This is a genomic window from Streptomyces sp. WZ-12, assembly GCF_028898845.1.
Classification (GTDB): domain Bacteria; phylum Actinomycetota; class Actinomycetes; order Streptomycetales; family Streptomycetaceae; genus Streptomyces.
Genome location: NZ_CP118574.1, coordinates 4512666 through 4570336, shown reverse-complemented (window position 1 = coordinate 4570336; position 57671 = coordinate 4512666). Strand labels below are relative to the sequence as shown.

Below are 57671 nucleotides of genomic sequence, written 5' to 3'. Positions count from 1 at the left end.
TAAATTTGTCGATAGGGCTGTGTCGCTAGCGTGATTGGACACTGACGCTGAGTCAACTAGCCTTGTTGAAGCGGTTCGTTTCACGTGAAACATCCGGCCCGTGAAACGTCCGGACCGGATCCACGGGAGCCGCAGGCCGGCAGGGTGCTGCCGGACCGCGCGCAGGACGTGCCCGTTCGCCCGGCCCGGCCCGGCGCGGCACTACGGCCTCGCCGCGTCCAACGCCCGCCGCACATCGGCTATCAGGTCCTGCGGCTCCTCGATGCCGACGGAGAGCCGGATGAAGCCCTCCGGCACGTCGTCGCCGCCCCAACGGGCCCGGCGTTCGGCGGTGGAGCGCACGCCGCCGAAGCTGGTCGCGTTGTCCACCAGCGTCAGCGCGGCCAGGAACCGCTCCGCGTACGCCCGGTCCGGGAGGACGAAGGAGACCACGCAGCCGAAGCGGCCGGGGCGCATCTGCCGGACCGCGAGGGCATGGGACGGGTCCGACGGCAGGCCGGGGTGGCGCACCCCGGTGACCTCGGGGCGGGCGGTCAGCGCGGTGGCCAACGCCAGTGCCCCCTCGGCCTGTTGGCGGACGCGCAGGGCCAGGGTGGCGAGCGAGCGGTGCGCGAGCCAGCTCTCCATCGGGCCGGGGATCGCGCCGACCGTCTTGCGCCACAGCCGGACGCCGTCGGCCAGCGCCGCGTCGCGGGTGCTGGCGTACCCCAGCAGCAGATCGCCGTGGCCGGTCAGGGCCTTGGTGCCGCTGGCGACCGAGAAGTCCGCGCCGAGGTCCAACGGGCGCTGGCCGAGCGGGGTGGCGAGGGTGTTGTCCACGGCGACCAGCGCGCCGCGGGCGTGCGCGGCGTCGGCCAGCCGTCGGATGTCGCAGACGTCGAGGCCCGGGTTGGAGGGCGTCTCGATCCACAACAGCCGGGCGCCGTCGAGGACGTCGAGTTGGGCGTCGTCGGCGGTGGGCGCCGTGCGGACCTCGATGCCGTAGCTCTCCAGACGGGTGCGGACCGCGGGCAGGAGCTGGTAGCCGTCGTCCGGGAGCACCACCGCGTCGCCGGTGCGCAGTTGGGAGAAGAGCACGGCGCTGATCGCCGCCATCCCGGAGGCGAAGGTGACGGTGTGCGCGGCCTCGTCCGGCGATTCCAGCTCGCCGACGGCGGCTTCCAGCCGGGTCCAGGTGGGGTTGGTGTCGCGGCCGTACGTATACGGGCCGGTGGCCTCGCCGGGGAGGTGGAAGTGGGCGGCGAACACCGGGCCGGGGAGGGCCGGTTCGTGGGCCGCAGGCTCCGGGAGCCCGGCCCGGACCGCGCGGGTGCCGTCTGCCGTCATGCGCTCTCCTCGGGGTGCGCCGTCATGCGCTTTCCTTGCGGGGCGGGTGGTGCAGACCCGGTCGTGGCACGGCGGGGCCCGGAGCACCGGAGGTGACCTCGGCCCGGACCGCCTCCAGGAGGCCGTCGCAGGCCGCTTCGACCATCTCCAGGCACGCCGCGAAGCCGGCGGGGCCGCCGTAGTACGGGTCCGGCACGTCGAGGTCCGCGGGCCCGGCGGACGGGCCGGTGCCGCAACTGTAGGCGCGCAGCAGGTGGACCTTGGCGGCGTCCTCGGCGGTGGGGGCCAGCCGGCGCAGCTCGCGCAGATGGCCCGAGTCGAGCGCGATCACCAGATCGCGGCGGGCGAACCAGGAGGCGCGGAACTGGCGGGCGGTGTGCGCGGACGGATAGCCGCCGGTGCGCAGCACGTCGCGGGTGCGGGGGTCGGCTGCTTCGCCCTCGTGCCAGCCGCCGGTGCCGGCGCTGTCGATCTCGACGAGCGCGTCGAGCCCGTCTTCCGCGATGCGGGCGCGGAAGACGGACTCGGCCATCGGCGAGCGGCATATGTTGCCGGTGCAGACGAAGCAGACGCGGTACGGGGTGGTCAAGCGTCAGTCCTTGTCGGGGAGGAGCACGTGCATCGCCCAGGAGACGATGGAGACGATCACGCCGCCGAGCAGTGCCGTCCAGAAGCCGTCCACATGGAAGGCGAGGTTGACCTTGCCGGCGAGCCAGGAGGTCAGCAACAGCATCAGGGCGTTCACGACCAGTGTGATCAGGCCGAGCGTGAGGATGAAGAGGGGGAAGGAGAGCACCTTCACCACGGGCTTCACCAGGAAGTTGACCAGTCCGAAGATCAGCGCCACGAGAACCAGTGTGAGCACCTTGCGGCCGGTGTTCTCACCGGTGAGCGTGATGCCTTTGAGGAGCCAGATGGCCACGGCCAGTGCCGCGGCATTGGCGAGCGTCTTGACCAGGAAATGCTTCATGGTGAGATCGTCGCAGACGACAGCAGACCGGTGAGAGGTGCGAACGGCATGAAGGCTTTCCGACTGGATGAACTGGAAGCGGAACGGGTCGCGAACGACGGCGCGTATCTCCAGTTCCTCCGGGAGCGCAATATGTCGGTGGGGCTCTACGCACTGGACGCCGGTGGCGTCGATCCGCAGCAGCCGCACCGCCAGGACGAGGTGTACATGGTGGTGAGCGGCCGCGCGGCGATCACGGTGGGGACGGAGACGGAGTCGGTGGCCCGCGGCAGCATCGTCTACGTGCCCGCCGGAGTGCCCCACAAGTTCCACCACATCAGCGAGGACCTCCGGGTCGTGGTGGTCTTCTCTCCGCCCGAAAGCTGAGACCCGACCCCCGGAACCCGTAGGGGTCGGCTCAGGGACGAGCCGGGGCTGTCGGGCCCCCACGGAGGCCCTCGGCGCCCTAGCATCGTTGATGTACAGGGGGAACCGGAGACGCGGCGCGATAGACGCGAAACGTACGCGGACGGTGCCACCGGACGGCAGAGACCGACAAGAGCGCGACCGACAGAAAGTAGGGCAGAGCAGTGGCTGGTAAGGGGATACTCGCAGGGCTTCCGTGGTGGGTCACCTGGGTCGTGGTGCCCGTCATCCTGATCGTCGTCTTCGGCGGACTGATCACCACCGCACTCGGCTTCCTGATCGGCCTGCTCTTCAAGGTGCTGGTCGCGGCGGCCCTGATCGCCGGTGTCATCTATCTGGTGCGCAGGTTCACCGGTTCCTCGTCCTCGTCCTCGTCGAAGAGCGACTGGTAGGCCGAGCCCGAGCGACCGGTACCGTCCGGCCCCCACCGTCCGACGACGCCCTGCCCCCTCCCGGGGCGGGGCGTCCGGCGTTCCGGGCCCGGGACGACACTCCCGCGACGGGGTCGAACGCGGATCGGAAAGCCGGTCGCCGGCCGTCCCGGCGCGTTCGGTGCGCCGGGCGTCGCGCCTGTTCACCATGAGTGCGCGCGACGCTCCGTGAGGTCAGTGGCATCGGGGCGGCAGTCGCCCCAGGGGTAACTCCCGGACTTTCGGCTCCCGTTGTGGACCGGCCGGGCTAAAGTGCAGATCGCAGGCGTCTTCCGGACGTTGACGTTCCGGAAAGCACCGAGCGATCGGGCTGGGCGTCGGGGCGGACGTCCTGGGAGACGCGCGGTCGCGGGAGCGGGTCCCGTGGCCGGGGCCGCGGGGACCATGGCGCTCGGACCTGGGGGTTGGCGTTGGTGATCGACAACGGCGAATCCGGCTCGCACCCCACCCTGATCGGGTCGGTGCAGCGGGCGTTGCGACTCCTGGAGGCGGTGGCCGCACACTCCGGCGGCGCGCCCGCCAAGCAGTTGGCCAGAGAGGCCCAACTACCGCTGCCCACCACGTATCACCTGCTGCGGACGCTGACCCACGAGGGCTATCTGCGCCGGCAGAACGGCGTGTTCGTGATCGGCGAGGGTGCCGAGTCCCTCGGTCAGGCGGGGGCGCGGCGGCGCCGCCGTCGCGAGTTGGCCGACGCCCTGGCCGACGCGGGCCGTGAACTCGGCGCCGCCGTCTACTTCGCCGTCTACCGCGAGGGGGAGATCGAGGTGGTGGCGATAACCGACGACCCGGCGCGACCACCCGTCGAGGAATGGGTCGACTTCCGCTCCACCGCACACACCCATGCGATCGGGCAGTGCCTGCTGGCGCAGCTCGACGAGGCGACCAGGAAAGAACATCTGTCGCGCTATCCCGTGCAGTCGATAACGCCCTTTTCGGTGCGTTCCGAGGGCGATCTGCTGAATCGGCTGGCTACGGTGCGTCGCGGTCAAGTCGCCTACGATCGCCAGGAATATGCCTTGGGCACGGTGTGCTCGGCGATCCCCATTCGCGTCGGCTCGGCCGCCGCGACCCTGGCGGTTTCTCTTCCTGCGACGGAAGTGCACCGATTGCAAACAGTTACGAACCGACTACGGAAAATGGCGGAGACGGTACTAACGACACTCGCCTTCTCTATCAGTATCTGAAAACTCACTCCTTGTGATCTGCCTGCACGTGACCGACGATGGCGTCAATAGGGCTTCAGGGGATGATTCCCGGCCATCTCCGATCAAGTGCGGGGCAGTGGTTGATGAACGACACGGTTCAGGCAGAAGTGATCATGAGCTTCCTCGTCTCGGAGGAGCTCTCCTTCCGGATCCCGGTGGAATTGGATTTCGACAGCGGCGACCCCTACGCCGTCCGGCTCACCTTCGACCTTCCCGGCGATGCGCCCGTGACCTGGGTCTTCGGCCGTGAACTGCTGCTGGACGGGCTGAACCACCCGGCCGGCGAGGGGGACGTGCGGGTCGAGCCGGCCTCCCCCGAGCGACTCAGCGATGTCTACATCAGCCTCCAAGTCGGCTCGGAGCGCGCCCTGTTCCGGGCCAGCGCGCCACCGCTGATCGCCTTCCTGGACCGCACGGACCGCATCGTTCCGCTCGGCAAGGAGGAGGTCTGCGACACCCTGGAGGCCACGCTGGACCGGATCCTCGCGGAGGCCCCGGCCGGCTGACCCCCGGTCGTCGGCCCACCACTCCACCATTGCCGCGCCCGGCCGGACGCCGGTCGCCCCTGCCCGGAACCCCCAACGCCCGCTGCCCACCCGCCACTTCGCCCGCCCCTCGCCCCCCGTATCGCCCGCTCAGTGCTTGCGGCGCCGCCCGCGCGCCGCCCGGCGCCCGCCCCGTCCCCCGGCGCCCGCCCCGCCCGGCGCCGGACGGTCCGCCGAGACCACCAGGGCCGCCAGCAAGGTGGTCACCGGCACCGACGCGACCAGCCCGATGCTGCCCACGAGCGTGCGGACGATCTCCTCCGCCACCACCTCACTGCCGGCGACCGTGCCGACGCTGCTCTGCGCGATCGAGAACAGCAGGAGCAGCGGCAGCGCGGCGCCCGCGTAGGCCATGACCAGGGTGTTCACCACGGAGGCGATGTGGTCGCGCCCGATCCGCATCGCCGCCCCGTACAGCTTGCGCCAACCCGCCGACGGATCAGCGTCCTTGAGCTCCCACACCGCGGCGGTCTGGGTGACCGTCACATCGTCGAGCACGCCCAGCGACCCGATGATGACGCCCGCCAGCAGCAGACCGCGGATCTCGATGTTCGGGTAGAGCCCGTGCACCAGGCCGGTGGTGTCGTCCGTATTGCCGGTCAGCAGCGCCCAGTTGATGAACACCGAGCCCAACAGCCCGATGAGCAGCAGCGAGGCGAGCGTGCCGAGCACCGCCACGGACGTGCGGGCCGTCAGCCCGTGGCACATGTAGAGCGCGATCAGCATGATGGCGCTGCCGCCGACCATCGCCACCAGCAGCGGATCGGAGCCCTGGAGGATCGCCGGCAGGATGAACACCGTCAACAGCCCGAAGCTGGCCGCCAGCGCGACCAGCGCCAGCACCCCTCGCAGCCGTCCGATGGCCACCACTGCGAGGGCGAAGAGCGCGGCCAGCACCCACATCGGAACGGTGCGGTCGACGTCGGTCACCGCGTACTGCAGTTCCTTCGGCGCCTTGGGGGAGTACGAGACGATCACGTCCTGCCCGGTCGTGTAGTGCCGCGAGGCGTCCGGCGTCACCACCGTCTGGAAGGTCCGGCCGGCGTTCTGCCCCGTGGTCACCTTGACCGTCGCCTGCTCGCAGGGCTTGTCCCGGGCCGCTCCCCCGGCCGCCGGCTGCCCGCCCGGCGTGCTGGGCCCCGGCTGCTGCTCGGCGTGCACCGCCGCGCAGTTGACCTCCTCGACCTTGATGACCCGGGCGCTCTCGGTCGGCTGGTCGAAGCCCACGCCGGACGGCTTGTGCGGTGGCGCGCCACCGGGCCAGAGGACGATCAGGCCGACCGCGACGGCGGCCGCGAACGGGATCAGGACGGCGGCGATGACCTTGCGCAGATGCCGGGAGACGGGAACGGCGGGCCCGTGGCTGTGGGTGTGGGTATGGGCGGCGGGGGCGTGCGGGGCTTGGGGAGGGCTCACCGCTCGATCATTGCAAGAAGCGGTGGGGCCCCCTGTTCACACTGCCGCGTCGGCCGCTACCGTGGTGACACCTTTGCAATCGCGGGAGCTCGGAGCACCGGGCTGAGAGGGCGCTGACCTCCGTCCCAGCGGTGTTTCACGTGAAACACCGGATGACGGAAGCCGCTGCGTCGACCGCCGAACCTGTTACCGGGTAATGCCGGCGTAGGGAGTTGGGTCTATATGACTCTGGATGCACGCACGCCCGAAAACGACCCGGCCGACGGCGAGCAGTCGCAGATCGGCTGGCACAAGGGCTATGTCTCCGGATCGCGTCCGGACCTCCGGGTCCCGGTCCGGCGGGTGCACCTCACCAACGGCAAGCATGTGACGCTCTACGACACATCAGGGCCGTACACCGACCCCGCCATCGAAACCGATGTCCGCCGCGGTCTGGCACCGCTGCGGGAGAACTGGATCATCGCCCGCGGCGACACCGAGGAGTACGCGGGCCGCCCGATGCGTCCCGAGGACGACGGGATCAAGCACACCTCCCCGCGCGGGGGGCTGCGCAACCTCGACGCGGTCTTCCCGGGCCGGCCGCGGCAGCCGCGTCGCGGCCGGGACGGCGCCCCGGTCACGCAGCTCGCCTACGCGCAGCGCGGCGAGATCACCGCGGAGATGGAGTACGTCGCCCTCCGCGAGAACGTCAGCCCCGAGTTCGTGCGGGACGAGATCGCGGCCGGGCGCGCGGTGCTGCCGGCCAACATCAACCACCCGGAGATCGAGCCGATGATCATCGGCAAGAACTTCCTGGTGAAGGTGAACGCCAACATCGGCAATTCCGCGGTCACTTCCTCGATCGAGGAGGAGGTGGAGAAGATGACCTGGGCGACCCGCTGGGGCGCCGACACGGTCATGGACCTCTCCACCGGCCGCAACATCCACACCACCCGCGAGTGGGTGCTCCGCAACTCCCCCGTGCCGATCGGCACCGTCCCCCTCTACCAGGCGCTGGAGAAGGTCGACGGCAAGGCCGAGGAGCTGACCTGGGAGATCTACAAGGACACCGTCATCGAGCAGGCCGAGCAGGGCGTCGACTACATGACGGTGCACGCCGGCGTGCTGCTCCGCTACGTCCCGCTGACGGCCAACCGCAAGACCGGCATCGTCTCCCGCGGCGGTTCGATCATGGCGGCCTGGTGCCTGGCGCACCACCAGGAGTCGTTCCTCTACACGCACTTCGAGGAGCTCTGCGACATCCTGGCCGCCTACGACGTCACGTTCTCGCTCGGCGACGGCCTGCGCCCCGGCTCCATCGCGGACGCCAACGACGAGGCGCAGTTCGCCGAGTTGCGGACCCTCGGCGAGCTGAACACCATCGCCAAGCGGCACGGCGTGCAGACCATGATCGAGGGCCCGGGCCACGTCCCGATGCACAAGATCAAGGAGAACATCGACCTCCAGCAGGAGATCTGCGAGGAGGCCCCGTTCTACACGCTCGGCCCGCTCACCACCGACATCGCGCCCGCCTACGACCACATCACCTCCGGCATCGGCGCCGCGATGATCGCCTGGTGGGGCACCGCCATGCTCTGCTACGTCACTCCCAAGGAACACCTGGGCCTCCCGGACCGCGACGACGTCAAGACCGGCGTCATCACGTACAAGATCGCGGCGCACGCGGCGGACCTGGCCAAGGGCCACCCGGGCGCCCAGGAATGGGACGACGCCCTCTCCGACGCCCGCTTCGAGTTCCGCTGGGAGGACCAGTTCAACCTGGCCCTCGACCCGGACACCGCCCGCGCCTTCCACGACGCGACGCTGCCCGCCGAGCCGGCGAAGACGGCCCACTTCTGCTCGATGTGCGGGCCGAAGTTCTGCTCGATGAAGATCTCCCAGGACATCCGTCGTGAGCACGGCGGTGCCCTGGCGGTCGACCCCGAGGCCGGGATGGCCGAGAAGTCGCGGGAGTTCGCGGCGGCCGGCAACCGCGTCTACCTGCCGATCGCGGACTGAGCGGGCCGGCGGGAGCACCGCGGGCCGGGGCCGGCCCGAAGACGCGTCTGTGGCGTGGTCTTCGGCCGGCCCGCTCCGGGCCCGCGGCGCTCCGGCCTACTCCGGCCGCTGGTCCGTCCCCCCGTAGTCCGGGCTGCTGAAGTCCGGGCGGGAGTAGCGGGGGCCGGACCAGGAGGCACCGCTGTCGGGGCTGGCGAAGCGCGGGCGGGTGTAGCCGAGGGTGGGGGTGCGGCGCTCGGGGGCCTCCAGGGGGCGGGAGACGTAGCGGGCCGGGTCATCCGTCGGATCGGCTGAGGGGTCGGCCAGCGCCTCGCGGAGGAAGGGCAGCAGCCCGCGCTCCAGGAGGGCCTCCCGCCAGACGCCGTGCGCGCTGTCCAGCGCGGCGGCGCGCTCCGCTGCCGCGGTGTCGCGGGACGCGCCGTTGCGCAGCGCGGTGACGAGCACGCAGCCCATGGCGACCAGCGCGCCGGCGGCGGCCAGCACCGCGAAGATCCAACCGACGCTGACCAACGGTCGGGAGACGGCCGGGTCCGGGTCGACGGCGCGCAGCACATAGCCGATGACGAGGAAGAGGACGGCCGCGATCCCGGCGAGCACCGGGACGAGCACGGTGGCCATCGCCGCAAGGCCGAAGCCGGCCGCATCGGCGGCCGGTTCGTCCGCGGTGTCCGGTCCGCAGCCCTCGTCGGATGACCGGTCCGTTGACGGACTCCCACCGCGCACGCCGTACGCGGTGGGCGCGGGGGCGCGCAGTTCGGCGCGCAGCTGTATGTAACGCTGGTATTCGGCCGTCGCGCAGGCGGCGATCGCGCTGGTAGCGCTGAGCGCCATCACGCGCAACTGCTCGGTGCTGAGCCGGTGTTCGGCGGCAGCGGCGGTGCGGTCGTCCGGGCGGTATGCGGCGGTGCGCAGCGCCTCATCAAGGATCCGCGCGAATTCCGCGCGGTCCTCGTTCAGCAGGTGCGGAGCGCTGTTCATGTGGATCCCCCGAAGCTCCGTAGTGCCGTACGGGCCGGCCTGAGCCGGGCGCCGGGCGGAAACGGAGGAGAGCCTGCTACGGATAGACCGATGGTAGAGGGCTCGTGGCGGGGGGTGACAGGGAGTTTGTGGAATTTCCGGTCGGCCCCGACCGGATTCCTTCCGTCCCGCTCATCCGACGGAGCGGAGCCCGCCCCTCCGGTGAACCGTCAGCCGGCCAACGGGAGTTGGCAGACCAGCAGCTTTCCGGCCATCGTGATACCGCCGTCCATCGCGATGGCCAGCCCGTCCGCATAGACGTGCGGACCGTCCACCGCGGCCCCGTCGCCGTCGCCGTCCTCCGCGCCGACCTCGCCCAGCAGGTACGGGATCGGGCTGTGCCCGTGCACCACGCGGGTGCCGCCGTAGGCGTCGAGCAGCTCCCGGACGGCCCCCGCGCCGGCGGCCTCGTCGCGGAAGGCGAACCGCTTGGTGAACTTGCGGAAGAGGTCCCAGACTTCGTCCGCCTCGCTGCGCGTCAGCACGTCGTGGACGGTGTCGTTGACCTCCTCGATGGAGGTGCCGTATTCGAGGTAGGCGGTGGTGTCGGAGTGCACGAGCAGGTGCCCGTCCTCCTCCATCACGGCGTCGAGGCGGGCCATCCACTGGATGTGGTGGTCCTGCAGCCGGTCCATGTCGCTCTTCTGGCCGCCGTTGAGGAGCCATGCCGCGTGGAACGAGGCGGTGCCCGCGCCGGACTGGACGGGGGTGTCGCCGAACCGCTTGGCGCCCAGCAGCAGCAGTTCGTGGTTGCCCATCAGGGCCTTGCAGTAGCCGCCGGCCGCCGCGGCCTCGGCGGAGAGCTGCATGACCAGGTCGATGACGCCGATGCCGTCCGGGCCGCGGTCGGTGAAGTCGCCGAGGAACCACAGCCGGGCGTTGCCGGCCGCCCACCCGCCCTCGGCGTCGATCAGCCCCTCGGCCTCCAACGCGGCGCGCAGCTCGTCGTAGTAGCCGTGCACGTCGCCGACGACGTACAGCGGGCCCAGCCCGTCGGCGGCGGGCGCCGGCTCCGGGACGGACAGCACCGACGGGTGGTCCACGAGGGTGTCCGTGTGGCCGATGACCGGCAGGTCGCGGGCAGTTGGGGTGTACTCCTCGGGCAGCGGGGCCACGGGCGCGGGCGGCGCGACCGGGGGCGCGGGGGGTGCCCCCTGCTCGAACGGAGTTGACGACTTGGGGGAGGGCGCGGCGAGCGGCGGGCCGGCCGGCGGCCCCGAGGGCGCTCCGGGCGGCGGAACGGACCCCGGAGGTTGTGCCCCCATGGTCCACACCATGGGTCCTTGACTGGCCCCCTGAGTCATCGACCCCTCCACCGTTGCGCCGCCGTGCACCTCTCGGACCTTTGCCTGGTCGACGGCGGTCCGCGGTGTCGTGCGCCCATCATAGGAACGCCGCTCGCGGGTTGTGACGCACCCGGGGGTGATCAATCCTGTGAAGCCCGGCGTTCGCGATGGTTTTCTCCCGGGATCGCCCTGTTTTTCCTCGGTGGACCGGCCGCCCGGTGCGCCCGGCTCGCCGTGCCGGGCGCACGCTCAATCGCCGGCCGGGCCCCGCGGCGGGCTGACGGTCGTCCGCGGGGAGCGGCGCTGCGAGGAGGTCCGCACGATCAGGTCGGTCGGTATCACCTGCTCTACCGGGCAGCTACCGTCGAGCCCCTCGATGGCGTCGATGAGGATCTGGACGACGGCGGTGCCGATCCGCCGCGGCTTGAGGGAGAGCGTGGTGATCGGCGGCTCGGTGGTGGCGTAGACGGTGGACTCGCTGCAGCAGACCAGCAGCAGGTCGTCCGGCACCCGCAGGCCGTAGCGGCGGGCCGCGGCCAGCAGGTCGGTGCCGTTGGGGTCGAACAGCCCGTAGACCGCGTCCGGTCGGTCCGGGCGGGCCAGCAGTCGGTCCGCGGCCACCGCGCCCGCCCGCGGGTCGTACGCGGGATAGGACTCGTAGACCGGGTCCTGGCCGACGCGTTCGCACCAGCTCAGGTACGCGGTGGTCGACAGCCGGGTGTAGGTGTCGGTGGTGGTGCCCGTGAGCAGCCCGATGCGGCGGGCGCCGGCCTCGGCGAGGTGGTCGAGCAGGCCGAGCACGGCCTCCTCGTGGTCGTTGTCGACCCAGCCGGTGACCGGGAGGGTGCCGCCGGGGCGACCGTCGGAGACGACGGGGACGCCGTGCCGGACGAGCTCGGTGACGACGGGGTCGCCGTCGGCCGGATCGATGACGACGGTGCCGTCGAGGGCGACGTTGGACCAGACATCGTGCCGGGAGGTCGCGGGCAGGATGACCAGGGCGTAGCCGCGGGCCAGCGCGGCCGAGGTGGCGGCCCTGGCCATCTCGGCGAAGTACGCGAACTCGGTGAAGGTGAAAGGTTCATCCCCGTACGTGGTCACGGTCAGACCGATGAGGCCGGACTTGCCGGTACGGAGGGTGCGGGCGGCGGCGGACGGGCGGTAGCCCAGCCGATCGGCCACCTCGCGGACGTGGCTACGGGTGGCATCCGGAAGCCGGCCCTTGCCGTTGAGCGCGTCGGAGACAGTCGTGATCGATACGCCGGCTGCGGCGGCCACGTCCCGAATGCCCGCCCGTCCCAGTCGGCGACCGGTCGACCGGCCCACCTGGTGCTTCCCTGCTGCTGTCATGGCGAGCCGATAGTAGGGCTCGGTACGGCCATTCGCGGGTGACCGACGACGATGGCGAGAAGGCACGTTTCTGCATGGCGATGCACCATCAATTACCTTGAAATATAAGGAAGTTGCCGATTTCGGCAATCAATCAAGGGGAGTGAAATCCGCTCTACCTGGCGATCCGCCCAGGTCTCGAAGAGGTCTCAAGTCACCTTGACGAGGGACGCGCGCCACGGAGCGAGCCACCGGCGCGCGGTGTCCGGACTAGCGCTCCCTCGGGGGTGCGCGCCCGGCGCCCGCTACGGCGGTGCCGGTGGAACGGTGGATTTTCCGGGGCCTGCCGCTGGGAGGGGCAATCCTCATAAGGTGTGCAGTATTGGAGTCGAGAGGGATGGTTGAGGAGGACCTGCGGTGAGCGAGAAGACCCCGAGGCTGCGTGCTGCACTGGACGGTGTCCCCACCTACAAGCCGGGGCGGCCGGCGGCGGCCGGCGGCCCGGTCGCGTACAAGTTGTCCTCCAACGAGAACCCCTATCCGCCGCTGCCGGGCGTCCTGGAGAGCGCGGTGGCGGCCGCCGGATCGTTCAACCGCTACCCCGACATGGCGTGCACGGAGCTGATGGCGGAGCTGGCCGACCGGTTCTCGGTGCCGCTCACGCACCTGGCGACCGGCACCGGATCGGTCGGGGTGGCCCAGCAGTTGATCCAGTCGACGGCCGGTCCCGGTGACGAAGTGATCTACGCCTGGCGGTCGTTCGAGGCGTACCCGATCATCACCCAGGTCTCCGGCGCGACGTCGGTGCAGGTGCCGTTGACCTCCGACGAGGTGCACGACCTGGAGGCGATGCTGGCGGCGATCACCGAACGGACCCGGCTGATCTTCGTCTGCAACCCCAACAACCCCACCGGCACCGTCGTGCGCCGTGCGGAACTGGAGTCCTTCCTGGACCGGGTACCGGGCGACATCCTGGTGGTGCTCGACGAGGCGTACCGCGAGTTCATCCGTGCCGCCGAAGGTGAAGGGGGTGACGTGCCGGACGGGATCGAGCTCTACCGGGACCGCCCCAACGTCTGTGTGCTGCGCACGTTTTCCAAGGCGTACGGGTTGGCCGGGCTGCGGGTCGGCTTCGCGGTGGCGCACCCTGAGGTGGCCGCCGCGCTGCGCAAGACGGCGGTGCCGTTCGGCGTGAGCCAGCTCGCCCAGGAGGCCGCGGTCGCGTCGCTGCGCAGTGAGGCGGCGCTGCTGGAGCGGGTCGATGCGCTGGTCGCCGACCGGGCCCGGGTGCACGACGCGCTGGTGGCCCAGGGGTGGACCGTGCCGGCCTCGGAGGCGAACTTCGTCTGGCTGCGGCTGGGGGACCGGACGACCGAGTTCGCCGAGGCGTGCGAGCGGGCCGGGGTGGTCGTGCGGCCGTTCCCGGGCGAGGGCGTGCGGGTGACGATCGGTGAGAAGCCGGCGATGGACCTGTTCTTGCAGGCGGCGGAGGAGTTCCGCAAGGCGCTGTAGCCCCTTCGCCGGCGGGTGGGCGTGGTGGCGCGCCCCCCGTCGCGGTGGTGTGCTCTGAGGCCGCGGGTCCATCGAACCCGCGGCCTCAACTGCGTGTGGCCTCAGGCCAGTTGGACATGGAGGGCGTCGCCGGCGCGGACGGTGGTCAGCGCGCGCGGGTCGCCGTCGATGCGGCCCAGCACGTTGCAGGGGGAGGCCAGCCGGGACTCTTCGCCGCGGGATATCGGGGTGGGTCCGTAGGGGAGCGCGAGGGCGTTGCCCTCGGTCCAGAAGGCGACCGTGCCCGGCTCGACGACCTGGCGGGCATCGGGCTCCAGGGCGGGGGCGAGCCCGGTGTCGCAGTAGACCTCCTCGCCCCAGGTGTGGGCGGTGGACTGGAGCGGCAGGGCGGCGAGGAGCACGGCGGCGGTCGGGGTGTCGTCGAGGGTGGCGATCACGTTTCCGGCGGGCCAGGAGATGCGGATCTTCATGACGGCGAATTCAACAATATGTTGAAGAAACGCGGAAGGGTGCTCGCGTAATCACGGCATAAATGTTTCATCCGCCATGGATTCCAGCGTGATGGCAGTCACGTACCCCCCTTCCGCAAGGCCGAAGTCGCATGGGAGATAATGCTTGTGAATGTGAACGCGTTCACAAGCTCGCGTCTCGTTTGTACTGCTTTATGTGGCACAAAAGGGACAAGCCGTTGCTGTAACGGCGACGTAAGGACGTAAGGAGGTCGCGACGTGGAACTGGCGCTGGCGCCAGAGACTATGGCGCGATGGCAATTCGGCATCACGACCGTCTACCACTTCCTGTTCGTGCCCCTGACGATCTCGCTCGCCGCCCTGGTGGCCGGGTTGGAGACCGCATGGGTGCGCACGGGTAAGCAGAAGTACCTCAAGGCCACCAAGTTCTGGGGCAAGCTGTTCCTGATCAATATCGCGATGGGCGTTGTCACCGGCATCGTCCAGGAATTCCAGTTCGGTATGAACTGGTCCGACTACTCGCGGTTCGTCGGGGACGTCTTCGGTGCGCCACTCGCCTTCGAAGCCTTGATCGCGTTCTTCTTCGAGTCCACCTTCATCGGATTGTGGATCTTCGGCTGGGACAAGCTGCCGAAGAAGATCCACTGCTTCTGCATGTGGATGGTCTCGATCGGCACCATTCTCTCGGCGTACTTCATCCTGGCGGCGAACTCCTGGATGCAGCACCCGGTCGGCTACAAGTACAACCGCGCCACCGGGCGGGCCGAACTCACCGACTTCTGGAAGGTGCTGACGCAGGACACCACCCTCGTCGTCGTCTTCCACACCCTGACCGCGGCCTTCCTGACCGGTGCCGCGTTCATGGTCGGCGTCGCGGCGTACCACCTGATGCGCAAGAAGCACGTCAAGGTGATGCGGACGTCGCTGCGGCTCGGCCTGGTCACCCTGGTCGTCGCCGGACTGCTCACCGCGGTCAGCGGCGACAGCCTGGGCAAGGTCATGTTCAAGCAGCAGCCGATGAAGATGGCCTCGGCCGAGGCGCTGTGGGACACGGCCGCGCCCGCGCCGTTCTCGGTCTTCTCCTACGGTGACGTCGCCAAGGGGCACAACAAGGTCGCCATCGAGATACCCGGCGTGCTGTCCTTCCTCGCGCACAGCGACTTCTCCTCGCCCGTCCCCGGCATCAACGACGTCAACAAGTCCGAGCAGCAGAAGTTCGGGCCCGGCGACTACCGGCCCAACATCCCGGTCACCTACTGGGGCTTCCGCTGGATGATCGGCTTCGGGATGACGTCGTTCGCCATCGGTCTGGCCGGACTCTGGCTCACCCGCAAGAAGTTCTGGCTCGCGCCCGCGCTGCGGACCGGCGACGAGGAACCACCGCACCTCGCGCTCACCAAGAACAGGACGCTGGGCGAGCGGCTGACCAAGTGGTACTGGCGACTGGCCTTCCTCACCCTCGGCTTCCCGCTGATCGCGAACTCGTGGGGCTGGATCTTCACCGAGATGGGCCGCCAACCCTGGGTCGTCTACGGCGTGCTGCGCACCCGTGACGCGGTCTCGCCCGGCGTCTCGCAGGGCGAGGTGATCACCTCGCTGGTCGTCTTCACCACGCTCTACGCGATCCTCGCCGTGGTCGAAGTCAGGCTGCTGGCGAAGTACATCAAGGCCGGACCCCAGGAACTCTCCGACTCCGACCTCAACCCGCCCACCAAGATCGGCGGCGACTCCACGGACGCCGACCGGCCGATGGCCTTCTCGTACTAAGGAGGCGACCGTGCAACTCCACGACGTCTGGTTCGTCCTCATCGCCTTCCTCTGGACCGGGTACTTCTTCCTCGAAGGCTTCGACTTCGGGATCGGCGTGCTCACCAAGCTGCTCGCCCGGGACCGGCGCGAGAAGCGGGTGTTGATCAACACCATCGGGCCGGTCTGGGACGGCAACGAGGTCTGGCTGCTCAGCGCGGGCGGGGCGACCTTCGCCGCCTTCCCCGACTGGTACGCCACCCTCTTCTCCGGCTTCTACCTCCCGCTGCTGCTGATCCTGGTCTGCCTGATCGTGCGCGGTGTCGCGTTCGAGTACCGCGCCAAGCGGCCCGAGGAGCGCTGGCAGCGCAACTGGGAGCACGCGATCTTCTGGACCTCGCTGCTGCCCGCCGTGCTGTGGGGCGTGGCCTTCGGCAACATCGTCCACGGCGTGCAGATCGATGCCCACAAGGAGTACGTCGGCACCGTGTTCGACCTGCTCAACCCGTATGCGCTCCTCGGCGGTCTGGTCACGCTGGCGCTGTTCACCTTCCACGGTGCGGTGTTCGCGTCGCTGAAGACCGTGGGGGACATCCGGGAGCGGGCGCGCCGGATGGCGGGCGTCCTCGGGCTGATCACCGCCGTGCTCGCGGTCGGGTTCCTGGGCTGGACCCAGGCCGACAAGGGCGACGGCACCAGCCTGATCGCGATGATCGTCGCGGTGGTGGCGCTGGTCGCCGCGCTCGGGGCCAACCGGCTCGGGCGCGAGGGCTGGGCGTTCGCCTTCTCCGGGATCACCATCGTGGCCGCCGTCGCCATGCTGTTCCTGACGCTCTTCCCGAACGTCATGCCGTCGACGCTGAACGAGAGTTGGAGCCTCACGGTCGCCAACGCCTCGTCCAGCCCCTACACCCTGAAGATCATGACGTGGTGCGCCGGCATCGCCGCGCCGCTCGTGATGCTCTACCAGGGGTGGACCTATTGGGTGTTCCGCAAGCGGATCGGCACCCAGCACATCGCCGAAACCCACTAGCCGCGTCCCGCCCCGCCAGGGCGGGACCGGGAGAACGGAAGGTTTCACGTGAAACCGATCGACCCGCGTCTGCTCCGATACGCCCGCGCCACCCGGGGATTCCTCGTCGCGGTGGTGGTGCTCGGGCTTGCCGGAGCGGGCCTGGTCATCGGACAGGCCATGCTCATCGCGGAGATCGTGGTCGGCGCCTTCCAACACGGCCGTCCGCTCGGCGCGTTGGCCACGCCGGTGGCGCTGCTCGCCGCGGTCTCCGTGGGTCGGGGGCTGGTCTCCTGGCTCACGGAGCTGGCCGCGCACCGCGCCAGCGCCTCGGTCAAGTCCGAGCTGCGGATGCGGCTGCTCGCGCGGGCCGCGGAGTTGGGCCCGGGGGTGGCGGTCCGCCGCGCCGAGGGCACCGCGGACACCGGCAACCTGGAGCTGCGGACCGGGGAGTTGACGACCCTGGCCACCCGCGGCATCGACGCCCTGGACGACTACTTCGCCCGCTATCTGCCGCAGTTGGGGCTGGCGGTCGTGGTGCCGGTCGCGGTGCTGGCCCGGATCGTCACCGGGGACTGGATCTCCGCGCTGACCATCGTCATCACCCTGCCGCTGATCCCGCTCTTCATGGTCCTGATCGGCTGGGCCACCCAGTCGCGGATGGATCGCCAATGGCGGTTGCTGTCCCGGCTGTCCGGGCACTTCCTCGACGTCGTCGAGGGGCTGCCGACGCTGAAGGTCTTCGGCCGGGCCAAGGCCCAGGCCGCCTCCATCCGCGCGATCACCAGCCAGTACCGCCGGGCCACCCTGCGCACCCTGCGGATCGCGTTCCTCTCGTCCTTCGCCCTCGAACTCCTCGCCACCATCTCCGTGGCCCTGGTCGCGGTCGGCATCGGCATGCGCCTGGTGAACGGTGAACTCGACCTCTACACGGGGCTGATGGTGCTGGTGCTGGCGCCCGAGGCGTATCTGCCGCTGCGGCAGGTGGGGGCGCAGTACCACGCCGCGGCCGAGGGGCTCTCGGCGGCGGAGGAGATCTTCGCCGTGTTGGAGACCCGGCCGCGGACGCCCGGCACCGCGCCCGCGCCCGAGGGCACCGGGCTGTCCGTCGAGGGGCTGGTGGTCCGCCATCCCGGCCGCGCCGCCGCCTCGCTGCCGGCGACCTCCTTCGAGGTCCGGCCCGGCGAGACCGTTGCCCTGGTCGGGCCCTCCGGCGCCGGCAAGTCCACGCTGCTGAGCGTGGTGCTCGGCTTCACCGAGCCGTCCGAGGGGCGGGTCCGCGTCGACGGGCGGGATATCGCCGGCCTCTCCCCCGACGACTGGCGCCGCCGGATCGCCTGGGTGCCGCAGCATCCGCACCTCTTCGCCGGCTCCATCGCCGAGAACGTCCGACTGGTGCGGCCGGACGCCGATGACGCCGCGGTCCGCGCCGCCCTGGACGAGGCCGGGGCGCTGGACTTCGTCGACGCCCTGCCCGCCGGCGCGGCCACCCGGCTCGGGGAGTCCGGCGCCGGGCTCTCCGCCGGCCAGCGGCAGCGCATCGCGCTCGCCCGGGCCTTCCTCGCTGACCGCCCGATCGTGCTGCTCGACGAGCCCACCGCCAATCTGGACGGCGAGACCGAGCAGGCGCTGGTCGAGGCCGTCGGCCGGCTCGCGGCCGGGCGGACGGTGTTGATGGTGGTCCACCGGCCGGCGCTGCTGGCGATGGCCGACCGGACGGTGCGGTTGGTGGCGCCGGAGGAGGGCACAGGGACGGCGGAACCGGTGGCCGCGAAGGCGCCGGCGGCCGGTGCCCCGGAGGTTCCGGCCGAGCCGGGCCCGGTGGCGGAATCCGGGACGGTGCCGGCCGGCGATACCGGGCCCGTTTCCGCCCCGGTTTCGGCGCCGCGCTCCGCGTTGCGGCGGCTGCGCGGCCTGGCCCGGGCCCGGCGGGCGCGCTTCGGGCTGGCGCTGCTGCTCGGCAGCCTGGCGCTGGGCAGCGCGGTCGGACTGATGGCGACCTCCGGCTGGCTGATCTCGCGGGCCTCGCAGGAGCCGCCGGTGCTCTATCTGATGGTGGCGGTGACCGCGACCAGGGCGTTCGGCATCGGCCGGGCGGTGTTCCGGTACGCGGAGCGGTTGGTGGCGCACGACGCGGTGTTCCGGATGCTGGCCGATGTACGGGTGGCCGTCTTCCGGCGGCTGGAGCGCCTGGCGCCGGCCGGGCTCAAGGAGCGCCGCCGCGGCGATCTGCTGTCGCGGCTGGTGGCCGATGTCGACGCGGTGCAGGACTACTTCCTGCGTTGGCTGCTGCCCGTCGGGGCGGCGGTGGTGGTCGGCGCGGGCACCGTCGCCTTCACCGGCTGGCTGCTACTGGAGGCCGGGGTGATCCTCGCCGTCGGGCTGCTGCTCGCCGGTGCCGCGGTGCCGGCGCTGTCGAGTGCGCTGGCGCGGCGCGCGGAGCGGCGACTTGCGCCGGCCCGCGGGACGCTCGCCACCCGCGTCGTCGATCTCCTCACCGGGACCGCCGAGTTGACGGTCGCCGGTGCCCTCGGGGCCCGTACGGAGGCGGTGCGCCGCGCTGACCGGGACCTGACCCGGATCGCGTCCCGCTCGGCCGCCGCGGCCGGTGCCGGCGCCGGGCTGTCGGCGCTGCTGTGCGGGCTGACCGTGGCCGCCGCCGCGGTGGTCGGCATCCAGGGGGTGCACGCGGGCCGGCTGGCGGGCGTGGAACTGGCCGTGATCGTGCTGGTCCCGCTCGCCGCGTTCGAGGCGGTGGCCGGTCTGCCGCTGGCCGCGCAGTACCGCCGGCGCACCCGGCACGCCGCCGAGCGGGTCTTCGAGGTGCTGGACGCCCCGGCGCCGGTCCGCGAGCCGGACGCCCCGACGACCGCGCCCGCGACGCCGTTCCCGCTGGTCCTGAACGGACTGACCGCACGTCACCCCGGCCAGGAGGTCCCGGCGTTGGACGGCGTCGACCTCACGCTCGCCCCGGGCCGCCGGCTCGCCGTCGTCGGGCCGTCCGGCTCTGGCAAGACCACGCTCGCGCAGGTGCTGCTGCGCTTCCTGGACCGGGAGTCGGGGGCGTACACGCTGGCCGGGACGGACGCCGAGGAACTGGCCGGCGAGGCGGTCCGGCGGCTGGTCGGGCTGTGCGCGCAGGATGCGCACCTCTTCGACAGCTCGCTGCGGGAGAACCTCCGGCTGGCCCGGCGGGACCGCGGCGGCAGCCCGGGCACCGCGGACGACCAGGACCTCTGGGAGGCGCTCGGCCGGGCGCGGCTGGCGGACTGGGTGCGCGGGCTGCCCGACGGGCTGGACACCATGGTCGGGGAGCACGGCGCGCGGCTGTCCGGCGGCCAGCGGCAGCGGTTGGCCCTGGCCCGCGCGTTGCTCGCGGACTTCCCGGTGCTGGTGCTGGACGAGCCCGCGGAACATCTCGACCTGGCCACCGCCGACGCGCTGACCGCCGATCTGCTGGCCGCCACCGAGGGCCGGACGACGCTGCTGATCACGCATCGGCTCGCCGGTCTGGACGCGGTCGACGAGGTGCTCGTCCTGGACCGGGGCCGGGTGACGCAGCGCGGCACCTACGCGGAGCTGGCCGCGGCCGACGGTCCGTTCCGGCGGATGCTGGAGCGCGAGCGGGCGGTGGACGCGGCGTACCCGCGGATGGTGTCCGCCGGAGGCCGTGAGCTCGCCGGGGTGCCCGCGTCCGCGTGAGGCGGGGGCGGGGCAGCGGCGTGCGCCGTCGCCCGGGCCACCGCCCCACCGGACGGTGTCGCATAACTGAGCTTTCCTCTGAAATGCGCCCTTATTAGGCTCGGGGCATGGCAGCCACGGCAGGATCGCCTCCAGACCCCGCGGACCCCGCGCGCAGCGGCGAGCACCCGGACCCCATGGACGCCGCCACTGAGGCCACCCGCAGCCTCCAGGGGCTGTCGTCCAAGCTGACCGCGCGGGTGCCGCAGTTGCTGGAGGCGATGCGCACCATCGGCGCGGGGTTGGACCTGCACATCACGCTGGACCGGATCGTGGAGACCGCCGCCGAGCTCGCCCATGCGCGCTATGCGGCGATCGGGATCATCGACGACGCCCGGGAGGGGCTGTCGGACTTCGTGACCTACGGCGTGACCGGGGAGCAGCACGAGCGGATCGGCGCGCTGCCCGACGGACACAAGGGCCTGCTCGGCGCGCTGATCCACGATCCGAAGCCGGTGCGGCTGGCCGATCTCACCAAGGACCCGCGCTCGGCCGGGTTCCCGCCGGGTCACCCGCCGATGCGCTCGTTCCTGGGTGTCCCGATCCGCGTCCAGGGCGAGATCTTCGGCAATCTCTATCTGACCGAGAAGCGCGGCGGGGAGTTCAGCGAAGAGGACCTGCACATGGTGCGGGTACTGGCGACCGAGGCGGGCATCGCGATCGGCAACGCCCGCTTGTACGCGGCGGCCCGGCACCGGGAGCGGTGGATCGACGGCTCGGTGGCGGTGACCACCGAGCTGCTCGCCGGCAGCGACGTCGATGACGCGCTCGCGGTGGTCGCCGAGCAGGCCCGGAAGCTGGCGGATTCGGCGGCCGGCATCGTACTGCTGCCCGACGAGGACGGCGGGTTGGAGATCGTTGCGGTGTCGGCCGACGACCCGACCGGGATCATCGGCACCCAGATCCCGCGGGACAGCCCCGTGACCGAGCAACTCCTCGCCGGGGACCCGGTGTTCGTGGACGATTCGGCCAGCGATCCGCGGATGGTCACCAACCTCGCGCCGCGCTACGGGCCGAGCATGATGCTGCCGCTCAAGAGCGGGGGGCGGGTGCTGGGCACCCTCGCCACGCCACGGGCCCGCGGCGCCCGCCCGTTCTCCGCCGCCGAGCGGACCCTGGCCACGCAGTTCGCCGCACAGGCCGCGCTGGCGCTGGTGCTGGCCGACGCCCAGCGCGACCGGGAGCGGCTGGCGGTCTTCGAGGACCGCGACCGGATCGCCCGCGACCTGCACGACCTCGTGATCCAGCGGCTGTTCGCGACGGGGATGGTGCTGGAGAGCGCCCAGCGCCGAACCGTGGTGCCGGAAGTAGCGGGCCGCGTCGGCAAGGCCATCGACGAACTCGACATCACCATCCAGGAGATCAGGACCGCGATCTTCGCCCTTCAACAGAGCCCCGCCGAGGCGCCGTCGGGGCTACAGACCCGGGTCCTGCGGGAGATCGGCACCGCCGCCGTGCCGCTCGGCTTCCAGCCCTCGGCGCAGTTCTTCGGTCCGGTCGATGCCAAGGTCAGCGAACTGGCCGGGAAGAACCTGATCGCCGCGCTGCGCGAGGCGCTGTCGAACGCCTTCCGGCACGCCGGGGCGACCCGGATCGAGGTGGTGGTGGACGCGACGATCAGCTTGCCGGACGGCACCCCCGGAGTCCGGTTGACCGTCGCGGACGACGGGGTGGGGATCGCGGAGGGCGGTCGCCGCAGCGGTCTGAAGAACCTCGCCAAGCGGGCGGAGTCGCTGGGCGGTTCGAGCACCTACGGGCCCGGGCTGGGCGAGGGCGGCGGGGGGACGATGGTGAGGTGGGAGGCGCCGCGGTGAGGGAGCGGGGCCTTGGCCGGCCAGGCGCGGTTTCACGTGAAACCATCGCCCTTTTCCGGGAGTTGACGCGTTTCACGTGAAACGAAGGCGCTGGAGAATGGCGTGCCGTTTCACGTGAAACAACTCAACCTGCCCTGTCCGCCTGTGGTTTCACGTGAAACCACGATTGTCGCCTCTCCCGGCGACTCTCCGGTCGTTTCCGGCGGCGGCTCAACGCTCCTGAAGAATCCGCTCGATGGCGAGGGCGACGCCGTCGTCGTTGTTGGACTCCGTGCGGTGGGTGGTGACCGCCAGCACGTCGGGGTGGGCGTTGGCCATGGCATACGAGGTGCCGGCCCAGGTGAGCATCTCGATGTCGTTCGGCATGTCTCCGAAGGCGACGACCTCGTCCGGCGCGATCCCCCGCTCCGCGCAACAGCGGGCGAGGGTGCCGGCCTTGCTGACGCCCAGGCCGCTGATCTCCAGGAGGGCGGTGGGGCTGGACCGGGTGAAGGACGCCAGGTGGCCCGCGGTGGCTCGGGCCAGCGTGAGGAAGGCGTCGGGGTCGAGGTCGGGGTGGTGCGCCAGCAGCTTGAGCACGGGCTGCTCGGCGCCGTCGACCGCCGCGGTTCCCGCGTCCGATCCGGTTGCCTCGGCGTCGGCCGAGAAGGGGCCGTCCGTGCCGGCGCCGTCCTCCGGAGCGGGGCACGACGGCGCGGTGAAATCCTCGGAGAGCAGCTCCTCCGCCGGTGCTATCACCGCGGCCGGGTCGAGGAGGAAGGGCGGGTACTGCGGCTCGTAGTGGATGCCGCCGGTCCGCTCGACGGCGAAGGAGGAGCCGGGGGCCGCCTCGCGCAGGGCGTGGACGACGTCGAGCGCCACCTTCTGGTCGAGGGGGCTGACCTCCACGATCCGGTTGCCCCGGTGCAGATCGACGACGGCGGCGCCGTTCGCGCAGATCGCCAGGCCGTGGCCGTGCACATGGTCGCTGACCACGTCCATCCAGCGGGCCGGCCGCCCGGTGACGAAGAACACCTCGATGCCCGCCTCCTCCGCGGCGGCCAGCGCGGCGATGGTCCGGTCGGAGACCCTCTTGTCGTCGTGCAGCAGCGTGCCGTCGAGGTCGGTGGCGATCAGCCGGATGGGCCGGGGCGGCGTGGCGGAGGCATCAGTCACGGGCTCATCTTCGCGTACCGGTACGTAGGGGCATGCGGTGGGTGGCCCGCACGAGCCCGGGGCGAGACGTGGCCGTACGGGGCTTCCGCGGGAGCCCCGTACGCTCGGGGACATGCGACTGAGCACTGTGATCCTGCCCGTCCGCCGTTGGTCCGAGGGCGGGAAGGAGGCGTGGCAGCGCGCCGAGGAGCTGGGTTTCCACGCCGCGTACACCTATGACCACCTGTCCTGGCGGAGCTTCCGCGACCTCACGTGGTTCGGCGCCCTCCCGACGTTGACCGCGGCCGCCGCCGCGACCTCCCGGATACGCCTGGGCACCCTCGTCACCTCGCCGAACTTCCGCCACCCGGTCACCCTCGCCAAGGAACTGATCTCGCTGGACGACATCAGCCAGGGCCGGGTCACGCTGGGCATCGGCGCCGGCGGCAACGGTTTCGACGCGACGGCGCTCGGCCAGGAGCCCTGGTCGCCGCGTGAACGGGCCGACCGCTTCGCCGAGTTCACCGCCCTGCTGGATCGGCTGCTGACCCAGGACGCCGTCACGTACGAGGGCACGCACTACTCCGCCGACGAGGCGCGCAACGTCCCCGGCTGCGTGCAGCGACCGCGGCTGCCGTTCGCGGTGGCGGCCACCGGCCCCCGCGGGCTGAAGCTGGCGGCCCGCCACGGCCAGGCGTGGGTGACGACCGGTGACCCCAAGGTCTCGAACGCGGGCGGCACGCCGGAGGAGTCCCGTGACGCCATCCGCGGGCAGATCGAGGGGCTGGCGAAGGCGTGCGCCGACCAGGGCCGGGACCTCGGCGAACTGCGGAAGATCATGCTGACCGGCTTCACCCCGGACCGGCCGTTGGATTCCCTGGACGCCTTCGTGGACTTCGCCGGCCGGCACGCCGAGTTGGGCATCGACGAGCTGGTGATCCACTGGCCGATCGCCGATTCGATCTTCGCCGCCGATCCGGCGGTCTTCGAGCGGATTGCCACCGAGGGGCTGGCACAGCTCGGCGCCTAGCGGTACATCCAGGACGTCAGTCCGTGCGCCCTGGTTCACCTCGGTATCCGGCCGAGGCTTTACCCGGTATATAGCCATCAAGAGGGAGAATTAGGGCAGCGGCGCAGTGTGTGGGGCCCGGTGCGCGCGAGGACAGCGGGTGACCGGGCCGGGGCACTGCGCGAAGTGCGGTGCGTTGTGGAGGAGCCATGGCACAGACCCGATTCGCCCCGGACCGCGGGCTGACCTCGCGCATGGTCATGACGATGTTCTTCATCGGACTGCTGTACGTCGTGGTCGTCAGCGCGTTGGTGGTGCTGCTCAAGGGCGCCTGGGTGGTGGTGTTGCTGATCGCGGGGGCCATGTTCATCGCGCAGTTCTGGTACAGCGACCGGATCGCGGCCTTCAGCATGGGCGCGCGCGAGGTCACGCCGGAGCAGGCACCCGAACTGCACGGCGCCGTGGACCGGCTGTGTGCGCTGGCCGACATGCCCAAGCCGAGGGTGGCGATCGCCGAGTCGGACGTGCCGAACGCCTTCGCCACCGGCCGTAACCAGAAGAACTCCATGGTCTGCGCCACGACCGGCCTGCTCAGGCGGCTGGAGCCGGAGGAACTGGAGGGCGTGCTGGCCCATGAGCTCTCCCATGTCGCCCATCGCGACGTCGCGGTGATGACCATCGCCTCGTTCCTCGGCGTCCTGGCCGGCATCATCACCCGCGCCGCCCTGTGGAGCGGCGTGGGCCGCAACAACCGGGACCAGAACGCCGCCATCGCCGTGCTGGTCGTCACCGCCGTCAGCGTCGTCGTCTACGCCATCAGCTTCCTGCTCACCAGGCTGCTCTCGCGCTACCGCGAGCTGTCCGCGGACCGGGCCGCCGCCCTGCTGACCGGCCGCCCCTCGGCGCTGGCCTCCGCCCTGACGAAGGTCACCGGCCAGATCGCACGGATCCCGACCGAGGACCTCCGCAAGGCCCAGCCGTTCAACGCCTTCTACTTCGCCCCTGCGTTCAACAAGGAGAGCTTCAACCAACTGCTGTCCTCGCACCCCACGTTGGAGCAGCGGCTCGACCAGCTCGGCCGGATAGCGGCGGAGTTGGGGCGGCCGTGAGCGGCAGCGCCCGGCGGGACGACGGAGGTCGGCGGGTGGCGATGTTTCCCGTGAAACATCCCACGACGCCCTCGCAGCAACGAATCAAGGAGTAAGCCGCGCATGGGATTTCTGGACGCCATCCTCGGCCGTAGCAAGCCGGTACGCCCGGATCTGGATCAGCTCTTCGCGCTGCCGTCGGCCGCGGTCACCCTCCAGGCCGCGGCCGACTTCACCCCCACCGGGCTCGGGTCGGTGTGCTTCGCGAGCGTGGAGGGCGGCGCCTTCTCGCGGATCCAGGAGGAGGCGCGTGCGCTCCTGGACGGTTCGGTGGAGTTCACGCAGGACGCCTACGGCTATACGTGGCTGCTGGTGCGGCACGCGCCGGAGGACGTGGCGGGCGTCGTCAACGACCTCCACGCGGTCAACACCTCCCTGGAAGAGGCGGGGTTCGGGCCGCAACTGCTGTGCTCGCTGCTCGGCTTCCGCGATGCGCGGCAGCGGTCGCTGGCGCTGGTCTACCTCTACAAGCGCGGCACGTTCTACCCGTTCGCGCCCCGGCCCGATGGTGACGAGAAGCGCGACAATCCGCTCGAACTCCAGGTGCGGGCGATGCTCGGGAACGATCTGACCATCGAGAAGGATCTCGCCCGGTGGTTCCCCGTGTGGGGGGCACCGGGACTCTGACCCGCCTGCCGTTGCCGGCGACCACGTCCGTCAACTCCCGCCAGGGAGAAGGGGAATGCGTGTCGCGCGACCGCTTCGGGTGGCTCGGTCGCCGGCGCCCAGCCCCGTGCGTCGAGGCGATGCCGATCCGGTCCGGCGCACGGCGACGCACGTCCGGCGAGGCCCTCACCCCGTGGGGCGCTGCTCCGCCTCCGGCTTTCCATCCTGCTTCTGCCGCTCCCCGCCGTGCTGCGCGCGGGCCAGTTCGCTGGCCTTCTCGGCCTTGGCGCTGGTCACCTCGTCGGCGGCCCAGCGGGCCCACTCCTCCATCGTCGCGGTCATTCGCAGGCCGTATTCGAGCGCGATCCGCCCGTAGACGGAGATCATCTCGTCGTCCCACTCCGAGGTGCGGTCAGTCTCCTCGTACCCGGTGCGCGCTCGGGCGGCGTTCTCGGCCTGCGTGAGCAGATACGTCTGTGCCTCAAGCGGCGTGAGGATGCCGAGGAAGAACACCCTCAACAGGCCGTCGTGGCGCTGGACGCCGGTGGGCGCGACATCGGTGAGCCAGTGGCGCAGCTCCCCCAGACCGTCGTCGGTGATCGCGTATTCCTTGCGACCGCGCGGACCGTGGGCGGTGACCTCCACCAGGCCGGCCGCCGTGAGCTTGCTGAGCTCGCCGTACACCTGGCTCTGGGTCGCCGGCCAGACGCTGCTCAGCGAGGCGTTGAACAGCTTCATCAAGTCGTAGCCGCTGGCCGGGGATTCGGCGAGCAGACCCAGCACCGCGTGTCTCAGGCTCATGAAGCGCACATTACCTTCCACAACTGACACGTCAAAGCTGGACTTTCCAATCTCGACATGTCACAGTTGGAATATCGCTGGGCGGGGAGGCCCGAGCCCGGGGCCCGCGTTGCGGTCGCGACCGCGGCCCGGCGCAGGAATGAACGGCCGCCGACCGTGGTCGGTCGCGAACAAGGGGGGAATCATGAGCTATCTGCGGGGCTTCGTGCCGTGGCTGGTCTTGGCGGGGGTGTCCGCGATCGGCTGGCAGTGGGGGGCGCTCGCCGGGCTGTTGACCTGTGTGGCGCTGCTGATAGCGGACCGTGCCGCGGGGTTCTCGCTGGAAGCCCGGCTGCTGGAGTACGGCACGCTCCTCTACTTCGCCGCCCTCTCCGTCCTGGCCTTCACTCATCCCGACAGCGCCCTCAAGGCATACAGCGGCGCACTCTCGATGGGCTGGCTGGCGCTCGTCTCCTGGGTGTCGATCGCCGTCCGGCGCCCCTTCACCGTGGCGATCGCCCGCCGCATGGCCCCGCCCGAGGTCTGGCACAGCCCGCTGTTCCGCCGCGTCAACGTCGTGATCACCGCGGCCTGGTCCCTGTCCTTCACCTTGTCCGCGATCGCCCAGGTGGTCATAGTCGCCGATGGCCTGAGTCCCGTCTTCTCGATCCTCGTGCAGCTCGCCGGGTTCGCCCTTCCCGCCCGCTTCACCGCCGCATACCCGGAGCGCGCCCGGGCCCGCTTCCTGCAACGGTCCGTAGCGCAGCTCGACATCCAGGGAGATATCGCCGCATGACCACCACACCGTCCGCCTCGGCTTCCGAATCCCCCGCCCCGCCACGGCACTTGGCCGGCAACTTCGCCCCGGTCACCGACGAACTGACCGCCCACGACCTCCCGGTCACCGGTGCCATCCCGCCGGAGCTCACGGGGTGGTACCTGCGCAACGGCCCCAACCCGCGGGACGCCGCCAGCCCGCACTGGTTCTTCGGGGACGGCATGGTCCACGGCGTGCGCCTGGAGGGCGGCCGGGCCATCTCCTACCGCAACCGCTGGGTCCGCACCTCGACGTTCACCGACGGCATCCCCGTCGTCGATGCCCAGGGGCACCGCAATCTGGCGGCCGGCGTGGCCAACACCCATGTCGTCCGGCACGCCGGGCGCACGCTGGCGCTGGTCGAGTCGTCCTTCCCCTGCGAAATCGACTGCCGTCCGGGGCACGAGCTGGAGACCCTCGGTCCCCACGATTTCGGCGGCCGGCTCACCACCGCCATGACCGCCCACCCCAAGACCTGCCCCCTCACCGGTGAGCTGCACTTCTTCGGCTACGGCAGCGGCGCACCGCCCTATCTGACCTACCACCGCGCGGACGCGGCAGGGGAGTTGACGGTCAGCCGACCCATCGAGGTGCCCGCCGCCACGATGATGCATGACTTCCATCTGACGGCCCGCCATGTCGTCTTCATGGACCTGCCGATGGTCCACGACCGCGGCCGCCCCGGCATGCCGTACGGCTGGGATCCCGAATACGGGGCCCGTCTGGGGGTGTTGCGCCGCGACGACCCCTACGGCGAGGTCCGCTGGCTGGCCATTGACCCCTGCTACGTCTTCCACTCGCTGAACGCCCATGACGACGGTGACCAGCGGATCGTCCTCTACGTATCCCGGTACGCCACGCTGGACGCCCCGGCGCCGCCCTGCCTGTGGCGCTGGACGATCGATCTCGCGGCCGGCACCGTGACCGAGGAGCAAATCGACGACCAGGTGGGCGAGTTCCCGCGGATAGACGACCGGCTCGCGGGTCAGCCCGCCCGTTTCGGCCATGTCACGGCCGCCGAGGTACCGGGGACCGGCGCGATACCCGGGGCCCTGATCCGCTATGACCTGTGGACCGGCGCGACGGCCCGCCATGACTTCGGCCCGGGCCGCACCCCGGGCGAGGCGGCGTTCGCCCCGGCCGACGACCGGCCGGGCGGACCGGGTTGGCTGATCACCTACGTCTATGACGCGACCACCGACACCAGCGATCTGGTGGTCCTCGACGCGGAGGACATCACCGCCGGCCCGGTCGCCACGGTGTCCCTACCCCGCCGGGTGCCTTACGGATTCCACGGCAACTGGCTCCCGGACCCGGCCGCTTGAGAGAACCCGTCGGGGTGGCCGGGCGGGCGCGGCGTCCGGCTCGATCCTTGACAACTGGAGAGGGAAGCATGCGGGGCACGGCCGGCGGTCGCCGCTGGCCGCCGCGTCCCGGCGGGAGGCGGGGCCGGGTGCCGGCGGTTGGCCGCCCGGGGCAGCTCAGTGTCCCGGGGCGTCCTCCGCCGCGGCCCCGGGGCCGTGCGCTTCGGCGGTCAGGGCGTCCATGGCGCGGGCGTGCACCTCGCGCTGTGCGGCGGCGGCGATAAAGGCGGCGGCGTTCCCCGGACCCACCAGATCGCGCACCGCCCGAACCGCCTCGACGGGCAGCAGCACGGCCTCCGAGCCGGTCGTGGGACGGGGGTCCGCTACGGGACCGGAAGCCGCGGCCTTCACTGGGCGGGCCCCCTGGTGCGGGCTGGCCGCTGCCTCGGTCGCCCGGGAGACGCGCCCGGCCTCGGCCCGCTTACCGGACGGTGCGCCGTCGCCCGGCTCATGGGACGCCGGCGCGGCGGGGCATCGGGCGTCCGTGGCGGTGCGGTCGTCATCCGGTCCGTTCGGCGCGGTGGCGACCGGGTCCCGTTGGTCGGCGGGCAGGGCCTCCGTCAGGTGGTGGCGGATGTACCGGCTGGCCAGTGTGCGCATGGCGCGGGCGAGTTCGGCGTCGACGGTCTGCTGGGCCAGCGGGCGCAGCCGCCGCACCAGCGTCGTGGCCTCGGCGGCCTCGGCCTCGGTGGGCGGGTGGTCCAGGAACGCCTGGAAGACGTGCTTGGTGGTGAAGTCCAGGAAACGGGAGGCGATGTGCTCCACCTGGCCGCGCAGCTCTCGCAGATGCCCGGAGATCGCCAACAGCGGGACGCCCGCCGAGTACAGCTCGATGGCGACGGCGAGCTCCTGCGGGCTGGGGACCAGGAACTCGTCGTCCCGCCCGAGCACGGGTACGAGCACGCTCAACTCGACGGCCTCGGCGACCGCCTGTTCGTTCGGGGCGCCACCGAAGGCGGTGTCCAGGTCGGTTCGGCTGATGCGGGTCGGCTTCTCGTCGGTCCACGGTCCGTCAATCTCGGCGACCAGGCCCAGGACGCCGTCGAGTCCGCGTCCGGCGTCCCAGGCTTCGAGGAGCTCCTTGATGCTGGCGAGGGTGTAACCGCGGTCGAGCAGGTCGGCGATCTGGCGCAGCCGGGCCAGATGGGCGGCGCCGTAGACGTTGGCGCGGCCGCGCCGTTCGGGGCGGGGCAGCAGCCCCCGGTCCTGGTAGGCGCGGATGGTGCGGACCGTGGCGCCACTGAGATGGGCCAGGTCCTCGATGCGGTACTCGGCCGTCGGCGGCTCGGTCGTCACTGCGGTGCTCCTTACGGGGCGGCCACCTCGTCGAGGCGGCCGTGGGCCGGTCGGCCATCCCCGGGCGGTGGCGGCAGGGCGGTTGCCCACGGGGTGGCCGTGCCGAAGGCCGGGTGGGCCACGGGCGGCGCCCCCGCCACGAGCGGCCCCGGCATGGGCCGGGTCTGGCGGTGCCACGATACGGCTGCCGCGGGGACCCGGGCGGGGCGGCCGCGGCTGCGTTACGGGAGGTCGGCCACGGCGTAACCCCGCCCGTTACGGCCGGGCTTGCCCGTCACGGCTGCGGCCCGCCCGCCGCGGCCCGGCCCCGACCACTCACGTCCCGGCCCGGCAGGCCGCCCGCACCGGGGCCGGAGCGTGCGCGCATCACCGCAGAGCCGCGCGCCCCACCGCGCCCGCTGCGGTGCGGGCGGCCGGGGAGGAGGCCAGGTAGGCGAGGGCGGCACGGAGCGAGCCTTCCTGGGAGGGGTGGTAGGAGCGCCGGAGATAGCGGGGGATCGCCGTGCCCAGCTCCCGCCAGGTGGGCAGCAGGCCCCTGCGGACGGCGCGGTTGTGCTGGCGCAGCGAGTAGCGGGAGCGCGTGGCCAGTTGGGGATCGTGGCGCAGGAGGTAGGCCGCGCCCCAGGCCCAGAGGTAGAGCAGGACCGGCGCCGTCACGGCCATCGCCAGGGCCCGGCGGGCGTAGCGGGCGGGTTCCTCGCCGCCGGTGTGCTGGTACATGTCGAAGGCGACCGCCCGGTGTTCGACCTCCTCGGCGCCGTGCCAGCGGAGCAGATCGAGCATCACCGGGTCGGGGGCGACGCGGTCCAGGCCGTCGGCGGCCAGCACCCAGTTGCCCAGCACGGCGGTGAACTGCTCGATGGCGGCGATCAGGGCGAGCCGGAAGCGCAGCCACTCCTGCTCGGGCACCGGGGTGCCGAACGGAGGCCGCTCCCCCAGGAGGTACTCGAAGAGGAAGTCGACGTGCCGGGTGTAGGGGGCGGTGTCGAGGCCCTGGTGGGCCAGGTGGTCCAGAACATAGGAGTGCTGGACGCTGTGGGTGGCCTCCTGGCCCATGAACCCCTTGACGTCCTTGAGGAGTTGCTCGTCCCGGACGAGGGGGAGGGCCTCCTTGAAGACCTTGACGAACCACCGTTCGCCGGCGGGGAGCAGCAGGTGCAGCACGTTGATCACATGGGTGGCGGTGGGTTCGTCCGGTATCCAGTGCAGCGGCGTCTCGCGCCAGTCGAAGGCGACCCGGCGGGGTGTGATGGGGTGGTGCTCCAGGGGGTGGGGCGTGCTCATCAGCGACTCCTGACGTGCGGGTTCTCCTGGCCGTGGGCGTGGGGCGGGCGTTCGGGCCGGGGTGGCCCGAACGCACACCGGGTGCGGGCTGTGGGTGGCGTGGGCCGGCTACATGGGGGGCTCGATGCGGGCGAGGGCCCGCAGCGCCCGCGGCGTGAAGCGGGACAGCAGTCGGGCGCCATGCGCCTCGGGCGTGACCGGGACCACCGCCTGGTTGCGGACGACCGCGCGCAGGATGGCGTCGGCGACCTTCTCCGGCGGGTAGTTGCGCTTCCCGTACATCCGCGCGGCCTTGTCCTGGCGGCGCTTCTCCTCCTCGGCGGAGACGCCGGTGAAGCGGGCGGTGCCGGTGATGCCGGTGTTGACCAGCCCGGGGCAGATGGCGGTGACGCCGATGCCCCGGCCGGCGAGTTCGGCGCGCAGGCACTCACTGAGCATCAGGACGGCCGCCTTGGAGGTGCTGTAGGCGGGCAGGATCCGGGACGGTTGGAAGGCGGCGGCCGAGGCGGTGTTGACGATGTGGCCGCCCTGGCCGCGGTCTGCCATCCGCCCGCCGAAGATCCGGCAGCCGTGGATGACGCCCCACAGGTTGACGTCCAGGACCTTCTTCCAGTCCTCGGTGGTGGTGTCCAGGAAGGAGCCGGACAGGCCGATGCCGGCGTTGTTGACCAGCACGTCCACGGGGCCGTACTCGGCGTCGACCTTGTCGGCCAGCTTCTCCATCGCCGCCTCGTCGGAGACGTCGACGGCCTCGCCCCACGCCTCCGGTGCGCCGATCAGCCGCGCCAGCTCGGCGGTCCGGGACGCCCCCTCCGCGTCCCGGTCGACGGCGACGACCCGTGCACCGGCCTCCGCGAAGGCGAACGCGGTGGCCCGGCCGATGCCGCTGGCCGCGCCGGTCACCAACACCAGTTGGCCGCCGAAGCGATCGGCGTACGGGCCGGTGGCCACGACGCCCTTCGCCGGATCGCCCTCCTCCTTGGCGGTGACGAACTCATCGATCCAGGCGACGAGTTGGTCGGGGCGGGTGCGGGGCACCCAGTGCTTCGCCGGGAGCGTGCGGCGCACCAACTCGGGCGCCCACTGGTCGAGATCGTCGTAGAGCCGCTGGGAGAGGAACGCGTCGCCGGTGGGGACGATGAGCTGGACCGGGCAGTGGGCGTAGGCGTCGGCGCGCGGGCGGCGCAGCCGGGCGCGGACGTTGTCGCGGTACAGCCAGGCGCCGTGCGCCGCGTCGGTGGGCAGCGACGCGGTGGGGTAGTCGCCGTCGGGCACCTTCTCCACCCGCTGGAGGATGCTCGGCCAGCGCTTGCCGAGCGGGCCCTTCCAGGCGAGCTCGGGGAGCGCGGGCGTGTGCAGCAGGTAGACGTACCAGGACTTGGCACCCTGGCCCAGCAGTTGGGCCGTCCGCCCGGGGGTGGGGCGGGCCATCCGCTTCTTGATCCAGTGGCCGAAGTGGTCGAGGGACGGCCCGGACATCGAGGTGAAGGAGGCGATCCGACCCTCCGTGCGCCGCACGGTGGCGAACTCCCAGGACTGGACGGAGCCCCAGTCGTGGCCCACGAGGTGGACCGGCCGATCGGGGCTGACCGCGTCCGCCACGGCCAGGAAGTCGTCGGTCAGCTTCTCCAGGGTGAAGCCGCCGCGCAGCGGCCGCGGTGCGGTGGACCGGCCGCAGCCCCGGACGTCGTAGAGCACCACGTGGAAGCGCTCGGCCAGGCCGCGGGCGACCTCGGACCACACCTCCTTGCTGTCCGGATAGCCGTGCACCAGCACCACCGTGGGCCGGTCCGGATCGCCGAGTTCGGCGACGCACAGTTCGATCCCGCCGGTGCGCACCCGGCGCTCCCGGGCCTCCGGGAGCCCGGCGGTCACCGCCGTCCCCCCGTCCGCCCGTTCGCGGCCCTGCTGCGCGTCCCGTCCACGTCCCGTCTTCACGCGGCCTTCTCCTCCTGCCAGCGCCGCACGTGCGGCAGATCGTCGTCCAGCCAAAAGGCGCTCTCCTGCGGGTCCTTGGAGTCCGTCACGACCAGGATCTCCTCGAACTTCGCCCCGGTGCCCCGGAAGCCGAGGTGGGGTTCGACCGCCCACAGGCCGGGCTGCGGCGGGTGGTCGGAGAAGCGGTACGGGCTCCACAGCGGGGACCAGCCGTCCCGGTGGCCGTGCAGCGCGTCCGAGGCGAGGCCCTTGAGGGACTGGGTGCCGAACCCGAAGAGGGTGGGGGACCAGTTGCGCTGCCGGACCCGGTCGACCTTGTGCGCGATGACGCCGAAGGGATAGGCGCGGTGGCGGTTGGCATACCCCTGCCGGGTCATCAGCCGGTCGACGTCCTGGTAGATCTCGCGCAGCGGGCGCCGTTCGCGCACCTCGCGCAGGATCAGTTCGCGGTGTGCCTCCAGGTCGGCGAGGAGCCGGTCGTGCAGGGGGTTGAGGCCCAGGCAGCCGGAGTAGCCGATGTCGGCGGTGAAGCCGTTGTGCACCGGCGCCATGTCGAGGATGAACGGCATCCCCGCTTCCAGTTGCCGATTGGTCGGGAAGAACTGGAGCGGCACGCGGAAGTTGACGAACGCGGTGCGGTCGCCGAACCACGCGAACGGCAGGTGGAACCAGTCCTGCACTCCGCGCTCGCGCAGCCACTCGCGCTGCATCCGTGCCGCGGCGCGCTCGGTGATCCCGGGCTTGAGCTGGGCGGCCACCGCCTCCGCGCAGGCGTAGGCGAGCCGTTGGACCTCCTGGAATCCCCTGAGCTCGGTGGTGAGTCCTCCCGTTGCTGCTGCGGTCGCTGAGGTGACTGAGGCCATCGCCTACCGTCCGTCCGTGAGCGGTCCATTGCGGTACGTGCCCGTAACTTGCCACTGATGAATGTGACAATGACTGGCGGCTGCGTCAAGGGGTGTGTGCCGACGAGGCCGATGACACGGCGCGCCCCTGAGTCCGACTGCCGCTGAAGCATGAGAACCCCTACGGGTTCGTCGTACCGGAGTGGTAGGCGAAGACCACCGCTGGGGTTGACGACGGGTGTGTCGGGCGCCACTACCTTCGAACACGTGACTGTGATCGTGACCGAAAGCCTGACCAAGCGGTACCCGAGGGTGACCGCGCTGGACCGGCTCTCCGTGGACATCGCCCCCGGCGTGACGGGCCTGGTGGGTGCCAACGGTGCCGGCAAGTCGACCCTGATCAAGATCCTGCTCGGTCTGGCCCCGGCCACCGAAGGGACCGCCCGCGTCCTCGGGCTGGACGTGACCAAGGACGGCAGCACCATTCGTGAGCGGGTCGGCTACATGCCCGAGCACGACTGCCTGCCGCCGGACGTCTCGGCCACCGAGTTCGTGGTGCACATGGCGCGGATGTCCGGCCTGCCGCCGACCGCCGCCCGGGAGCGCACCGCCGACACCCTGCGCCACGTCGGCCTCTACGAGGAGCGGTACCGCCCCATCGGCGGCTACTCCACGGGCATGAAGCAGCGGGTGAAGCTGGCCCAAGCGCTGGTGCACGACCCGCAGTTGGTCTTCCTGGACGAGCCGACCAACGGCCTGGACCCGGTGGGCCGGGACGAGATGCTCGGCCTCATCCGGCGGGTCCACACCGACTTCGGCATCTCGGTCCTGGTCACCTCCCACCTCCTGGGGGAGCTGGAGCGCACCTGCGACCACGTCGTCGTGGTCGACGGCGGCAAGCTGCTGCGGTCCTCCTCCACCACGGAGTTCACCAAGGTCACCACCTCACTGGCGGTGGAGGTCACGGACACCGACGCCCACCCGGACGGCACCGGCGCGCTGCGCGCAGCGCTGACCGCGGCCGGCGCCGCGGTGACCACCGGCGCCCCCGGGACGGAGGGGCTCGCCTCTCCCGGGCACGTCCTCTTCGTCGAGGCGTCCGGGGACGGGACGTACGACCTGGTGCGGGACACCGTCGCCGGGCTCGGGCTGGGCCTGGTGCGGATGGAGCAGCGCCGGCACCAGATCGCCGAGGTGTTCCGCGACGCGGACGCGCAGGCGGCAGGGGCGCGGCCGCGGGCCGGTGCCGGGCAGGAGAGCAACGCGACGGCGGGGCGGGGCACCGATCGCCCCACCACCGTGGGCGGAGGGAACGCAGGATGAGTACGGAAACCACGCCGGGCGGCGCCTACATCCACAACATCGGCTACCGGCACTACGACGGCCCCCGGTTGGGCCGCGGCTACGCCCGGCGGTCGCTGTTCTCGCAGAGCCTGCGCGGCGCCTACGGCATCGGGCGGTCGGCGAAGAGCAAGGTGCTGCCGATGCTGCTCTTCGCGGTGATGTGCCTGCCGGCCGGCATCCTGGTCGCGGTGACGATGTTCACCAAGGCCCACAGCCTGCCGCTGGGTTACACCGAATACGCCGTCTACCTCCAGGCCGTCATCGGCCTCTACCTGGCGTCCCAGGCCCCGCAGTCCGTCTCCCGCGACCTGCGCTTCAAGACCACGCCGCTGTACTTCTCCCGGCCGATCGAGCGGGCCGACTACGTCATGGCGAAGTTCGCGGCGATGGCGAGCGCGCTGTTCCTGCTCACCGCCGCGCCGCTGGTGATCCTCTATGTCGGGGCGCTGCTGGGGAAGTTGGACTTCCTCGACCAGACCAAGGGGTTCGGGCAGGGACTGGTCAGCGTGGCGCTGCTGTCGCTGCTGTTCGCCGGCATCGGGCTGGTCGTCTCGGCGCTCACACCCCGGCGCGGGTTCGGCGTCGCCGCCGTGATCGCCGTGCTCACCATCCCGTACGGCGCGGTCAGCGCGATCCAGGGCATCGCCACCCTCCGGGGCAGCGACGGCGCCGTCGGCTGGCTGGGGCTCTTCTCGCCCATCACCCTCGTCGACGGAGTGCAGGCCACGTTCCTGGGCGGCAGCAGTTCCTTCCCCAACGGGCTGACGCCGTCCACCGCCGCCGGGTTCGTCTACCTCCTCGTCGCGCTGCTCGTCATAGCCGGCTGCTACGGCCTGCTGATGCGCCGCTACCGGAAGGCCGGACTGTGACCGCCCACCCCTCACCCGAAGACCACCCCTCAAGGAATGGGCTGCGCCCATGAGTGCCCGCCCGTCGCCCGACCGCCACCCCTCAAGGAATGGGCTGCGCCCATGAGTGCTCTTAGCATCGACCACGTTTCGCGCTGGTTCGGCAATGTCGTTGCCGTCAACGACATCACCATGACCATCGCCCCCGGTGTCACCGGCCTGCTCGGCCCCAACGGCGCCGGCAAGTCCACCCTCATCAACATGATGGGCGGCTTCCTCGCCCCCTCCAACGGCACCGTCACCCTCGACGGCACGACGGTCTGGCGCAATGCCGCCAGCTACCGCCACATCGGCCTCGTCCCGGAGCGGGAGGCGATGTACGACTTCCTCACGGGACGCGAATTCGTCCTCGCCAACGCCGAGTTGCACGGCCTCGGCCGGGCCGCGGCAGCCCGGTCGCTGGCCACGGTCGAGATGGAGCACGCCCAGGACCGCAAGATCTCCACGTACAGCAAGGGCATGCGGCAGCGGGTGAAGATGGCCTCCGCGCTGGTCCACGACCCGTCGGTGCTGCTGCTCGACGAGCCGTTCAACGGCATGGACCCGCGGCAGCGGATGCAACTGATGGAGCTGCTGCGGCGGATGGGCGACGAGGGCCGTACGGTCCTGTTCTCCTCGCACATCCTGGAAGAGGTCGAGCAACTGGCCTCGCACATCGAGGTGGTGGTGGCCGGCCGGCATGCCGCCTCCGGCGACTTCCGCAAGATCCGCCGGCTGATGACCGACCGCCCGCACCGCTACCTCGTCCGGTCCGACAACGACCGGGCACTGGCCGGAGCGCTGATAGCCGACCCCTCGACGGCCGGCATCGAGGTCGACGTGGTGGAGGGCGCCCTGCGCGTCCAGGCCGTCGACTTCGGCCGGTTCACCGAACTCCTGCCGAGGGTCGCCCGCGACCACGGCATCCGGTTGCTGACCGTCTCGCCCTCCGACGAGTCGCTGGAATCGGTCTTCTCCTACCTCGTAGCGGCCTGAGGCCAGAAAGGAGCCCTGAGGCACATGTCCACGACCTCTCCCGCGGCCCCGCCGGCGCCCGCCGCCGCGCCCAAGGCCGCGCTCTTCCACCCGACCGTCGCCCGGCTCACCTACCGGGCGCTGCTCGGCCGGCGCCGCGCCCTGATCCTCTTCGCGCTGCCCGCCCTCCTGGTGGCGATCGCCGTGGTCGTCCGGGCGTTGACCGGCGCCGACGACGCCACTGCCGGTGGCATCCTGGGCGGCTTCGCGCTGGGCACGATGGTCCCGCTGATCGGCGTGATCGCGGGCACGGGCGCGATCGGCCCGGAGATCGACGACGGCTCGGTGATCTACCTCCTGGCCAAGCCGGTCCGCCGCTCGACGATCATCGTGACCAAGCTGCTGGTCGCGATCGGGGTGACCGTCGTGTTCTCGGCGATACCGGTGCTCGTCGCCGGCTTCGTCCTGAACGGCAACAGCCAGCAGATAGCCGTGGCGTACGCGGTGGCGGCGGCCATCGCCTCGGTCGCCTACAGCGCGCTCTTCCTGCTGTTCGGCACCATCACCCGGCACGCCGTGGTCTTCGGCCTGGTCTACGCCCTGGTCTGGGAGGCGTTCGTGGGCAACGTCGTGCCCGGGGCGCGGATACTCAGCATCCAGCAGTGGGCGCTCGCGGTGGGGCAGCAGGTCGGCGCCGACGGCGCGTTGAGCTCCGCGGTCCAACTGCCGCTCGCCGTCTGCCTGCTGGTGGCCGTCACCGGCGCTGCGACCTGGTACGCGGCACGTCGGCTGAAGGCACTGACGCTGGCCGGGGAGGAGTAGACGCGCTTGCCCCGCCCGGACGGGCGATCGTCCGGGCGGCGCCGGGTGTGGGCCGGGTGTGGGCCGGGCCCGCGGCGTCGGGCGGACCGTGGGTGGCTGGGTGGCTATTCGCCGGCGGTGGTGGTGTTGCCGGAGCCGCCGGTGGCGCCGTTCTTCTGGCCGTTGTTGAACTCCCGCACGTTCCGCAGGTGTTCCTGGTAGTCGGCGGTGAAGCGGGTGTCGCCCGGTTTGACGGTGACGAAGTAGAGCCAGTCGCCGGCGGGCGGCGCGGCCGCCGCCTTCAGCGCGTCGGCACCGGGGTTGGCGATCGGGGTCGGCGGCAGGCCCTCGAACTTGTAGGTGTTGTACGGGCTGTTGGTGCGGGTGTCGGCATGGGTGGTGTGCAGTGTGCTGCGGCCGAGCGCGTAGTTGATCGTCGAGTCCATCTGCAGCGGCATGTTCCTGGTGAGCCGGTTGTCGATGACCCGGGCGACCTTTCCCATGTCGGACGGCCGGTCCGCCTCGGCCTGCACGATGCTGGCGATCACCACGGTGCGGTACTGGGTGATGCCGTCGGCGGTGAGCCGCTGGCCGGAGGTCTTCACCATGTAGGAGAGCAGCGACTCCGGGGTGGTGTCCTTGCGGAGGGGGTACGTCGCGGGGAAGAGGTAGCCCTCGGGGTTGCCCTTCGCCTCGGCGGGCAGATCGAGGTGCGCGGTCTTGGCGGCCCTTGCGGTGGTGCCCTGGGGCACGTGCAGGGCCTGGTCGACGGAGGCGTAGATCTGAGAGGCCCGCTGGCCCTCCGGGACGGCGAGCTGACCGTACTGCCGCTCGCGCAGCAGCCGCGGCACGATCAGCACGGCGAGGACGAGCACGACACACAGAACGGCGACGAGGAGGAGCCAGCCGGTGCGGGAGAGCCGCGGTCCGGGCCGGCGACCGGCGTGCTGAACATCGCTCATGGGGGCACGGTAGGTCAGCCGGCTGTGCCGCGGCACGGTCACCTCGCGCGGGAGCGTGGCCGGCTCACCGGGCCGGCCGCCCGCCGATCGAACCGCGGCCCGGGCATCGCCACCACGCAGGGTCGCGCCGCGCTCACCACCCACGGCTAGACCGTTGGTGGGGCGACGGGGAGAAGGGCGCCGGCGGTGGGACGGCAGAGGGCAGTGGGAGCGGTGAGGGACGAGCGGGGTGACCTCCGCCCCACGGGGGCGCCGCGCCCGGGCTGGGCCGGCACCGCCCGCCCCCGGGCCGTCCGGCGCGGTCCCGCCTCGCTGCGTCCGCCCCAGCGGTAGTCAGCCCGCGACGCGGATCCGGGCCAGGCCGCGATGCCGGGCCAGGCCGTGAAGTCGGGCCCGGGCGGCTCGCCTTACCGATCCGGGTGCGCTCGCCTCCGGCGCGAGGGGTGCAACCGGCCAGCCAGGCCAGCCAGGCCAGCCAGGCCAACCGGGCCAACCGGGCCAACTGGGCCAGTCAGATCAGCAAGGCCGGCGAGGAGCGCAAACGGCGAGCAGGGGGCAGGGCGAGCCGCGAACCCGGTGGAGCCGGCAGGCCCCGTGGCCTGCGCACCGCTCAGTTCACCCCGCCGATCCGGCGGTCGCGGCCCGCGCCCAGGGCCAGGAGGGCGAGGCCGGCGCAGACGGCGAGCAGGAGGAGGAGCGGGACGGTCCAGCCGTCGGTGGCCTGGTGGACGGCGCCCAGGGCCAGGGGGCCGACCGCGGCCAGGAGGTAGCCACCGGTCTGGGACATGCCGGAGAGCCGGGCGGCGGTGTGTGCGTCGCCGGACCGCAGCACCATCATCGTCAGGGCCAGGCCGAGCGCACCGCCCTGGCCGACGCCGAGGATCGCCGCCCACAGCCAGGCGCCGGCCACCGGCGCGATCAGCAGCCCCGTGACACCGCAGGCCATCAGCGCGGAGACCGTCACGCCCAGCAGTCGCTGGCGACGCATCCGGCCGGCGAGCGTCGGGACCACGAACGAACCGACCATCTGCACCAGCGTGCTGAAGGCGAAGACCAGTCCGGCCTCGCTCTTGCCCATGCCGTGGTCGGTGAAGATCGTCGGCATCCAGGCGATGATCACGTACGCGATCAGCGACTGCGAGCCCATGAAGACCGTCACCTGCCAGGCGAGCGGCGAGCGGGTCAACTTCGGGCCGGACTCGGCGGTGTGGGCGGGCGTCGCCGCGGCCTCGCCGTGGTGCGTGCCCCGGCGGGCGAGCACGGCCTGCGGGAGCCAGACGAGGGCGGCCACGGCGGCGAGCAGTGCCCAGGAGACGAGGGAACCCTGCCAACTGCCGAGCGCGTTCTCCAACGGGACGGCCGACGCGGCCGAGACGGTCGCGCCGAGGATCATCGCGGTCGAGTAGAGCGCCGTCATGCCCGCCGCGCGCTCCGGAAAGTCCCGCTTGATCAGGCCCGGCATCAACACGTTGAGCAGGGCTATGGACGCGCCCACCACCGCGCAGCCGGCGAACAGCGCGGCGACCGGCGGCGCGATCCGCAGCACGATGCCGCCGCACAGCGCGACCAGCGCGCCGCACAGCGCCGCTTCGGTGCCCCAACGGCGCGCCACCCGCGGCGCGATGAGCGAGCCCAGGCCCATGAAGACGAGCGGAATGGTGGTCACCAGGCTGGTGGCGGTGGCGGCCAGGTGGAAGTGCTGCGCCATCTCGTTGAGCAGCGGCGAGACACCGGCGAGCGCCGCCCGCATGTTCACCGCGGCGAGGACGATGCCGGCGAGGAGGAGGGCGGGGTGGGTCCGCAGTCGGCGCCTGGCCGTGGCCACTTGCGGGGCCGGGATCAGATCTTCCTCGGCGTCGATGAGATCGACCGGAGCGGTCGAGTCGGTCCCTGGCATGCGTGCGTACCTAGCCAATCGTGCACTCGTGATGGGAGGGGAGAGAAGGGAGGGAGAAGAGGAAAGCAGGGGGGAATGAGGGGAGTTGGGGGGAGCGGAAGGGGAAAGGGCGGAGCCGCGGGGTCAGTCGTCGGCGGCGAGGAGGGCCTCTACGGCCCGCTTGGGCTTGTCCAGGAGGGCGCGGGTGGCGCGTTCGGCGGCGTCCGGGTCGCCGTGGGCGATCGCGTCCAGGACGGCGCGGTGGTCGCCGTGCACGATCTTCGGCATGGCCTGGTCGTCGAGGGCGGTGACCAGCGCCTCCCGTACGGAGCTGCTGAACCAGCCGTAGGTCGCCGTCAACGCGGTGTTGTGCGCGGCCTCGACGACGGCCTTGTGGAAGGCGATGTCGTGGTCGGCGTAGAGCTCCAGGCTGCCGGAGTGGGGCTGGCCCTCGGCGTCCTCCAGCTCGACCTGGGCGTCCAGGGCCGCCCGCATCCGGGCCAGGTCGGCGGGTTGGTGGCGGAGTGCGGCCAGCCGGGCGGCCTCCGCCTCCAGGGCGATGCGGAGCTCCAAGACGTCGCGGATGCCGGCCCGTTGGACGCCGCGCATGATCTCCGCCGGATCCGCGGTGGAGACGACGAAGGTGCCCTCGCCCTGGCGCGAGCGGAGCATCCCGGCGTGGACGAGGACGCGCACCGCCTCGCGGACGGTGTTGCGGCCGACCTGGAGCTGTTCGGCGAGGGCGTGCTCGGTGGGGATGCGGGTGCCGACCTGCCACTCGCCGGCGGCAAGCTGGGCGCGGAGGGCCTCGACGACCGTGTCGACGAGGGATTGCCGTCCTGCTGCCTTGAGTGCCATCGCCCTGTTTCCGTGCCCGTCCTGTGCGTCGTGTCGTGTCTGTGAGCCCGCGAGCCCATGAGTCAGGTGCGTCCGTGAGCCCGTCCTGCTGAGCACCGGCCATCGGCCACGGGCCACGGGCCATCGTGAGCCGCAGCGGTGGCAGCCGGCCAGGCCGCTCATGCTGTTCGCACCGCAGTTGCCCAGTCATCCTACAACTGACTGTTTCATGGGCCAGCTAAATGCTCTGCGGGTGAGATGGCCCGACGGCCCGCGGACAGCCCCCACGCACCTGCTAGAGCCGGACAAGACCAGAGGGCCAGAGACCAGAGCGCCAAAGCGCCAAAGCGCCAAAGAGCCAAAGGACCAGAGAGCAAGAGCGCAAGAGAGCAAGAGCGCAAGAGCGCAAGAGACCAGGAAACGGGGATCAGATGGCCGGGAGCTTTTACCACGTGTGCTTCGTCGTGCCCGATATGGCCGCGGCGATACGGGACTTGGGGGCGGCGGCCGGCGTCGAGTTCAGCGCGCCGCGGGCGGACCGGATCGGGGAGTGGGACTTCCGGATCGCCTTCACGCGGGGCGCCCCGCCCCACATCGAGCTGATCGAGCCGGCGGCGCCGGGCGGCCCGTGGGACGCGTCCGAGGGGGCGCGCTTCGATCACCTGGGTGCGACACGAAGTCGCATGGTTCGAGTGAGCGCGCTGATTGGAGGGCTGAGCACGATGACAGCAGCGTAGCTCCGGATAAGTGTTCACGGATCCGTCCCCGCTCTGACGTGCGTTGCTGGTAACGGCAGGGTGCGAAGCTCAGGGAAGACGCCCAAGGGCTCCCGCTCCATCCGGGGGTTACAGGCAAGGGGAAGGCCGGACGGGCGAGTACACGCGAACTCTCGATGATGCCTCGATATCGAAACCCCCGGAGATGGGATGAACCGCTGGGGGCAGGGCTGGCCGTTGCGAAACGGCAGGTGGCGGCTGGTGACTAGGAGCCAGCCGTGGAGAACACCACCGCCCCGGGGTACAGAGAGCGCCCACCCCGGCCGGATCTCGGCCATGCGGAACGTGAAAACCCCGTCGGGGTCCGGGACTTGTCCCGGTAAGCCGACCGTGAGGGAGGCCCAACTCCCCGGCGGGCGCAGGACGGTCCAAGAAGCCAATGCCGGTACGCCGAAAGGCGACGGGAAACCGGGACACCAAGGCCGCGCCCTTCGCGGTCGTCCCGCATAACCGGCCGGATACAGGCATCTGCCTGGCCTGAAAGGGAGCTGACGTGGACCGGGTGAGCCTTTGATGCACCAAAGCTGAAGTACCGGAACCGAAGGACAAGTTAGACACAGATGACGGCACACGCATTCGCTCTGGCGATGGCGGCCCTCGGAGTGAACGGACCGGAGGACGCGGCACCCGACTGGGACGCCATCAACTGGCGCGCCCATGAGGACCACGTACGGCGACTGAGGCAGAGGATCTTCAAGGCGACGAAGGACGGGGACCTGAAGAAGGTCCGCAACCTGCAAAAGCTGATGCTGCGGAGCCGGAGCAACACGCTGATCAGCGTGAGGCAGGTCACGCAGCGCAACGCTGGCCGCAAGACGGCAGGCATCGACGGCGAGGTCGCCCTGACCTCCCGCGAACGGGCGGATCTGGCGGAGCGGATGCACCGTGACGCCTCGCCGCTCAAAGCCCTGCCGGTCCGGCGGGTCTTCATTCCGAAGGCAAACGGAAAGCAGCGTCCCCTGGGAATCCCGGTGCTGGCGGACCGCGTGCAGCAGGCACGCGTGAAGAACGCGCTGGAGCCCGAGTGGGAGGCCCGGTTCGAGCCGAGATCTTACGGATTCAGGCCCGGACGGGGTTGCCACGACGCGATCGAGGCCATCTTCAAGACGCTGTGCGGCAACCGCAGCCAGCGTCGGTGGATCCTGGACGCGGACCTGGCCGGGGCGTTCGACCGGATCGACCACGACCATATTTTCGACAGTCTTGGGACCTTCCCCGCGCGGGGCATGGTCCGGGCCTGGCTGAAGGCCGGCGTGATCGAGTCCGGCGAGTTCACGCCGACCGACGAGGGAACTCCCCAAGGCGGCGTGATCAGTCCCGTGCTGCTGAACGTGGCCCTGCACGGAATGGAGAAAGTGGCAGGGGTCCGCTACCGGCCCAGCGTCCGTAGTGACGCTGAGACGGTCAAGGGATGCCCTGTGCTGGTCAGATACGCCGACGATTACGTAGCGATGTGCCACAGCCGCGAGCAGGCCGAACAGGTCAAGGCCGATCTCGCAGCATGGCTGGAGCCGAGAGGGCTCCGCTTCAACGAGGACAAGACACGCGTCGTCCACGTTGAGGAAGGGTTCTCGTTCCTGGGCTTCGACATCCGCCGCCAAGTCGACCGGCAGGGCAGCGGAAAGCTGCTCATCACCCCCAGCAAGGAGTCGGTCAAGCGGCTCCGGAAGCGGCTGTCCGCCGACGTGCGCTCCATGCACGGCGCGAACGCGGCCGCCGTGGTGTTCCGGCTCAACCCGGTCGTCCGGGGATGGTCGGCCTACTACCGGAGCGTGGTCTCCAGCCGGATCTTCACCGGCTTGGACCATCACGTCTGGCACCTCACCTACCGGTGGGCCAGACGCTCGCACCCGAACAAGTCGAGGGGATGGGTCGCGACCCGCTACTTCGGCAAGTTCCACAAGTCCCGGCAGGACCGCTGGGTGTTCGGTGACCGCGACAGCGGCGCCTACCTCACCAAGTTCGCCTGGACGAAGATCGTCCGACACGTCCCGGTCCACGGCGGAGCCTCCCCGGATGACCCCGCCCTGACCGTGTACTGGGCCGATCGGCGACGCAAGAAGAAGGCCCCGCCAGTGGACGAGCACACCGCCCGGCTCCTGAAGCGCCAGGGCGGACGCTGTCCCTTCTGCGGGGAACTCCTTCTGCACGCCGAGCACGAACCACGCAGTCCACGTGAGTGGGAACAGTGGTTCATGACCGTCCGGCGCGTGCTGGCCAAACAGCACATCGTCGAACAGGTCGGCGGCCAGGATCGGACCTTCTACCGGCTCCTCCACGCCCACTGCCGACGGCGGAACCTCGCCGGAACGGTGGTGCACCAGCCATGACGCCGACGCGGATTCCTCGTCGCCCTCGGGGCTTGCTTGAGCCGTGGTGCCTGGAAAGCGGGCATGCCCGGTTCTGAGGGGGGACCGCCGCAGCAATGCGGCGGTCCTACCCGACGGTTCTGGACGCGGTCGATCGAGGACGGCGGCCGGAGGCTGGCGGCGGCGGGGCTCCCGGAGGAGTTCAGCGGGTGCCCCTACGGGCGGCCGTTCGCCTACCACCGGGTGGGGAGCATCGGCGCCCGGGTCGAACTGGTCGATCTGGCCCGCCAGCCGGCCTTCCTGGCGGCCTGGAACCCGGGCGGGGAGCCGATGCCCCCGGTGGAGGCCGGGCCGGCTCCCGTGACCGCGCGGACGGTGAAGCCCCCGGTGGAGGGGCCTTGAACAGGCGCGCCTCCACCGGGGGGTCAGGGGTCAGGACCGCTGGGAGCGGGCCCTGAACAGATGGCACTTCAGCCCTGCTTGAGGCCCCGCTTGAGGCCCCGCTTGAGGCCCCGCATCAGGCCGCGCGGCAGGGCCCGCATCAGAGCCCGATGTCCCGCTCCTGGATGTCCGCCAGGGACTCCCGGCGGACCAGGAGCCGGGCGTGGCCCGAGGTGACCGCGACGACCGGCGGGCGGCCGACGAGGTTGTAGCCGGAGGCCATCGACAGGTGGTACGCGCCGGCCACGGGGACCGCGAGCAGGTCGCCGGGGCGGACGTCGGAGGGCAGTTGGACGTCGGAGGCGAGCACGTCGCCGGCCTCGCAGTGCCGGCCCACGACGGTGACCGGTTCGGTCGCGGCGGCCGAGTGGCGGCCGACCAACCGGGGCGCGTAGCGGACCCCGTAGAGCGCGGGCCGGGGGTTGTCGCTCATCCCGCCGTCCACCGCGACGAAGGTGGTGGAGCCGGTGCGCTTGACGGCGAGCACCCGGTAGAGGACGACGCCCGCGGGGCCGACGATGGCGCGGCCCGGCTCGATGGCCAGCCGGGGCACCGGAAGGCCGGCCGCCGCGCAGCCGCCGGCGAGTTCGGCGCGGACCTTGGTGGCGAGGCTGTCCACGTCGAGGGTGGGCTCGCCCGGGCGGTACGCGACGCCGTGGCCGCCGCCGAGGTCCAGCTCGGGCAGGATCACGCCGTGCTGCTCGTGGACCCGGGCCAGCAGGCCGACCAGCCGGCGCACGGCCGAGAGGTAGGGCTTGACGGCGGTGATCTGGGAGCCCAAGTGGCAGTGCAGGCCGACGAGTTCGAGGCGCGGTTGGCCCAGGACGCGGGTGATGGCGTGCTGGGCGGAGCCGTCGGCGAGGGACAGCCCGAACTTCTGGTCCTCGGTGCCGGTGCGGATCTTGGCGTGGCCGCCGGCGGCGATGCCTGGGACGACCCGGATCAGCACCTTCTGCCGGCTGCCCACCGGGACCGCGGCGGCCAGCCGGGCGATCTCGGAGGTGCTGTCGATGACGATCCGGCCGACGCCGAGCCGCAGCGCGGCCCGCAGGTCGGCGGGGCTCTTGGCGTTGCCGTGCAGCACGATGCGCTCGGGCGGGAAGCCGGTGGTGACGGCGAGTTCCAACTCGCCGGCGGAGCAGACGTCCAGGCCCAGGCCCTCCTCCGCGACCCAGTGCGCCATGGCGCGGCACAGGAACGCCTTGGCCGCGTAGTAGACGTCGGTGTCGGGGAAGGCGCGGAGGTAGGCGCGGCAGCGGCTGCGCACCTCGTCCTCGTCCAGGATGTAGGCGGGGGTGCCGAAGTGGTCGGCGAGTTCGGTGAGCGCGACGCCGCCGAGGGAGAGGTCCTCGTCGGCCAGGGGCACGGTGGAGGCGGGCCAGATGGCGAGCGCGTCGGCGTCCGGGGAAGCGGACGGGCGCGGGGCCGTCGTGCGCGGTGCGGGCGTTGCCGGGGTGCCGGCCGTCCGGGGCAGGGTGGTGTGGCTCATGGTGGGGATGCCGCTTCCTCAGACGGCCCGTAGGCGAGGGCTACGGGGGATGCGCGGTGCGGGGGTGAGGCGGGGCTCGCGCAGGACGTCGGGGGCCAGGCGCGGTTCGCGGGGCAGGTCGGCGGTCAGCCGCGGGTCGCGGGCGACGTCGCGGACCGGCCGCGGATCGTGCGCGAGGTCGGGGAAGGTCCGGCCGTCCCGCGCGAGGTCGGGGGTGAAGCGCGGGTCGACGGTCACGGTGGTCGCGCCGACGGGCTCGGTCAGCGCGCGCAGCGCGGGCTCGGAGAGCCGCACCCAGGGCTGGCCGCCGCCGAGAACCTCGGCCAGCCGCTGAAGCGAGGTGAAGCCGACGGCCGTGCGGCCGCCGAGCGGCGTGCGGAACAGGCGGGCGGTACAGCCCGCGGGTCCCGACCGGACGGGGACGAAGAGAGGTCCGGCCGGGACGCGATCAGCAGGCTCGGGGTCTTCCGCGGGGTGATGGTGGGACACGTCGTTCTCCTCGACGGGACGGCGGCCCCGGACCGTTGGTGGACTGTGCGCTTGCCGGGGCTCGGGCACTGACGCTATGCCCGCTGCGGGGGGCCTACGGCCGCTCCATGACGCTTCATTGACGCTTTGCGGACCGGACTTGACGCGATGCTGCCATCGTCGGCCGGAGTGTGCGGGCCGAAGTGCGCGGGCCGGTCGCTCCGTGCTGCGGGGATGCCGGCGGACGGTGACCGGATCCGGGCGTTCCGCTGCGGTTGCGCCGGTCCTCTGGGTGTGCGTGCGCCCGTCTTTCCGGTGTGCGGGCGGCGGGCGTTGACCTTGACACTGTGGAAACCGCTCGACTGGGAGGCGTCATGTTCAACATCGGAGATTTCGCCCGGTACGGCCGGGTATCGGCCCGGATGCTGCGCCACTACGACGCGATCGGGCTGCTGCCGCCGGCCCGTACCGACCCTGTCACCGGCTACCGCTTCTACGCGGCCGGCCAGCTCGCCCGGCTCAACCGCATCATCGCGCTCAAGGACCTGGGGTTCGGCCTCCAGCAGGTGGCGGCCATCCTGGACGAGCGGGTGGACGCGGCGGAGCTGCGCGGCATGCTGCGGCTGCGGAGGGCGGAGCTGGCGGCGGAGATGAGCGCGGCCGAGGCCCGGCTGGCGCAGGTCGAGGCGAGGCTCCGGTCGATCGAGAGTGAGGGACACATGTCCGTCGACGACGTGGTGCTCAAGCGCACCGAACCGGTCCTGCTCGCCGAGTTGAGCGGCACCGCCGTGAGCTACGGCCCCGAGGACATCGGCCCGGTCATCGCGCCGCTCTACGCGGAGTTGGGGCGCCGGCTGGACGCCGCCGGGGTGAGCGCGGCCGGCCCCGGGCTCGCGTACTACGAGGACGCGCCGGAGGGCGCCGGGGACGCGGTCGTGGTGCACGCCGGGTGCGTGGTCACCCGCGAGGAGTTGGCAAGGGCCGTGCGGGAGCGGGGAGATGACCCCGGAGCCGGGGTCTTTGCGACTGGCCGGACCGGGACCGGTTTCGACGTCGTCACGCTGCCGGGGCTCGACCTCGCGGCGACCGTCGTCCACCGCGGCCCGATGAGCCGGATCATGCCGACCGCGCAGCACCTGGCGCGCTGGATCGACGGCAACGGCTACCGCTCGGCCGGGTACGCCCGCGAGCTGTACCTGGAGTGCCCGGAGGACCAGGAGGAGTGGGTCACCGAGATTCAGGAGCCGGTCGTGCGGGCCTGAGGCAGGAGCCCGGGGGCGGCGCCCGGCGGCCTGAGTCCGGCGGTCGAAGTCCCGCCCGTCAGCCACCGGTTCACCGTCTCGGCGAACTCCACCGCCGCCGGGCCGAGCGCCGCCCACTGCCGCACCGCCCACCCGGTCGTCAGCGGTGGCAGCGCCGGTATCGGCACCAGGCGCAGGCCCGGGTGGCCGGCGGTGGCCCGGTGGCCGGGGAGGCGGGGGACGACGGCGGGGCCGACGCCGAGCTCGGCGAGCAGCAGCGCGGTGTCCCAGTCGGCGACGCTGGTGGCGCTGGGCCCCGGCACCTCTTCCCCGGGTTCCACAGGGCCCAACGCCCCCTCCCGGTGGCCGAGATGGCCGTCGAGGCGCATCCGGGAGGTGGAGTTCTCCGGCAGCCGGATGAGGCGGAGGCCGGCGAGTTCGTCCGGTTCGATGCGGTCGCGGGCGGCCAGCGGATCGTCGGCGCGCACCGCGAGCACCCACGGCAGGCCGATCACCGGGTGCTGCTCGATGCCCCGTACGGGCGGGCCGATGGTGATCCAGGCGAGGTCACAGTCGCCGTCCGCGACCGCCTCGAAGCAGCGGCGGCTGGAACTCTCGGTGTGGAACTCCAAGTTGACGTGCGGCTGCCGGTCCCGGAAGGCCACCACCGCGTCGGACATGAAGTGCCGGACGGTGGTGGCGCCGGTGGTGACCCGGACCGTCCCGCCGTCGCCCCGGCGCATGTCGGCGAGCCGGCGCAGCGCCAGGTCCAGCGTGCCCAGGCCGTCGAGGGCCGCGCGGTGCAGGATGCGGCCCGCGGCGGTCGGCGCCACCCCGCGCGGCCGGCGCTCCAACAGGCCGATGCCCGCCTCCCGTTCGAGGCGCTTGACGCGCTGGCTGACGGCGGACTGGGTGCAGCCCAGGTCGCGGGCGACGGCGCTGAGGCTGCCCGCCTCGCAGACGGCCACGAAGGCCCGCAGATCGTCGAGGGTCACCGGGCCACGGTAGCCCGCGGTCCGAGGCCAACCCAAGCCCCAGCTAAGGGATATGAAAGGAAACCCGAGGATTGACTTGGGGGTGGCGCCCCGGGACGATCGTTCGCAGGGCCCAGGGCGGCAACCCGGAACCGCGGACGGCCGTGCGGTTCCGGGTGCCGACCCGCACGGCCGTCCTACGGGGTCATGCCGTGGCCGGCGCCCGCTCGCCCGTGGGCGCGCCCTGCGCGTGCCGGCCGCCCGTACGGGAGCCGGATGCGGGCCCGTCTTCCGCGCGCGGCGCGCGCCGGACCACCGCGAGGACCAACAGGCCGGTGACGACCGCCACCAGACCGGAGATCAACGTGATCTCCCGCAGCCCGGAGAGGTAGCCGGCGGCGAGCGCGCCCCGGCCGCCCGCCGCGGCCCCGGAGTCGCTCAGCGCGCTGCTGAAGACCGTCCCCAGGACGGCGATGCCGAACGCGAACCCGAGCTGGCGGAAGGTGTTCACCGCCCCGCTCGCCATCCCGGCCCGCTGCGGCGGGGCCGCGCCCAGCGCCGCCGACACCAGCACCGGCATCGCCGCGCCGACGCCGAGCCCGCTCACCGCCAGGCCGGGGATGAGGGTCGCCCAGTCGGACCCGGTGCCGAGCAGCGCGGCGTGCAGCAGCCCGCCCGCGCCGATCAGCAACACGCCGATGCCGAGCGGGAGTTGGGGCGCCAGGCGCTGTAGCCACCGGCCGCCGAAGACGCCGACCAACAGGGACATCAGCGCCATCGGCGTCACCGCCAGCCCGGCCCCGATCGGGCTGAGGCCGAGCAGGTTCTGCGCCCACAGGCCCACGAACGTCAGGTACGGGAAGGCCGCCGCCTGCATCAGCAGCGCCGCCGCCATCAGCACCGCGAACGACGGGCGGCGCAGCAGCCGGAGGTCCAACAGCGGGGCGGCGGTGCGCCGTTCCGCCACCACGAACACCAGCAGCGCCAGGACGGCGAGCGCCAGCGAGGTCAGCGTTCCGGTCTCCGTCCAGCCGTGCTCGCCGCCGCGCATCAGCCCGTAGGTCAGCGCGCCCGCGCAGAGCGTGAAGGAGAGGGCGCCCGGCCAGTCGATGCGGGCGAGGGCGGACCGGCCGCCCGCACCGCCGCGCGCGCGGTCGGGGTCGCCGTAGGACTCGTTCAGGTGCCGCAGGGACAGCCAGACGGCGATCGCGGTCAGCGGCAGGTTGACCAGGAAGATCGCCCGCCAGTCGGTCCACTCGGTGAGCATCCCGCCCAGGACGGGGCCGACCGCGGCCGCCGCCCCGCTGGTGCCGCCCCAGATGCCGAACGCCACGCCGCGGTCCCGGCCCTGGTAGGCGGCCATCAGCAGCGGGGTGTTGCTGGCGAACATCGCCGCCGCGCCGACGCCCTGCACGACCCGGGCCGTGACCAGCAGGTCCGCGCCGGGCGCCAGCCCGCAGGCCAGCGAGGCGAGGGCGAACAGCACCAGGCCGCCGACGTAGACGCGGCGGCGCCCGAAGAGGTCGGCCGCCGAGCCCGCCACCATCAACAGCGCGGCCAGCGCCAGCGCATAGGCGTCCAGCACCCACTGGAGGGAGGTGAACGAGGCGCCCAGGCCGTCGGCGATCTTGGGCAGCGCGGTGTTCACGATCGTCACGTCGACGAGCAGCATGAAGTTGCCGAGGGTGATGGCCACCAGGGGCCACCATTTGCCGCGCGCCCTGGGGGCCCGGCCGTCGCCGCCCCCTCCGGGCCCGCTCCCGGGTGCGTACCGCATGATCATTTCCTCCGTTGGGTGGTGCGCGTCATCACGACGGCCGGGCAGGGCGCCCGGCCGGTGGTCCACTCTCCGCCGGGCCCGGCCCGCTTCCCCAGCCACGGCGCTGCCGACGGCGCAATCCGACACGGGTTAGCCTCCAACGGTGAAAACCGACGGTTCCGCCCCCCGGCCCGCGCCGTTCGACGACCTGGACCGCCGGCTCATCCAGGCCCTCCAGACCGACGGCCGGGCTCCCTTCAGCCGGATCGCCGCGGTGCTGGGCGTCTCCGACCAGACCATCGCCCGGCGCTACACCCGGCACCGCGGCTCCGGCGCGTTCCGGGTGCTGGGACTGGCCGAGCCGCGGGCGCTGGGCGAGGTGGAGTGGATGGTGCGGGTGCAGTGCGCGCCGGACGCCGCGCTGCCGGTCGCCGAGGCGCTGGCCCGCCGCTCGGACACCTCCTGGGTCAGCCTGATGTCCGGCGGCACCGAGATCGCCGCGGTGTGCCGGGCGTCCAGCAGCGAGCACAGCGACGCGCTGCTGCTCCAGAAGCTGCCGCGCACCCCCAGCGTGGTCGGGGTGACCGCGCACTGCCTGCTGCACGAGTTCTACGGCGGCCCGCAGAGCGCGGTCAGCAAGTCCGGCGCGTTGACCGGGGAGGAGGTGGCCCGGCTGAGCCCGCCGCCGCCCCGGCCGCTCGACGGGCCGGTGGTGCTCTCGGACGCCGACCGCCGGCTGTTCGAGGCGCTGGGCCGGGACGGCCGCGCCCCGCTCGCCGAACTGGCCGCGGTCACCGGCTGGTCGCCCACCACCGTCCGCCGCCGGCTGGAATCCCTCCGGTCGGACGGCGTCCTGTACTACGACGTCGACTACGCTCAGCACGAGTACGGATACGGCGTGATGGTCGCCCTGTGGCTGTCGGTCGCGCCCGCCGAACTCGCCGCCACCGGCGAGGCGTTGGCGGCGCACCCGGAGGTCGCGTTCGCCGGTGCCACCACCGGGCCGCACAACCTCTTCGCGTCCATCCTGTGCCGGGACACCGGCGCGCTCTACACCTACCTGACGACCCGGATCGCGGCCCTGCCCGGCGTGCGGACGATGGAGAGCGCGCCCCGGATCCGGCACATCAAGGGTCCGGGCCCCTACCTCGCCCCGGTCACGACGAGGAGCCGCCGATGAAGCCACCGCCGCCCCGGGTCCTGGCGGTCCGGGCGAAGGAGTGGGTGTGGGACTGGGTGCGGTCGACGCCCGGGACCCACATCTGGCTGCTGATCATCGGGATCACCAGCCTGGTGATCGCCTCGGCCTCCGAGGGCCTTGAGCAGTTCCTCCTGCACCGCAACAGCAGCAACATCCACGAGCTGAACGAGCACCCGGTGCCGGCGCTGCTGATCAGCGGGTTCTGGATCGAGCAGCCGGGCTCGTTCCTGCTGTACGCGGTGATGTTCGAGCTGGTGCACGCCAACGTCGAGCGCTGGATGGGGAGTTGGCGCTGGCTGCTGACGGTCGGCGCGGCGCACATCGCGGCCACCCTGGCCAGTCAGGAACTGGTGCTGCTGGCCATCGAGGGCCACCGGCTGCCGCGCTCGATGACCCACGTCGTGGACATCGGCGTCTCCTACGGGCTGGCCGCCGCGGCCGGCGTGCTGACCTACCGGCTGCCGCCGCCGTGGCGCTACGTCTACCTCGTCGGGGTGCTGGCCTTCTTCGGGGTGCCGCTGGCGACCGGCGCGACCTTCACCGACTTCGGGCACGCCATCGCCCTGGCGATGGGCCTCGCGTGCTGGCCGCTGACCCCGGCGGCCCGCGTCGGGTCGGCGGACGGGGACGGGGGCCCCTGCTCGATCGAGGGCGGCACCTCGGGGCGGACGGGGCCGGGCGGCGGAGCCGGTGTGCCGCCGCCCGGGGGCCGTCAGGAGTAGAGCCGCTCCAGGACCACGGCGATGCCGTCGTCCTCGTTGGAGGCGGTGATCTCGTCGGCGACGGCCTTGAGTTCGTCGTGGGCGTCGGCCATCGCCACGCCGTGCGCGGCCCAGCCGAACATCGGGATGTCGTTGGGCATGTCGCCGAAGGCGATGGTGTCCCTCGCCGTGACGCCCAGGCGGCGGGCGGCCAGCGAGAGGCCGGTGGCCTTGGTCAGGCCCAGCGGCAGCAGCTCGACGATCCGGGGCCCGGCGACCATGACGCCGACCAGGTCGCCGGCGACCTGCCGGGCGGCCGCGGCCAGCGCGTCGTCGTCCAGGGTCGGGTGCTGGAGGTAGACCTTGTTGAGCGGCGCGGCCCACAGCTCGCCCGGGTCGTCGACCGGGAGGTGCGGCAGCGGGCCCTCCTGGACCTCGTAGCCGGGGGTGACCAGCACCTCGCCGGCCAGGCCGTCCCGGCTCGCGGCCAGGTGGAGCGGGCCGACCTCGGCCTCGATCTTGGACAGCGCGAGGCCGGCGAGCTGGCGGTCCAGGGTCACCGAGGTCAACAGCCGCTGCTCGCCGGCGTGGTAGACCTGCGCGCCCTGCCCGCACACCGCCAGGCCCCGGTAGTCCAGGGCGTCGAGGATGTGCCGGGTCCAGGGCACCGCCCGGCCGGTGACGACGATGTGCGCCGCGCCCGCCGCGGTGGCCGCGGCGAGCGCCTCACGGGTGCGCTCGGAGACGGTCTCGTCGTGGCGCAGCAGCGTCCCGTCGAGGTCCGTCGCGATGAGCTGGTACGGCAGCGGCGACCCCGCCGGGGCTGAGGGATTCACTTGGCGACGGGCTCCAGGACCTCACGGCCGCCCAGGTAGGGGCGGAGCACCTCGGGGACGCGGACCGAGCCGTCGGGCTGCTGGTGGTTCTCGAAGAGCGCCACGATGGTCCGCGGGACGGCGCAGAGCGTGCCGTTGAGCGTGGCCAGCGGGCGGACCTTCGGCTTGCCGTCGTCGGTCTCCCGCATCCGCACCGACAGGCGGCGGGCCTGGAACTCGTTGCAGTTGGACGCCGAGGTCAGCTCGCGGTACTTGCCCTGGGTCGGGATCCACGCCTCGCAGTCGAACTTGCGGGAGGCGGAGGCGCCCAGGTCGCCGGTGGCGACGTCGATCACCTGGAACGGCAGCTCCAGGGAGGTCAGCCACTGCTTCTCCCACTCCAGCAGCCGCTGGTGCTCGGCCTCGGCGTCCTCCGGCGCGACGTAGGAGAACATCTCCACCTTGTCGAACTGGTGGACCCGGAAGATGCCGCGGGTGTCCTTGCCGTAGGTGCCGGCCTCGCGGCGGAAGCACGGCGAGAAACCGGCGTAGCGCAGCGGCAGTTGCCCGGCGTCGACGATCTCGTCCATGTGGTACGCGGCGAGCGGGACCTCGGAGGTGCCGACGAGGTAGTAGTCGTCGCGCTCCAGGTGGTAGACGTTCTCGGCGGCCTGGCCGAGGAAGCCGGTGCCCTCCATGGCGCGCGGGCGGACCAGGGCGGGCGTCAGCATCGGCGTGAAGCCGGCGGCGGTGGCCTGCGCGATGGCGGCGTTGACCAGCGCGAGCTCCAGCAGGGCGCCGACGCCGGTGAGGTAGTAGAAGCGCGAGCCGGAGACCTTGGCGCCGCGCTCGACGTCGATGGCGCTGAGCAGTTCGCCGATCTCCAGGTGGTCCTTGGGCGTGAAGCCCTCGGCGGCGAAGTCGCGGAGGGTGCCGTGCGTCTCCAGGACCGTGAAGTCCTCCTCGCCGCCCACCGGGACGTCGGGGTGGACGATGTTGCCCAGCTTCCGCAGCAGCGCCTGGGTCTCTTCCTTGGCCTCGTCCTGCTCGGCGTCGGCGGCCTTGACGGCGGCGGCGAGCTCGCCGGCCTTCTTCAGCAGCTCGGCCTTCTCCTCGCCGGCGGCCTTGGGGATGAGCTTGCCGAGCGCCTTCTGCTCGGAGCGCAGCTCGTCGAAGCGCACGCCGGACGACCTGCGCCGCTCGTCGGCGGAGAGGAGCGCGTCGACGAGCTCGACGTCCTCTCCACGGGCGCGCTGGGAGGCGCGCACACGGTCGGGGTCCTCACGAAGCAGGCGAAGGTCAATCACCCCACCAGGCTACCGGGGACGGGAGCGCCCCTCGAAGCGCTATTCGCGGATGCGGCTTTTTGCCCGTTTTGCGGTTATTTATTCCATGGTGGGGAAGCGAGGAGGGAGTGCGGTGGCGGCGAGGAGGAATCGACTCGGCGGGGCGTTCGCGGGCGGTGGTCATGAGGGTTGTCGCGGCGGTTGTCGTGACGCTTCGTGAGGCCCTGCGGAATTCCCGGTTCATACCGCGAAAAGGGCATTCGCGGCATGGATTCCCTTGGGGTCGGCGCCCCGTCGCCGCGGTTGCGCCCAGGTTATCCCCCGGGTTGTCCACAGGGGTGAGGGGTTGGCGGATTCTTATCCACAGGCTGTGTGTGAGATCTGTGGAAGCCGGAATTGATCATTCTGCACCCGAAATGCTCGCTATGGATTCTTCGTCCAAACCCTGTTCACGCACTCTTTCGTGTGGGATTACCTCGCCCTAAAGGATTGATCGCGGGAATTGTGCTGACGCGCGCCCCAGTGGTCCACTGTGGGTAACTGTGGACACATGTGGGGTCACTAGGGGGATATGTCGACTCTGTCCGACTCCCATGTCGACTTACCCACAGGTCGAGAAGCGGGCCTGTGGATAACTTTGTGGACAACCACAGGGGCGGTCGGAGGGCACCTCGGAACGGCGCCTCCGGTCCCACCGAAGGCGCAGGTCACAGCCCGTAACGCGGGCGGTAGGGGGCGGACCGGCTCAGCCCCGGCCGTCCAGGCAGCGCGTCAGCCAGTCCGACGCCTCGGTGAACGCGGCGTCGGTCACCTGCGGCCGGACGCTCGCGCTCACCTCGTCGGCCCGCGGGTACGAGCCGAGGAACCGCACCTCGCGGCAGACCCGCTTGAGGCCCATCAGCACCTCGCCCACCCGGCGGTCGGTGACGTGCCCCTCGCAGTCGACCGAGAAGCAGTAGCGGCCGATGCCCTCGCCGGTCGGCCGGGACTCGATCCGCATCATGTTCACGCCGCGGACCGCGTACTCCTGGAGCAGCTCCAGCAGCGCACCGGGGTGGTCGGAGGCCAGCCACAGCACGACTGAGGTCTTGTCCGCGCCGGTGGGCGCCGCGGGCCGGGCCGGGCGGCCGACCAGGACGAAGCGGGTGGCGGCGTTCTGCGCGTCGTGGATGTCGGTGACCAGCGGCGTCAGCCCGTACGTCGCGGCCGCGAACTCGCCGGCGAACGCGCCGTCGTAGCGGCCCTCCTGCACCAGCCGCGCGCCGTCGGCGTTGGAGGCCGCCGACTCCCAGACCGCGTCCGGGAGTTGGGCCGCCAGCCACCGGCGGACCTGGGGCTGGGCGACCGGGTGCCCGGTCACCGTCTTCACGTCGGTCAGCTCGGTGCCCGGGCGCACCAGGAGGGCGAAGGCGATCGGCAGCAGCACCTCGCGGTAGATCATCAGCGGTTCGCCGGAGGCCAGTTCGTCGAGGGTGGTGGTCACCCCGCCCTCGACGGAGTTCTCGATCGGCACCAGCGCGGCGGCGGCCTCGCCGGCGCGCACCGCGTCCAGCGCGGCCGGGACCGACACCATCGGCACCAGTTCCCGGGTCGCCGCCTCGGGGAGGGTGCGCAGCGCCGCCTCCGTGAAGGTGCCCGCGGGACCGAGATAGGTATAGCGACTGGCCGACATGGAAGTGGACTCCCTCATGTGCCTGCGGGAGCGCCCCGCCGTCTTCCGCCCTGTCCTGTCACGATACCGAGCCGACGGGGGGCCGGCGGACGCGTCCCACGAAGCGGTCAGCCCTCCAGCAGCGACTGGGCCACGTAGTCGCCCTCCGGCGGGGCCGGCGGCACCGCGTACAGGCCGCTGGCCTCGTGCCGCAGGAACGGCGAGAGCGCGTCGCCGCGGTCCAGCTTCCGCTGGATCTGGGTGAAGGCGCGCAGCGGGTCGGCCTGCCAGCAGACGAAGAGCAGCCCGGCGTCCGGGGCGCCGTCGTCGCGGAAGCCGTCGTGGAAGGAGAACGGGCGGCGCAGCATCGCCGAGCCCTGGTTGGCCTCGGGGGCGGCGATCCGGGCGTGCGCGTTGGCGGGGATCACCGGCAG

General features: G+C 71.8%; 50 protein-coding genes (1 of these 50 only partly in view). 25 read left to right on the top strand and 25 right to left on the bottom strand.

Annotated features, from left to right (window positions below):
• Positions 1-201: 201 nt before the first annotated feature.
• Genes PV796_RS19640 through PV796_RS19630 form a run of 3 tightly spaced genes read right to left on the bottom strand, consistent with a single transcriptional unit; the run spans position 202 to position 2296 of the window.
• Positions 202-1326 (bottom strand): cystathionine gamma-lyase, encoded by a 1125-nt coding sequence (locus PV796_RS19640; protein ID WP_274914604.1) that lies wholly within the window; start codon positions 1324-1326, stop codon positions 202-204.
• 22 nt (positions 1327-1348) lie between these two features.
• Positions 1349-1915 carry a low molecular weight protein-tyrosine-phosphatase gene (locus PV796_RS19635; RefSeq protein WP_274914603.1) on the bottom strand — a complete coding sequence of 189 codons (567 nt, stop codon included), beginning with the start codon at positions 1913-1915 and terminating at the stop codon, positions 1349-1351.
• A gap of 3 nt (positions 1916-1918) precedes the next feature.
• The gene (locus PV796_RS19630) at positions 1919-2296 is read right to left on the bottom strand and encodes a phage holin family protein (protein ID WP_274914602.1); all 378 of its coding nucleotides are present in this window, start codon (positions 2294-2296) and stop codon (positions 1919-1921) included.
• A 48-nt stretch (positions 2297-2344) separates the two neighbouring features.
• Between PV796_RS19630 and PV796_RS19625 the strand changes: the two genes are divergently transcribed.
• From PV796_RS19625 to PV796_RS19610, 4 genes are all read left to right on the top strand, one after another.
• Positions 2345-2662 carry a cupin domain-containing protein gene (locus PV796_RS19625; protein ID WP_274914601.1) on the top strand — a complete coding sequence of 106 codons (318 nt, stop codon included), beginning with the start codon at positions 2345-2347 and terminating at the stop codon, positions 2660-2662.
• A 203-nt stretch (positions 2663-2865) separates the two neighbouring features.
• On the top strand, positions 2866-3093 hold the full coding sequence (locus PV796_RS19620; RefSeq protein ID WP_274914600.1) for a DUF5326 family protein: 228 nt from the start codon (positions 2866-2868) through the stop codon (positions 3091-3093).
• A gap of 449 nt (positions 3094-3542) precedes the next feature.
• Positions 3543-4319 carry an IclR family transcriptional regulator gene (locus tag PV796_RS19615; RefSeq protein WP_274914599.1) on the top strand — a complete coding sequence of 259 codons (777 nt, stop codon included), beginning with the start codon at positions 3543-3545 and terminating at the stop codon, positions 4317-4319.
• 104 nt (positions 4320-4423) lie between these two features.
• Positions 4424-4846 carry an SsgA family sporulation/cell division regulator gene (locus PV796_RS19610; RefSeq protein ID WP_274914598.1) on the top strand — a complete coding sequence of 141 codons (423 nt, stop codon included), beginning with the start codon at positions 4424-4426 and terminating at the stop codon, positions 4844-4846.
• A gap of 129 nt (positions 4847-4975) precedes the next feature.
• Here PV796_RS19610 and PV796_RS19605 read toward each other — a convergent pair whose 3' ends face one another.
• Positions 4976-6301, bottom strand: a complete 1326-nt coding sequence (locus tag PV796_RS19605) for a YibE/F family protein (protein ID WP_274914597.1) — start codon at positions 6299-6301, stop codon at positions 4976-4978.
• A gap of 222 nt (positions 6302-6523) precedes the next feature.
• Here PV796_RS19605 and thiC point away from each other — a divergent pair, with 222 nt between their 5' ends.
• Positions 6524-8299 (top strand): phosphomethylpyrimidine synthase ThiC, encoded by a 1776-nt coding sequence (thiC, locus tag PV796_RS19600; protein WP_274914596.1) that lies wholly within the window; start codon positions 6524-6526, stop codon positions 8297-8299.
• Positions 8300-8395: 96 nt separating this feature from the next.
• Here the strand turns inward: thiC and PV796_RS19595 are convergent, their stop codons facing one another.
• The 3 genes from PV796_RS19595 to PV796_RS19585 form a co-directional block, all read right to left on the bottom strand.
• Positions 8396-9277 carry a hypothetical protein gene (locus PV796_RS19595; RefSeq protein WP_274914595.1) on the bottom strand — a complete coding sequence of 294 codons (882 nt, stop codon included), beginning with the start codon at positions 9275-9277 and terminating at the stop codon, positions 8396-8398.
• Between the two features lie 209 nt (positions 9278-9486).
• A complete protein-coding gene (locus PV796_RS19590; protein ID WP_446750609.1) occupies positions 9487-10581 on the bottom strand; it encodes a metallophosphoesterase in 1095 nt (364 codons plus the stop codon).
• Between the two features lie 270 nt (positions 10582-10851).
• Positions 10852-11952, bottom strand: a complete 1101-nt coding sequence (locus PV796_RS19585) for a LacI family DNA-binding transcriptional regulator (RefSeq protein WP_274914593.1) — start codon at positions 11950-11952, stop codon at positions 10852-10854.
• 396 nt (positions 11953-12348) lie between these two features.
• Here PV796_RS19585 and hisC point away from each other — a divergent pair, with 396 nt between their 5' ends.
• Positions 12349-13443, top strand: coding sequence for a histidinol-phosphate transaminase (gene hisC / locus PV796_RS19580; protein ID WP_274914592.1), 1095 nt, complete (start codon positions 12349-12351; stop codon positions 13441-13443).
• Between the two features lie 101 nt (positions 13444-13544).
• Here hisC and PV796_RS19575 read toward each other — a convergent pair whose 3' ends face one another.
• Positions 13545-13913: a cyclophilin-like fold protein gene (locus tag PV796_RS19575; RefSeq protein ID WP_274914591.1), complete on the bottom strand. Its 369-nt coding sequence runs from the start codon at positions 13911-13913 to the stop codon at positions 13545-13547.
• 258 nt (positions 13914-14171) lie between these two features.
• On the opposite strand from PV796_RS19575, the gene PV796_RS19570 reads away from it, so the two are divergent.
• The 4 genes from PV796_RS19570 to PV796_RS19555 all read left to right on the top strand — a co-directional run bounded on the left by PV796_RS19570 (position 14172) and on the right by PV796_RS19555 (position 22226).
• The gene (locus tag PV796_RS19570) at positions 14172-15680 is read left to right on the top strand and encodes a cytochrome ubiquinol oxidase subunit I (RefSeq protein ID WP_274914590.1); all 1509 of its coding nucleotides are present in this window, start codon (positions 14172-14174) and stop codon (positions 15678-15680) included.
• Between the two features lie 10 nt (positions 15681-15690).
• Complete coding sequence (gene cydB, locus PV796_RS19565) at positions 15691-16692, top strand: cytochrome d ubiquinol oxidase subunit II (RefSeq protein ID WP_274914589.1); 1002 nt, start codon at positions 15691-15693, stop codon at positions 16690-16692.
• A 48-nt stretch (positions 16693-16740) separates the two neighbouring features.
• A complete protein-coding gene (gene cydD, locus PV796_RS19560; RefSeq protein ID WP_274914588.1) occupies positions 16741-20373 on the top strand; it encodes a thiol reductant ABC exporter subunit CydD in 3633 nt (1210 codons plus the stop codon).
• A 176-nt stretch (positions 20374-20549) separates the two neighbouring features.
• The gene (locus tag PV796_RS19555) at positions 20550-22226 is read left to right on the top strand and encodes a sensor histidine kinase (protein WP_274919134.1); all 1677 of its coding nucleotides are present in this window, start codon (positions 20550-20552) and stop codon (positions 22224-22226) included.
• Between the two features lie 210 nt (positions 22227-22436).
• Here the strand turns inward: PV796_RS19555 and PV796_RS19550 are convergent, their stop codons facing one another.
• Positions 22437-23381 carry an HAD family hydrolase gene (locus PV796_RS19550; RefSeq protein WP_274914587.1) on the bottom strand — a complete coding sequence of 315 codons (945 nt, stop codon included), beginning with the start codon at positions 23379-23381 and terminating at the stop codon, positions 22437-22439.
• Positions 23382-23493: 112 nt separating this feature from the next.
• Here PV796_RS19550 and PV796_RS19545 point away from each other — a divergent pair, with 112 nt between their 5' ends.
• The 3 genes from PV796_RS19545 (at position 23494) to pspAB (ending at position 26144) form a co-directional block, all read left to right on the top strand.
• Positions 23494-24390 (top strand): LLM class flavin-dependent oxidoreductase, encoded by an 897-nt coding sequence (locus PV796_RS19545; protein WP_274914586.1) that lies wholly within the window; start codon positions 23494-23496, stop codon positions 24388-24390.
• Between the two features lie 188 nt (positions 24391-24578).
• Positions 24579-25478: a zinc metalloprotease HtpX gene (htpX, locus tag PV796_RS19540; protein WP_274914585.1), complete on the top strand. Its 900-nt coding sequence runs from the start codon at positions 24579-24581 to the stop codon at positions 25476-25478.
• Between the two features lie 102 nt (positions 25479-25580).
• The gene (gene pspAB, locus PV796_RS19535) at positions 25581-26144 is read left to right on the top strand and encodes a PspA-associated protein PspAB (RefSeq protein ID WP_274914584.1); all 564 of its coding nucleotides are present in this window, start codon (positions 25581-25583) and stop codon (positions 26142-26144) included.
• Positions 26145-26309: 165 nt separating this feature from the next.
• Here the strand turns inward: pspAB and PV796_RS19530 are convergent, their stop codons facing one another.
• Entirely contained in the window at positions 26310-26924 is a 615-nt protein-coding gene (locus PV796_RS19530; RefSeq protein WP_274914583.1) for a PadR family transcriptional regulator, read from the bottom strand.
• Between the two features lie 184 nt (positions 26925-27108).
• On the opposite strand from PV796_RS19530, the gene PV796_RS19525 reads away from it, so the two are divergent.
• Entirely contained in the window at positions 27109-27699 is a 591-nt protein-coding gene (locus PV796_RS19525; RefSeq protein ID WP_274914582.1) for a hypothetical protein, read from the top strand.
• The gene (locus PV796_RS19520) at positions 27696-29045 is read left to right on the top strand and encodes a carotenoid oxygenase family protein (protein ID WP_274914581.1); all 1350 of its coding nucleotides are present in this window, start codon (positions 27696-27698) and stop codon (positions 29043-29045) included. The genes PV796_RS19525 and PV796_RS19520 overlap by 4 nt, the downstream gene beginning before the upstream one ends.
• 156 nt (positions 29046-29201) lie before the next feature.
• Here PV796_RS19520 and PV796_RS19515 read toward each other — a convergent pair whose 3' ends face one another.
• From PV796_RS19515 to PV796_RS19500, 4 genes are all read right to left on the bottom strand, one after another.
• Complete coding sequence (locus PV796_RS19515; protein WP_274914580.1) at positions 29202-30380, bottom strand: MerR family transcriptional regulator; 1179 nt, start codon at positions 30378-30380, stop codon at positions 29202-29204.
• A gap of 366 nt (positions 30381-30746) precedes the next feature.
• On the bottom strand, positions 30747-31664 hold the full coding sequence (locus PV796_RS19510; protein WP_274914579.1) for a metal-dependent hydrolase: 918 nt from the start codon (positions 31662-31664) through the stop codon (positions 30747-30749).
• A 108-nt stretch (positions 31665-31772) separates the two neighbouring features.
• On the bottom strand, positions 31773-33539 hold the full coding sequence (locus PV796_RS19505; protein ID WP_274919132.1) for an SDR family oxidoreductase: 1767 nt from the start codon (positions 33537-33539) through the stop codon (positions 31773-31775).
• 59 nt (positions 33540-33598) lie between these two features.
• On the bottom strand, positions 33599-34465 hold the full coding sequence (locus PV796_RS19500; RefSeq protein ID WP_274914578.1) for a M24 family metallopeptidase: 867 nt from the start codon (positions 34463-34465) through the stop codon (positions 33599-33601).
• Between the two features lie 246 nt (positions 34466-34711).
• On the opposite strand from PV796_RS19500, the gene PV796_RS19495 reads away from it, so the two are divergent.
• From PV796_RS19495 to PV796_RS19480, 4 genes are all read left to right on the top strand, one after another.
• Positions 34712-35767 (top strand): ABC transporter ATP-binding protein, encoded by a 1056-nt coding sequence (locus PV796_RS19495; RefSeq protein WP_446750608.1) that lies wholly within the window; start codon positions 34712-34714, stop codon positions 35765-35767.
• Complete coding sequence (locus PV796_RS19490) at positions 35764-36657, top strand: ABC transporter permease subunit (RefSeq protein ID WP_274914576.1); 894 nt, start codon at positions 35764-35766, stop codon at positions 36655-36657. The genes PV796_RS19495 and PV796_RS19490 overlap by 4 nt, the downstream gene beginning before the upstream one ends.
• A 102-nt stretch (positions 36658-36759) precedes the next feature.
• Positions 36760-37671, top strand: a complete 912-nt coding sequence (locus PV796_RS19485; protein ID WP_274914575.1) for an ABC transporter ATP-binding protein — start codon at positions 36760-36762, stop codon at positions 37669-37671.
• 24 nt (positions 37672-37695) lie between these two features.
• Positions 37696-38472, top strand: coding sequence for an ABC transporter permease (locus PV796_RS19480; RefSeq protein ID WP_274914574.1), 777 nt, complete (start codon positions 37696-37698; stop codon positions 38470-38472).
• A 104-nt stretch (positions 38473-38576) separates the two neighbouring features.
• Here PV796_RS19480 and mltG read toward each other — a convergent pair whose 3' ends face one another.
• The 3 genes from mltG to PV796_RS19465 all read right to left on the bottom strand — a co-directional run bounded on the left by mltG (position 38577) and on the right by PV796_RS19465 (position 42147).
• The gene (gene mltG / locus PV796_RS19475; protein WP_274914573.1) at positions 38577-39413 is read right to left on the bottom strand and encodes an endolytic transglycosylase MltG; all 837 of its coding nucleotides are present in this window, start codon (positions 39411-39413) and stop codon (positions 38577-38579) included.
• Positions 39414-40023: 610 nt separating this feature from the next.
• Positions 40024-41310: a CynX/NimT family MFS transporter gene (locus tag PV796_RS19470; RefSeq protein ID WP_274914572.1), complete on the bottom strand. Its 1287-nt coding sequence runs from the start codon at positions 41308-41310 to the stop codon at positions 40024-40026.
• Between the two features lie 123 nt (positions 41311-41433).
• Complete coding sequence (locus tag PV796_RS19465) at positions 41434-42147, bottom strand: FadR/GntR family transcriptional regulator (protein ID WP_274914571.1); 714 nt, start codon at positions 42145-42147, stop codon at positions 41434-41436.
• Positions 42148-42557: 410 nt separating this feature from the next.
• Between PV796_RS19465 and PV796_RS19460 the strand changes: the two genes are divergently transcribed.
• The 3 genes from PV796_RS19460 to PV796_RS19450 all read left to right on the top strand — a co-directional run bounded on the left by PV796_RS19460 (position 42558) and on the right by PV796_RS19450 (position 45613).
• Complete coding sequence (locus PV796_RS19460; protein ID WP_274914570.1) at positions 42558-42863, top strand: VOC family protein; 306 nt, start codon at positions 42558-42560, stop codon at positions 42861-42863.
• A 599-nt stretch (positions 42864-43462) separates the two neighbouring features.
• Positions 43463-45232, top strand: a complete 1770-nt coding sequence (gene ltrA, locus PV796_RS19455; RefSeq protein WP_274914569.1) for a group II intron reverse transcriptase/maturase — start codon at positions 43463-43465, stop codon at positions 45230-45232.
• 63 nt (positions 45233-45295) lie between these two features.
• Complete coding sequence (locus tag PV796_RS19450; RefSeq protein WP_274914568.1) at positions 45296-45613, top strand: hypothetical protein; 318 nt, start codon at positions 45296-45298, stop codon at positions 45611-45613.
• Between the two features lie 139 nt (positions 45614-45752).
• Here PV796_RS19450 and lysA read toward each other — a convergent pair whose 3' ends face one another.
• Positions 45753-47141, bottom strand: a complete 1389-nt coding sequence (gene lysA, locus PV796_RS19445; protein WP_274914567.1) for a diaminopimelate decarboxylase — start codon at positions 47139-47141, stop codon at positions 45753-45755.
• A gap of 18 nt (positions 47142-47159) precedes the next feature.
• On the bottom strand, positions 47160-47630 hold the full coding sequence (locus tag PV796_RS19440) for an SAV_915 family protein (protein WP_274914566.1): 471 nt from the start codon (positions 47628-47630) through the stop codon (positions 47160-47162).
• Positions 47631-47983: 353 nt separating this feature from the next.
• On the opposite strand from PV796_RS19440, the gene PV796_RS19435 reads away from it, so the two are divergent.
• Positions 47984-48871, top strand: a complete 888-nt coding sequence (locus PV796_RS19435; RefSeq protein ID WP_274914565.1) for a MerR family transcriptional regulator — start codon at positions 47984-47986, stop codon at positions 48869-48871.
• Here the strand turns inward: PV796_RS19435 and PV796_RS19430 are convergent.
• Both PV796_RS19430 and PV796_RS19425 read right to left on the bottom strand, forming a co-directional pair.
• Positions 48847-49845, bottom strand: a complete 999-nt coding sequence (locus tag PV796_RS19430) for a LysR family transcriptional regulator (protein WP_274914564.1) — start codon at positions 49843-49845, stop codon at positions 48847-48849. The two genes, PV796_RS19435 and PV796_RS19430, sit on opposite strands and share 25 nt — an antisense overlap.
• A gap of 184 nt (positions 49846-50029) precedes the next feature.
• A complete protein-coding gene (locus PV796_RS19425; protein WP_274914563.1) occupies positions 50030-51601 on the bottom strand; it encodes an MFS transporter in 1572 nt (523 codons plus the stop codon).
• 145 nt (positions 51602-51746) lie between these two features.
• Here PV796_RS19425 and PV796_RS19420 point away from each other — a divergent pair, with 145 nt between their 5' ends.
• Entirely contained in the window at positions 51747-52763 is a 1017-nt protein-coding gene (locus tag PV796_RS19420; RefSeq protein WP_274914562.1) for an Lrp/AsnC family transcriptional regulator, read from the top strand.
• Positions 52760-53506, top strand: a complete 747-nt coding sequence (locus tag PV796_RS19415; protein ID WP_274914561.1) for a rhomboid-like protein — start codon at positions 52760-52762, stop codon at positions 53504-53506. Before PV796_RS19420 ends, PV796_RS19415 begins: the two co-directional genes overlap by 4 nt.
• On the opposite strand, the gene PV796_RS19410 is transcribed toward PV796_RS19415, so the two are convergent.
• The 4 genes from PV796_RS19410 to efeB form a co-directional block, all read right to left on the bottom strand.
• Complete coding sequence (locus tag PV796_RS19410; protein WP_274914560.1) at positions 53497-54321, bottom strand: HAD family hydrolase; 825 nt, start codon at positions 54319-54321, stop codon at positions 53497-53499. The two genes, PV796_RS19415 and PV796_RS19410, sit on opposite strands and share 10 nt — an antisense overlap.
• Complete coding sequence (gene serS, locus PV796_RS19405; RefSeq protein ID WP_274914559.1) at positions 54318-55607, bottom strand: serine--tRNA ligase; 1290 nt, start codon at positions 55605-55607, stop codon at positions 54318-54320. The genes PV796_RS19410 and serS overlap by 4 nt, the downstream gene beginning before the upstream one ends.
• A gap of 724 nt (positions 55608-56331) precedes the next feature.
• The gene (gene pheA / locus PV796_RS19400) at positions 56332-57258 is read right to left on the bottom strand and encodes a prephenate dehydratase (RefSeq protein ID WP_274914558.1); all 927 of its coding nucleotides are present in this window, start codon (positions 57256-57258) and stop codon (positions 56332-56334) included.
• 107 nt (positions 57259-57365) lie between these two features.
• Positions 57366-57671, bottom strand: the final stretch of a protein-coding gene (gene efeB, locus PV796_RS19395; protein WP_274914557.1) for an iron uptake transporter deferrochelatase/peroxidase subunit. The gene runs 1014 nt beyond the window's last position; 306 of the gene's 1320 nt are visible here — the last part of the coding sequence; the start codon falls outside the window, past its right edge; it ends in the stop codon at positions 57366-57368.

Coding starts and splice junctions, on each gene's coding strand:
- PV796_RS19640 (WP_274914604.1), bottom strand. CDS start 1,326: ATGACGGCAGACGGCACCCGCGCGGTCCGGGCCGGGCTCCCGGAGCCT.
- PV796_RS19630 (WP_274914602.1), bottom strand. CDS start 2,296: ATGAAGCATTTCCTGGTCAAGACGCTCGCCAATGCCGCGGCACTGGCC.
- PV796_RS19625 (WP_274914601.1), top strand. CDS start 2,345: ATGAAGGCTTTCCGACTGGATGAACTGGAAGCGGAACGGGTCGCGAAC.
- PV796_RS19610 (WP_274914598.1), top strand. CDS start 4,424: ATGAACGACACGGTTCAGGCAGAAGTGATCATGAGCTTCCTCGTCTCG.
- thiC (WP_274914596.1), top strand. CDS start 6,524: ATGACTCTGGATGCACGCACGCCCGAAAACGACCCGGCCGACGGCGAG.
- PV796_RS19595 (WP_274914595.1), bottom strand. CDS start 9,277: ATGAACAGCGCTCCGCACCTGCTGAACGAGGACCGCGCGGAATTCGCG.
- PV796_RS19590 (WP_446750609.1), bottom strand. CDS start 10,581: ATGGGGGCACAACCTCCGGGGTCCGTTCCGCCGCCCGGAGCGCCCTCG.
- PV796_RS19585 (WP_274914593.1), bottom strand. CDS start 11,952: ATGACAGCAGCAGGGAAGCACCAGGTGGGCCGGTCGACCGGTCGCCGA.
- PV796_RS19575 (WP_274914591.1), bottom strand. CDS start 13,913: ATGAAGATCCGCATCTCCTGGCCCGCCGGAAACGTGATCGCCACCCTC.
- PV796_RS19555 (WP_274919134.1), top strand. CDS start 20,550: ATGGACGCCGCCACTGAGGCCACCCGCAGCCTCCAGGGGCTGTCGTCC.
- PV796_RS19545 (WP_274914586.1), top strand. CDS start 23,494: ATGCGACTGAGCACTGTGATCCTGCCCGTCCGCCGTTGGTCCGAGGGC.
- htpX (WP_274914585.1), top strand. CDS start 24,579: ATGGCACAGACCCGATTCGCCCCGGACCGCGGGCTGACCTCGCGCATG.
- pspAB (WP_274914584.1), top strand. CDS start 25,581: ATGGGATTTCTGGACGCCATCCTCGGCCGTAGCAAGCCGGTACGCCCG.
- PV796_RS19530 (WP_274914583.1), bottom strand. CDS start 26,924: ATGAGCCTGAGACACGCGGTGCTGGGTCTGCTCGCCGAATCCCCGGCC.
- PV796_RS19525 (WP_274914582.1), top strand. CDS start 27,109: ATGAGCTATCTGCGGGGCTTCGTGCCGTGGCTGGTCTTGGCGGGGGTG.
- PV796_RS19520 (WP_274914581.1), top strand. CDS start 27,696: ATGACCACCACACCGTCCGCCTCGGCTTCCGAATCCCCCGCCCCGCCA.
- PV796_RS19510 (WP_274914579.1), bottom strand. CDS start 31,664: ATGAGCACGCCCCACCCCCTGGAGCACCACCCCATCACACCCCGCCGG.
- PV796_RS19500 (WP_274914578.1), bottom strand. CDS start 34,465: ATGGCCTCAGTCACCTCAGCGACCGCAGCAGCAACGGGAGGACTCACC.
- PV796_RS19490 (WP_274914576.1), top strand. CDS start 35,764: ATGAGTACGGAAACCACGCCGGGCGGCGCCTACATCCACAACATCGGC.
- PV796_RS19485 (WP_274914575.1), top strand. CDS start 36,760: ATGAGTGCTCTTAGCATCGACCACGTTTCGCGCTGGTTCGGCAATGTC.
- PV796_RS19480 (WP_274914574.1), top strand. CDS start 37,696: ATGTCCACGACCTCTCCCGCGGCCCCGCCGGCGCCCGCCGCCGCGCCC.
- mltG (WP_274914573.1), bottom strand. CDS start 39,413: ATGAGCGATGTTCAGCACGCCGGTCGCCGGCCCGGACCGCGGCTCTCC.
- PV796_RS19470 (WP_274914572.1), bottom strand. CDS start 41,310: ATGCCAGGGACCGACTCGACCGCTCCGGTCGATCTCATCGACGCCGAG.
- PV796_RS19465 (WP_274914571.1), bottom strand. CDS start 42,147: ATGGCACTCAAGGCAGCAGGACGGCAATCCCTCGTCGACACGGTCGTC.
- PV796_RS19460 (WP_274914570.1), top strand. CDS start 42,558: ATGGCCGGGAGCTTTTACCACGTGTGCTTCGTCGTGCCCGATATGGCC.
- ltrA (WP_274914569.1), top strand. CDS start 43,463: ATGACGGCACACGCATTCGCTCTGGCGATGGCGGCCCTCGGAGTGAAC.
- PV796_RS19450 (WP_274914568.1), top strand. CDS start 45,296: ATGCCCGGTTCTGAGGGGGGACCGCCGCAGCAATGCGGCGGTCCTACC.
- lysA (WP_274914567.1), bottom strand. CDS start 47,141: ATGAGCCACACCACCCTGCCCCGGACGGCCGGCACCCCGGCAACGCCC.
- PV796_RS19435 (WP_274914565.1), top strand. CDS start 47,984: ATGTTCAACATCGGAGATTTCGCCCGGTACGGCCGGGTATCGGCCCGG.
- PV796_RS19425 (WP_274914563.1), bottom strand. CDS start 51,601: ATGCGGTACGCACCCGGGAGCGGGCCCGGAGGGGGCGGCGACGGCCGG.
- PV796_RS19415 (WP_274914561.1), top strand. CDS start 52,760: ATGAAGCCACCGCCGCCCCGGGTCCTGGCGGTCCGGGCGAAGGAGTGG.
- pheA (WP_274914558.1), bottom strand. CDS start 57,258: ATGTCGGCCAGTCGCTATACCTATCTCGGTCCCGCGGGCACCTTCACG.